General features: G+C 51.5%; 43 protein-coding genes, 1 rRNA gene, 3 pseudogenes and 1 riboswitch. Of the genes and pseudogenes, 12 read left to right on the top strand and 35 right to left on the bottom strand.

What is annotated here, in order from left to right:
• Positions 1–148: 148 nt before the first annotated feature.
• From DI44_RS14525 to DI44_RS14540, 4 genes are read left to right on the top strand one after another with little or no spacing between them, the layout of a single operon-like run.
• Positions 149–841 (top strand): lantibiotic protection ABC transporter ATP-binding protein, encoded by a 693-nt coding sequence (locus DI44_RS14525; protein WP_033024555.1) that lies wholly within the window; start codon positions 149–151, stop codon positions 839–841.
• Positions 842–856: 15 nt separating this feature from the next.
• The gene (locus DI44_RS14530; protein WP_033005348.1) at positions 857–1603 is read left to right on the top strand and encodes a lantibiotic immunity ABC transporter MutE/EpiE family permease subunit; all 747 of its coding nucleotides are present in this window, start codon (positions 857–859) and stop codon (positions 1601–1603) included.
• Between the two features lies 1 nt (position 1604).
• Complete coding sequence (locus DI44_RS14535) at positions 1605–2393, top strand: lantibiotic immunity ABC transporter MutG family permease subunit (RefSeq protein ID WP_033024554.1); 789 nt, start codon at positions 1605–1607, stop codon at positions 2391–2393.
• A gap of 54 nt (positions 2394–2447) precedes the next feature.
• On the top strand, positions 2448–2882 hold the full coding sequence (locus tag DI44_RS14540) for a NisI/SpaI family lantibiotic immunity lipoprotein (protein WP_033024553.1): 435 nt from the start codon (positions 2448–2450) through the stop codon (positions 2880–2882).
• Between the two features lie 93 nt (positions 2883–2975).
• Here DI44_RS14540 and DI44_RS14545 read toward each other — a convergent pair whose 3' ends face one another.
• From DI44_RS14545 to gatC, 14 genes are all read right to left on the bottom strand, one after another.
• On the bottom strand, positions 2976–4394 hold the full coding sequence (locus DI44_RS14545) for a HAMP domain-containing sensor histidine kinase (RefSeq protein WP_033024551.1): 1419 nt from the start codon (positions 4392–4394) through the stop codon (positions 2976–2978).
• The gene (locus DI44_RS14550; protein WP_008881436.1) at positions 4381–5079 is read right to left on the bottom strand and encodes a response regulator transcription factor; all 699 of its coding nucleotides are present in this window, start codon (positions 5077–5079) and stop codon (positions 4381–4383) included. The genes DI44_RS14545 and DI44_RS14550 overlap by 14 nt, the downstream gene beginning before the upstream one ends.
• A gap of 341 nt (positions 5080–5420) precedes the next feature.
• Positions 5421–5906, bottom strand: a complete 486-nt coding sequence (locus tag DI44_RS0116870) for a lanthionine synthetase LanC family protein (protein ID WP_241766358.1) — start codon at positions 5904–5906, stop codon at positions 5421–5423.
• Positions 5907–5913: 7 nt separating this feature from the next.
• The gene (ccmA, locus tag DI44_RS14555; protein ID WP_011229800.1) at positions 5914–6567 is read right to left on the bottom strand and encodes a heme ABC exporter ATP-binding protein CcmA; all 654 of its coding nucleotides are present in this window, start codon (positions 6565–6567) and stop codon (positions 5914–5916) included.
• 13 nt (positions 6568–6580) lie between these two features.
• A complete protein-coding gene (locus DI44_RS14560; protein WP_011229799.1) occupies positions 6581–7282 on the bottom strand; it encodes a hypothetical protein in 702 nt (233 codons plus the stop codon).
• On the bottom strand, positions 7279–8019 hold the full coding sequence (locus DI44_RS14565) for a hypothetical protein (RefSeq protein ID WP_014194784.1): 741 nt from the start codon (positions 8017–8019) through the stop codon (positions 7279–7281). The genes DI44_RS14560 and DI44_RS14565 overlap by 4 nt, the downstream gene beginning before the upstream one ends.
• Complete coding sequence (locus tag DI44_RS14570) at positions 8003–8884, bottom strand: NADH dehydrogenase (protein ID WP_011229797.1); 882 nt, start codon at positions 8882–8884, stop codon at positions 8003–8005. Before DI44_RS14570 ends, DI44_RS14565 begins: the two co-directional genes overlap by 17 nt.
• 117 nt (positions 8885–9001) lie before the next feature.
• The gene (locus tag DI44_RS14575; RefSeq protein ID WP_011229796.1) at positions 9002–9391 is read right to left on the bottom strand and encodes a hypothetical protein; all 390 of its coding nucleotides are present in this window, start codon (positions 9389–9391) and stop codon (positions 9002–9004) included.
• Between the two features lie 434 nt (positions 9392–9825).
• Positions 9826–11106: an IS110 family transposase gene (locus tag DI44_RS14580; RefSeq protein ID WP_033024550.1), complete on the bottom strand. Its 1281-nt coding sequence runs from the start codon at positions 11104–11106 to the stop codon at positions 9826–9828.
• Between the two features lie 306 nt (positions 11107–11412).
• On the bottom strand, positions 11413–12492 hold the full coding sequence (locus DI44_RS14585; protein WP_011229794.1) for an ISL3 family transposase: 1080 nt from the start codon (positions 12490–12492) through the stop codon (positions 11413–11415).
• A gap of 518 nt (positions 12493–13010) precedes the next feature.
• Positions 13011–14315 carry a homocysteine synthase gene (locus tag DI44_RS14590; RefSeq protein ID WP_011229793.1) on the bottom strand — a complete coding sequence of 435 codons (1305 nt, stop codon included), beginning with the start codon at positions 14313–14315 and terminating at the stop codon, positions 13011–13013.
• 175 nt (positions 14316–14490) lie between these two features.
• Complete coding sequence (gene gatB, locus DI44_RS14595) at positions 14491–15921, bottom strand: Asp-tRNA(Asn)/Glu-tRNA(Gln) amidotransferase subunit GatB (protein WP_011229792.1); 1431 nt, start codon at positions 15919–15921, stop codon at positions 14491–14493.
• 13 nt (positions 15922–15934) lie between these two features.
• Positions 15935–17392: an Asp-tRNA(Asn)/Glu-tRNA(Gln) amidotransferase subunit GatA gene (gatA, locus tag DI44_RS14600; RefSeq protein ID WP_011229791.1), complete on the bottom strand. Its 1458-nt coding sequence runs from the start codon at positions 17390–17392 to the stop codon at positions 15935–15937.
• Positions 17393–17404: 12 nt separating this feature from the next.
• Entirely contained in the window at positions 17405–17695 is a 291-nt protein-coding gene (gene gatC, locus DI44_RS14605; RefSeq protein WP_014194780.1) for an Asp-tRNA(Asn)/Glu-tRNA(Gln) amidotransferase subunit GatC, read from the bottom strand.
• A gap of 622 nt (positions 17696–18317) precedes the next feature.
• On the opposite strand from gatC, the gene DI44_RS14610 reads away from it, so the two are divergent.
• From DI44_RS14610 to DI44_RS17685, 3 genes and pseudogenes are all read left to right on the top strand, one after another.
• The gene (locus DI44_RS14610) at positions 18318–18866 is read left to right on the top strand and encodes a hypothetical protein (protein WP_014194779.1); all 549 of its coding nucleotides are present in this window, start codon (positions 18318–18320) and stop codon (positions 18864–18866) included.
• 29 nt (positions 18867–18895) lie between these two features.
• Entirely contained in the window at positions 18896–19672 is a 777-nt protein-coding gene (locus DI44_RS14615; protein ID WP_014194778.1) for a VOC family protein, read from the top strand.
• 135 nt (positions 19673–19807) lie between these two features.
• A pseudogene (locus tag DI44_RS17685) lies at positions 19808–20098 on the top strand (FAD-dependent oxidoreductase); the annotation flags it as partial.
• Positions 20099–20105: 7 nt separating this feature from the next.
• Here the strand turns inward: DI44_RS17685 and DI44_RS14620 are convergent.
• Positions 20106–20663: a TIGR00730 family Rossman fold protein gene (locus DI44_RS14620; RefSeq protein ID WP_011229787.1), complete on the bottom strand. Its 558-nt coding sequence runs from the start codon at positions 20661–20663 to the stop codon at positions 20106–20108.
• Between the two features lie 184 nt (positions 20664–20847).
• Here DI44_RS14620 and DI44_RS0116865 point away from each other — a divergent pair.
• Both DI44_RS0116865 and DI44_RS0116860 read left to right on the top strand, forming a co-directional pair.
• Positions 20848–21342 (top strand): annotated as a pseudogene (locus DI44_RS0116865) (transposase); the annotation flags it as partial.
• A gap of 131 nt (positions 21343–21473) precedes the next feature.
• Positions 21474–21836 (top strand): annotated as a pseudogene (locus DI44_RS0116860) (transposase); the annotation flags it as partial.
• A gap of 200 nt (positions 21837–22036) precedes the next feature.
• Here the strand turns inward: DI44_RS0116860 and DI44_RS14625 are convergent.
• From DI44_RS14625 to DI44_RS14655, 7 genes are all read right to left on the bottom strand, one after another.
• On the bottom strand, positions 22037–23260 hold the full coding sequence (locus tag DI44_RS14625) for a CamS family sex pheromone protein (protein WP_014194776.1): 1224 nt from the start codon (positions 23258–23260) through the stop codon (positions 22037–22039).
• Complete coding sequence (ligA, locus tag DI44_RS14630; RefSeq protein WP_014194775.1) at positions 23257–25269, bottom strand: NAD-dependent DNA ligase LigA; 2013 nt, start codon at positions 25267–25269, stop codon at positions 23257–23259. Before ligA ends, DI44_RS14625 begins: the two co-directional genes overlap by 4 nt.
• 20 nt (positions 25270–25289) lie before the next feature.
• A complete protein-coding gene (gene pcrA, locus DI44_RS14635; RefSeq protein ID WP_025039099.1) occupies positions 25290–27464 on the bottom strand; it encodes a DNA helicase PcrA in 2175 nt (724 codons plus the stop codon).
• A 28-nt stretch (positions 27465–27492) separates the two neighbouring features.
• Positions 27493–28212, bottom strand: coding sequence for a heptaprenylglyceryl phosphate synthase (locus tag DI44_RS14640; protein ID WP_014194773.1), 720 nt, complete (start codon positions 28210–28212; stop codon positions 27493–27495).
• A gap of 97 nt (positions 28213–28309) precedes the next feature.
• The gene (locus DI44_RS14645; protein ID WP_011229782.1) at positions 28310–28645 is read right to left on the bottom strand and encodes a YerC/YecD family TrpR-related protein; all 336 of its coding nucleotides are present in this window, start codon (positions 28643–28645) and stop codon (positions 28310–28312) included.
• Positions 28646–28737: 92 nt separating this feature from the next.
• Complete coding sequence (locus DI44_RS14650) at positions 28738–29760, bottom strand: DUF3048 domain-containing protein (protein WP_031212138.1); 1023 nt, start codon at positions 29758–29760, stop codon at positions 28738–28740.
• A 27-nt stretch (positions 29761–29787) separates the two neighbouring features.
• Positions 29788–31533 carry an adenine deaminase C-terminal domain-containing protein gene (locus tag DI44_RS14655; protein WP_023633363.1) on the bottom strand — a complete coding sequence of 582 codons (1746 nt, stop codon included), beginning with the start codon at positions 31531–31533 and terminating at the stop codon, positions 29788–29790.
• A gap of 96 nt (positions 31534–31629) precedes the next feature.
• Between DI44_RS14655 and DI44_RS14660 the strand changes: the two genes are divergently transcribed.
• Both DI44_RS14660 and DI44_RS19700 read left to right on the top strand, forming a co-directional pair.
• Positions 31630–31875, top strand: a complete 246-nt coding sequence (locus DI44_RS14660) for a DUF2892 domain-containing protein (RefSeq protein ID WP_011229779.1) — start codon at positions 31630–31632, stop codon at positions 31873–31875.
• Between the two features lie 251 nt (positions 31876–32126).
• Positions 32127–32231, top strand: a complete 105-nt coding sequence (locus DI44_RS19700) for an EYxxD motif small membrane protein (protein WP_325048220.1) — start codon at positions 32127–32129, stop codon at positions 32229–32231.
• Here the strand turns inward: DI44_RS19700 and purD are convergent.
• From purD to purE, 12 genes are all read right to left on the bottom strand, one after another.
• Complete coding sequence (gene purD, locus DI44_RS14665) at positions 32185–33477, bottom strand: phosphoribosylamine--glycine ligase (RefSeq protein ID WP_011229777.1); 1293 nt, start codon at positions 33475–33477, stop codon at positions 32185–32187. The genes DI44_RS19700 and purD overlap by 47 nt on opposite strands.
• Before the next feature lie 23 nt (positions 33478–33500).
• Positions 33501–35039, bottom strand: a complete 1539-nt coding sequence (gene purH / locus DI44_RS14670) for a bifunctional phosphoribosylaminoimidazolecarboxamide formyltransferase/IMP cyclohydrolase (protein ID WP_011229776.1) — start codon at positions 35037–35039, stop codon at positions 33501–33503.
• Positions 35002–35634 (bottom strand): phosphoribosylglycinamide formyltransferase, encoded by a 633-nt coding sequence (purN, locus tag DI44_RS14675; protein WP_011229775.1) that lies wholly within the window; start codon positions 35632–35634, stop codon positions 35002–35004. Before purN ends, purH begins: the two co-directional genes overlap by 38 nt.
• Positions 35631–36671 (bottom strand): phosphoribosylformylglycinamidine cyclo-ligase, encoded by a 1041-nt coding sequence (purM, locus tag DI44_RS14680; protein WP_011229774.1) that lies wholly within the window; start codon positions 36669–36671, stop codon positions 35631–35633. Before purM ends, purN begins: the two co-directional genes overlap by 4 nt.
• 123 nt (positions 36672–36794) lie before the next feature.
• Positions 36795–38207 (bottom strand): amidophosphoribosyltransferase, encoded by a 1413-nt coding sequence (gene purF / locus DI44_RS14685; RefSeq protein WP_011229773.1) that lies wholly within the window; start codon positions 38205–38207, stop codon positions 36795–36797.
• On the bottom strand, positions 38183–40411 hold the full coding sequence (gene purL, locus DI44_RS14690; RefSeq protein ID WP_033024548.1) for a phosphoribosylformylglycinamidine synthase subunit PurL: 2229 nt from the start codon (positions 40409–40411) through the stop codon (positions 38183–38185). The genes purF and purL overlap by 25 nt, the downstream gene beginning before the upstream one ends.
• Positions 40395–41081, bottom strand: coding sequence for a phosphoribosylformylglycinamidine synthase subunit PurQ (gene purQ / locus DI44_RS14695; RefSeq protein WP_014194764.1), 687 nt, complete (start codon positions 41079–41081; stop codon positions 40395–40397). Before purQ ends, purL begins: the two co-directional genes overlap by 17 nt.
• Positions 41078–41332 (bottom strand): phosphoribosylformylglycinamidine synthase subunit PurS, encoded by a 255-nt coding sequence (gene purS, locus DI44_RS14700; RefSeq protein ID WP_014194763.1) that lies wholly within the window; start codon positions 41330–41332, stop codon positions 41078–41080. Before purS ends, purQ begins: the two co-directional genes overlap by 4 nt.
• Positions 41320–42063 (bottom strand): phosphoribosylaminoimidazolesuccinocarboxamide synthase, encoded by a 744-nt coding sequence (gene purC / locus DI44_RS14705; RefSeq protein ID WP_033024547.1) that lies wholly within the window; start codon positions 42061–42063, stop codon positions 41320–41322. The genes purS and purC overlap by 13 nt, the downstream gene beginning before the upstream one ends.
• Positions 42064–42123: 60 nt before the next feature.
• Complete coding sequence (gene purB, locus DI44_RS14710; protein WP_011229768.1) at positions 42124–43419, bottom strand: adenylosuccinate lyase; 1296 nt, start codon at positions 43417–43419, stop codon at positions 42124–42126.
• Entirely contained in the window at positions 43416–44564 is a 1149-nt protein-coding gene (gene purK, locus DI44_RS14715) for a 5-(carboxyamino)imidazole ribonucleotide synthase (RefSeq protein ID WP_011229767.1), read from the bottom strand. The genes purB and purK overlap by 4 nt, the downstream gene beginning before the upstream one ends.
• Positions 44557–45045, bottom strand: coding sequence for a 5-(carboxyamino)imidazole ribonucleotide mutase (gene purE / locus DI44_RS14720; protein WP_011229766.1), 489 nt, complete (start codon positions 45043–45045; stop codon positions 44557–44559). The genes purK and purE overlap by 8 nt, the downstream gene beginning before the upstream one ends.
• A gap of 111 nt (positions 45046–45156) precedes the next feature.
• Positions 45157–45258, bottom strand: a riboswitch (purine riboswitch).
• Between the two features lie 148 nt (positions 45259–45406).
• On the opposite strand from purE, the gene DI44_RS14730 reads away from it, so the two are divergent.
• Positions 45407–45856: an Hsp20/alpha crystallin family protein gene (locus tag DI44_RS14730; RefSeq protein WP_011229765.1), complete on the top strand. Its 450-nt coding sequence runs from the start codon at positions 45407–45409 to the stop codon at positions 45854–45856.
• A 255-nt stretch (positions 45857–46111) separates the two neighbouring features.
• Here DI44_RS14730 and rrf read toward each other — a convergent pair.
• A 5S ribosomal RNA gene (gene rrf / locus DI44_RS14735) occupies positions 46112–46228 on the bottom strand.
• Positions 46229–46544: the final 316 nt, after the last annotated feature.

The raw sequence follows: 46544 nt of genomic DNA, 5'->3' as shown, positions 1-46544 counted from the left end.
CAACTTTTGGTGAAGAGCCATTCTTTTCTTATAAAAACATTAGATTGAGTCATTAATATGAGAACAGCACGGATCTAACAGTCCTATTCTTGCGCTTATGCCAGTCAAGAACCGCCTAGCATGTTCCCATTATGAAAGGAGAATGAACATGGAAGAGTATATGTTAGAAACCCGTCATATAAGCAAAGCGTTTGGGAAACAACTCGTCGTAGATGATGTATCCATTAAAGTCAAGAAACAGACGGTTTATGGATTGCTCGGGCCAAATGGAGCGGGAAAATCCACTCTTTTAAAAATGCTGACAGGGCTTTTGCGTCCCACAAAAGGGGAAATCGTCATCAACGGCCATCCTTGGAGCAGAAAAGTCCTGAAAGATATCGGCGCACTGATCGAATCCCCGGCTCTTTACGGCAATTTAACAGCCTATGAGAATTTACTCGTTCACGCCAAATTGCTTCATTTGCCCGACTCGCGAATCCAAGAAGTTTTGAACATCGTCGGCTTAGAAAATACGGGGAAAAAGAAAGCATCTCAATTTTCCCTTGGCATGAAGCAAAGGCTAGGAATTGCCAAAGCTCTTTTAAACCATCCAAAACTGCTCATTCTCGACGAACCGACAAATGGCTTGGACCCATTAGGCATCCAGGACTTGCGAACACTCATTAAATCGTTTGCCGAAAACGGGATCACCGTCATCCTATCGAGCCATATTTTGTCCGAAGTCAAACAATTAGCCGATTACATTGGCATTATTCAAAACGGAAAACTCAGGTACGAGGGGAAAATAGACGAGAGTCAAGATCTCGAAAAACTCTTCATCGATGTTGTGAACAAGCAATGAAGGAGGATGGGAGTCATGCTCAATATGTTCCAGTCAGAACACTTAAAATACAAGCGAACGTTTGCCAAAAAACTTATATTCATCGCTCCGCTTTTCTTTGTCCTGTATGCCATGATCACCATGCCAACCATGAATTCAACGCGCCATTATTTTGAATACACGGTATTTAATTGGTGGCCGTTGATTTTTGTTCCCATTGGAACGGCCTTGACTGCTTCCCTTTCAGTGTCAAGGGAGAAAAAGTCCGGAAACGATAAAGCGCTGCGTTGTCTCGACATTAGCATTGTGCGTCTATGGTGGAGCAAAATCGCCGTCATCGCCTATTATATGTTGCTCTCCACTATCGAGCTGATCGTCCTGCTTGTTTTATTGAAATGGTTTTTGCCCAACAGCCTCTCATCCGCTACTGTCGCGGTGTTTGCCAGCTTGGTCATTTGGATGAGTTCTTTATCCTATATCCCGATCGGATTATTTATCGCCGAGCGGTTCGGGATGGCAGCCTCGATCCTTGTCAGTGTCATCGGCCTCGCCTTAGGGGTCGTCATGGCTGCACAGCCTTACTGGCTGTTCATTCCATGGAGCTGGGGAATGAGGATGATGTGCCCGATCGTCGGGGTTCATCCGAACGGCGTTCCTTTGGAAAAAGGGAATTCGCTATTGGATCCTTCTGTCATTCCAATAGGCCTAACGACTGCCCTTGTCATGTTTCTGTTGCTATCTTTTCTGACCGCCGTTTGGTTTTCGCGAAAGGAAGTGCATTGACATGTCGTTTCTTCGCCTTCTGTCATCCGAATGGATCAAAACGAAACGCACAGCAGTTCGGATCATGGTCATCATCATACCAATCCTGTATCCGCTCTTTATGGTATGGTATTTTTCGCACTACCGACATTCCGTGTTTTGGCAGGTGAAAATCTACCAAGGTTTTTTCGAAGTGATGACCGTTTCCTTGCCGATCATCATCTCCTTGCTTACCGGACTGATGTCCTATCAAGAAGAAAAAGCAGGAAATTTCATGAACATCTTGGCCGGCCCTGTATCCAAAATCAAATGGTATGTTGGCAAACTCACGCTGCTCATCTTCATCGCATGCGCGGATATCTTGCTGGCGACGATGGTTATGCTCTTTGGAATGAAATACGTACTCAACGTCGCGCCCATTCATGATCACTTATTTTTGCAAGGAGCCATGCTCTCGATCGTGGGCTCACTGATCCTTTTTTCCTTGCATCTGTTCATCAGCCTTGCCTTTGGAATGGGAGCATCGATTGCCATCGGGAGCGGCGGATTTCTCATTTCCGCCCTTATTGGCGCAACGTCCTTAGGCGATCATATATGGAGCTATGTTCCTTGGGCTTGGGGTGTTCGCCTCTCACAATTTCCGATTTTGATGATGCCCGAAGTAAAGCAAGCATTGGGGGCGCAGTTGTTCAATTCCTATTCGCTATCATTGTGGGAAGGGATGGCCTATGCCCTTCTAGGCTTTATCATCGTGACCATCATCGGTTCAGTCTGGTTTCATCGTTGGGAAGGAAATCAACCACATGAATGAAAGTTCACTGCTCCCTCTCAATGGGATGGTAAAAAAGGAGGTTTCAGAGTAACGATGAAAAACTCCATCTTACTCCTCATGTTGATTGGAATCCTCTTTATAGGAGGTTGTTCACTTGTCAGTGACTTAAAAAAGACAGCCACACAAAATATGGAGATCGATCGGAAATTGCCAAAATATGAGTTGAACAAAGACAATTTGCAAGAAATTCACTATCAAGACCGAACGTACATCATTCAGGCAGCAAAAGTAGATCGACATCAATTGCACAAACCAATCGGGAAAGTAGCGGAGACGATCACCATCAATGAGCATCATCAAATCTTGAGTAAAAAAGAGCTGCGAAAGATCGAAGTCATTCCCGATCAAACGGATGAAAAACGAACTCACTTGAACTTTGGTTGGGTATACAGCATCAAAGGCGTAAACCCAGATGAAGAAGTGGCTGTTACGGTGAACCACCAATTTTTGATTGCTAAAAGAAAATAAAGGCTTAGAGACTGTCAGCTAGGGAAAGAGAAATTCCTCCCCAGCTGCATTCTCCACTCTCTATAACGGCGGAAAGCCCATAAGATTGGATGATTAATCAGATAGCTCCTTAATATAAAATTCAACCGTCGCTCCGCCTTTTTCATTGTTGTAGGCCCAAATTTCACCGCCATGATGATTCACAATTCGTTTGGCAATATACAGTCCTAATCCAACATGATTTTTATACTGCTTATCCTGGTAAAAAGGCTGGAACAACAAAGACGTATCGTTTTCTTTAAATCCCGTTCCTGTATCTGAACAGCGAAAATAGATTTTACACTCATTCCCCTCTTTTTCATCATGTACTTCCAACTTAATTTCTCCGCTTTTTGTAAACCTCAGGCTGTTGTATAAAATATTGTCCAACACTCTCATTAACATCGCTTCATCAAGTATGTAAGATGATTTTTGCAAATTCACATCAAAGCAAATGTTTATCGATTTTTGATGGTAAACCATTGTTGAGATCTCTAGTTTTTTCTCCTCAAGGATTTGCCTTACATCCACTTCTTTTCCATTCAATGAGAAGTGGTCATTCTCCACTTTATAGAGCAACGACAAATTATCTGTCAACATGGTCATCTTCCCACAGTTTTTGCGAATAATCTCTAAATGGGGAGTGACATCAAAGTGGTCCAACTTTCTCAAATCTTGAATCAAATCAATTTGTCCTTGGATGACCGTTAACGGGGTTCTGATATCATGTGCGATCGATGATACCATCATTTTTCGTTCGTCATCGGTCTTTGCTAAACGTTCCACCATTTCTTTCAGTGCACTGATCATGGTATTAAAGGAATCCTGGATCTTGATAAACTCTTTTCTTTTCAACCCCGAGACTTGAAAATCAAAATTCCCGCTTGCAATGTGATCAGAAGCCTGGAGCAACAATTTGACATTATGAAACAATGATTTGTACAGCCTAGATGTAAAGAAAATCAAATAGACAATAAAAAAGATCAACGGAGAAATAAACATCACAGCATAAATCAACACGGCTTCGAAGCGATTTTGATTGTTAATGATGAACCCAAAAGGCGCTTTCAACACATATACCGCCTGAATGGCGTTATCATGCTTCAAGGGAATGAACCGATACACATAGCTTCCTTTTACAATCTCACGGTTGATCGATTGACTAATATCCACTTGATCGTCTATAATTTCTCGATCACCATACAGATGCTTACCGCTGATGTCTACAACTTCTCCCTGTATCTTTTCACTGTAACGATGGATGGGAATTAATCTCCCCTTGAAAATCGCCTCTTCGTTTTCTTTCACCTTTTTTTCAATCAAATCCAAATCCTTCACGAAATAATTGGTCGGTTTCACCACATCGTTCGTGGTTAATGTCATAATCAAATAGATTAAGCATAAATAAGTAACGGCCGAAGAGATTGCCGTTGCCAACACGACTTTCACAACTAACAAATAAAAATCTCGTTTAATCGTTTTATTCTTTTTCATCGGTCACATCCCATTTATAACCGAGCCCATATAATGTTTGAATATAAGAGGTTTCTGGATCGACGGCCTTGATTTTCTTTCGAATATTTTTAATGCTTTCTGTAACAGTGTCTAACTGGCTGTCGGAGTCAATCCCCCATACTCGTTCAAAGATTCTTTCTTTGGAGAAAACGACCTTTTTATTGAGCATCAACAACTTAACAATCTCATATTCTTTTTTTGTTAACGGTAATTTCTTTCCTTTACAAAAGACTTCGTTAGCCAAAAGATCAATCGTAATATTTTTAGAACTCAAAAGATATCTCTCGTTTGAACGAATCCGTTCTTCCCTTCTTAAATGAGAATCAATTCTCGCCTTTAACTCCTTTAAGCTGAACGGTTTGGTGATGTAATCATCCCCACCGATCGCCAGAGCTTGAACCTTATCTTCCTCCAGCGTTTTAGCACTAACAAATACAATAGGGTAATCAACCCGATCACGAATGATTGTACACAGCTCCATTCCGTCAATTCCTTCCATCATGATATCCAACACAATCAAATCAAAATCGTCGTTTATCATCTTCAACGCTTCTACGCCGCTGTGGACCGTTTCTACCTGATAATGATGAAGCTCCAAATATTGTTTAATGGTGCAGCAAATATCTTCATCATCATCAACGACCAAAATTTTCTTGTTATTCATCTTTTGATCCCCCATACAGTTGAATCGCATTTTAACCTATTCCATCCCCATATCATGGGGTAATCTCATAACACCGTTGCATTGTTCATAGGTGCAATGTGAAGCTTTACTCTTTGTTGCTTTTTACTAAAAAATGCGCACGTCTTGAGTGACGCCCGGGTGAAAGACACCTCTTGTCTATGAACCTTTTCCAACATATTTGATCGATGACCGGTCGATCGAACAACACCCTTTTTAGGGAGTTGTTCGACCGATCGGTACGCCAAGGTATGATGGAGCCCCCTCTGCGGCTTGCCTCTAACCATCGATCAGTCGGCTTTTCCATTGTATATAAACAACATTTAAACTTCAGATAATAAAAATGCACAATCCCAAGGCGTTTTTTTCGAGTTTTGTATAGCTAATATCGTCAATAAAATTCCCGCTGTTCCATCGATTAGTCCCACATAATCATAATATTTCGTGCTTCCTTCGCTCTCCTCAATATTTTTAAAGCCAAAAGGGAATTCCTCATTATAAAATTTTATTATATCATCGACTAATTTGCAGGCGGCTTCCTTAAAATCGCTGATATTCGTTTCTTCATAAAATCTGTTGCATATATACGCAACTCCCGATAAACCATGACAGAAGGAAGGAGAAAAAATGTTGTAAAGCCGTTTGCTTGCCAGTTTCATTCCGCTGACAGCACAATCAATGTATGATTGATTATTTAGAGTTTTACCTGCTATAAGTAACGAATAAGCAACACCAGGCGTGCCATAACACCAGGCATCCCTTGTATCTTTGTTTAGGACAGAGCCATTTTTGTATTCCTCATTACACACATGACAGTCATTCTGCCGTAATATGGGTCATACCCGTAATCACCCCTTCATTCATCGAATATACTTCATGGCATAATGACTGAATGTCCACCTTGTTGTGAGACGTCAACAAAATGGTGCAGCCTCTTTTGTTTTCCTCCCGAATAATTTGGTACACTTGGTCCACCGATTTTTCATCCAAAGCATTCATCGGTTCATCGAGCAACATCAGCTGCGGTTTCTCCATGATGCATTGTGCGATGGCCAGTCTTTGTCTCATTCCAAGAGAGTACGCTTTCACCGGCCTTTTATCATGCGGATTCAACCCCACTCGCTCGATCGCCTCTTTTACCTCACGTTCGCCGATTTTGTTCTGAATCATGGCTAAAAAATGCAAATTATCGAATCCTGAGTATTGTTCAAGGAAACCTGGTTTTTCCAACAAAACAGAAATATCGCTCGGAAATGATACATCTTGGTGCAACGTCTGGCCAAATACCGCCACCGTGCCGCTGGACGGCTTCACAAGTCCGCTGATGACTCGGAATAACATCGTTTTTCCCGACCCGTTCGGTCCGACAAATCCATAAATCTTTCCTCTTTCCAACTCTAAGTTGATATTGCGCAAAACTTCCCTTGCTTTTATCGTTTTGGAAACATTGGATAAGACGATCGCCTTCATAATTGAAAACCTCCTACATATAATCCGCGTTCTTCACTCTCTTGATCGTCCAATACCCGAACGCAACGATCGACAAGAGCTCCACCATCAACGCCGACCAGAACATCGAGCTGCTCCGCACGAGATCCGCCATGCTGTAGTACAAAGGAATAAAAGGCGTTGGCATCTTGACACCCACAAAAAACAAAGCGAGAATGACAACATTCGCCAAGTGATGGGTTGCATACACGTTCAACAACATCCACACGCTGGCGTGCCAATACAAATTCACGGCGATGCCCACGAACATGAGCACGAGCGAACGGTCAAACGAAAACGCCATATGCGACACAAAGAGACCGAAGCCGCCAGCGATCAAAAACACCGACAAGACATACACCAATGTAAATAGAACACCTGCCAGCAGCCTAGCCATCGTGTACGACGTCGTATCCCTCAACAAAATGAACAGTTTATGTTCAAAATATTTATCCCGCTTTTTCCAAACGATTTGGAGCAACACCACATAGCCGAAGCAAATCATCAGCCAATACATCCAATTCGAGATCGTCACCGCTCCGAATAAGCGGGAGAACAACTCCGATAGGCATTGGGAAGAAAACGCCTCTGACCAGCTGGACATCAAAGTGCCCAACAGTGGGAACAGGAGGCAGGTGATGACAATTCTTTTGACATCCATTTTGATCAGGGTAAACTCCAAATGCATCGGTTTCATAAAAGATCATCCTGAACATAGTAGTTTTTTTGGCTTGACGAAAGGCAAATGGTATAGACCAGCACCAGCATCATCGCAATGAGAACTAAGATTGTCCAAACGGGAGCCGTCTGTTCACTTATGTAAAACAAATAAGGGAGCATGTGCACAGTGAACATATCCAATACAGCCAGTATGATGACGGCAGCGAAGGCGAAAAAGCGGTTCCCCCCAAAATCAATGAATGCGACAAACAACAATCCGTATATCGCGGTGACGAAAAAGTACATGACAAGAAAATAGAGAAACGAGCTTTTATCCCCACTATGCGGCACGTACAAAAAAGCCGCATGGGCGTTTGGCATATTAGGATAGATGACGTATTTCACAAACATTGTACATAATCCGCCTACTGCGGCAACCCAAAGAGACACGCCCCCCGCCAGAACGACGACCAGCAACGCTTTATGAAGACCGATTTGCCTCCGCGTGCGGTATCTTCTTAGCACCACCCACGCATTGGTTTGAAGCGCGGAACCTAAAAGAAACAAAAAAGCAGGGAGATGAAAAAATTCATACCGATAAAGCAAGATAAAATCTTTGAGGCTGTGCCACTTCCCCACCACCACCATTCCTAGCGGCAAGATGCCCGCCACCATCAACAAAGCCATGACGCCCAAAATCATTTTGATGACGGTTCGATGCAACAGCAAATCTTGCCAAACAAAAAAAACGTTCTGTCTAGAGAACATCTTCACTTTTCTTCACTCCATATGAAAATACCGCTACCGCAATCAACAATTGGAGGACAAACACGATGACGATTTTCCAATAGGACAATCCTTCCACTGGTTGTGAAGGGATTAAGAAATTAAACGGATCCCAAGCCAATTGGTTGGTGATAGTCAGCGCCGCCCAACAAACCATATAAATGATTTGTGGCATCAAAGTAATCAAATACCGATTTTTCAACAACAAGGAAAATCCTAACCCAAGGCAGACGTAGCCGCTGGCAAACAATCCGCCAATGATATAATACGCGAGAACATACCAATAAGGGGAGATCTCCAATAAAGGAGAAAAAAGGCTTTTCTTTTCCCCTTCAAACGAATTGTCCGGCAACGGCAACGTGCCATTGACCAATTGCCGATATGCCTGGGAAAAGCTCGAATAATCCCAATGGTTGGTCAAAAGGTTGACGAGCACGACGCCAAAAAGAAGAGGAAGGAGAAACAAGAAAAACGCGCTGATATAAGAAAACAAAAATTTCCCCCAGTAATAAGCGCTTCTTCCCATCCGTGTCAATTGATAATGAACATTTCCGCTCTTTCGCTCACGATCAATCGAATCCACCAATGGAATCGACAACAATAATGGAAAAAGGAAGTAATATAGAGATGAAAATACGTTAAAGCGGAAGCCTCCTAGACCAACCCATTCAAGGTGAGGCGATGCCAAGGCGAAAACATTTGGATTGTCGTGGTAAATTCGTTCAAGCAACTGCACATTTTCACGATAATCTTTCACCCCCAACACGACGGCGCCGATGACAAGCAGCAACAGGCAGGCTGCGCTGATGTAAAAGTTCCTATTTTTCAAAAGTTTGATCAATTCTATATACATACTATCATCTCCTAATTCTTCTGTTAAGGACGGTCTTCTTTGTGATATTGAAGAAGACCGCCCCGACCAAGAAAACCTCTTTCTTGTCCAAGTTGACTGAACATACCTATAAATCGATCAATTGTCGGGATAAAATTTGCCTGCGATGTCAACTGTAACGTAAGTGAAGGATGCATTTTCCGCCATTAATGAAACTTTTTTGCCAACAGCACTTTGGTCGACAGTGAAATAACGCGTGTCATTATCGGTTACATTCAGCGCGGTTGGCGACACTTTCGTGGAACCTTGCTGAATCCACATGTTTGCTTTATAATCGGCGCCCACAACCGAATTTTCCACTTTACTTTTACTGTTTGTCGCTTTATTGGCGCTTGCTAATTCCGTATCGCCTTGAAAACGAGGGAGAACCCCAGCATACGTAACATAAGATGCGGCGCTGACTCCCCCTACCACAATGAATGAGATAAAAGCAAGCAAAGTAGTAACCATTTTAAGTTTTTCCTTCATGATTCGATCCCCTCTCCCCTAATAAATTTTGAAAACGCAGGATCGTCCTCCCTCTAGAAATGTTGATTTATCAAGGCTTTTCGGCCTCTCAGGGGTGTCCAAAAAATATTTTTCGACAAAATCCCTTACATCCTTTTTCAGTTTTGTGGATATCTTACAGACCTAGGGTGCGCTTCGCGGCCACGGCTGGACATATTTTCCTGCCGTGGGAGGAAGCGTATTCGATGCACCCTTTGGATCTCCGCGTCGCTGATGAGGACGAACCCTCCCATGTCTCCGGGCGTCTTCGCGCCAACATTCCCTCGTTCGGTCTCGTCATCAGGCGGAGGCCGGCCAAGCTCCTTTGGGGACTCAAGGTCGAATGGATAAAATCACGCCAGCTTCTCCGGTGTCATCCTGTTGTCCAACGATTCTTCCGTTCGCAGGGGGAGGCCTTAGGCCGCCCGTTGCACCTGGGACAAGACGTCCTGTTTCATTCGCTCCGCGTCAAAGGCTTGTTTCTTCGTACAAATCGCAAACAGCACATTCAACAGCTTCCGGCACAAGGCGACGATGGATTGCTTTCCGGTCAGCGGGTTGACGGATCGGGTCGTGTAATATTCATGCAGCTCGCGAAACGCCTCGTTGTGCCGGATCAGCGGAATCATCGCCCGAAACAGCACCGAGCGCAGCCGTTTCCGTCCCCGTTTGGAGATGTGCTTTTGCCCTTTGCGCTGGCCGGAGGAGTTCTCCTTGAGCGTCAGGCCCGCCAACTTCACCAATTGGCGCGGGTCCCGATAATGGGCGAAGCTGCCGATCTCCGCCAGAAGATCGATGATCATGGCGTCTCCCAACCCGTCGACCGTTTTCAACCATTGGTACTCCATCGTCGTTTGAACCAATGCCTTCAACTCGGCGTCCAGTGCAGCGATCTCCGCCTCCAATTGGCGGTATCGGCGGACGAGCGCGGCGATCTCAAACCGGGCCATCGCTGTCCCTTCCGTCACCCCAATCGAGTCCTTCGCGGTGTTGATCAACGCCTGAATTTTGGCCTTCTGCGGGCATTTCATCCCTTCGCTTTGCCGGTACACCTCAAGAAGCTCCTCCACCGTCCGGCCGGCCATATCAGCCGGAAGCGGCGTCCACTCCAACACCGAAAGCGCCGTTTTCCCCAAGTCACGAAACACGGTCCAAAACTCTGGAAAATACCGATCCGTCCAGCGGACGATCGCGTTTTTCACCGCCGTCTGTTCCTTGCGGAGCTTCTCTTTGAGCGTGCTCCCCACGCGCAAATCGGCTTCAATCTCGTGCAGCAGCCGGGGGACGAGGAATCGTCCGTCTTTCGCCAGTCTGGCAATGACCAGGGCGTCTTTGGCGTCGTGTTTCGTCGGCAGGTTGTCATCGAGTTCTTTCGACCGGCACACATGCGCCGGGTTGACCATGACCAACGGGATCCCGTGCTCCTCGAGGAAGTAGGCCAGGTTCAACCAGTAGTGCCCGGTCGGCTCCACCGCGACGATCACCTCTGACTTCCCAAACGCTTGCATCGCCTCCTGAATCGCTTTATACAGCTGCTGAAACCCCTCTTTCGACTGGAAGATCGGGAACGACTTGCGAAGCACGCGCCCCCGGTCATCCACGAAGCAGGCGTAGTGGGTTCGTTTCGCGATATCGATGCCCACGACAAGCGTTTGTTCCGTAACTTGATCAATTTTATAGTTTTGTGTACAATTCATCTGAAGTCCTCCTTGGTATGGTGAGAGATGTGGTTGACACCCCTGCATCATACCAAGAGGGCTTTTTTTGATCAAGTCCCCGGAAAAGCTCCTAACGGGAATGCTCCTTTCCATATGTTGATATCTATCATTAACTACTTGATGAAAGATGTATAAAGACATCATAGATTCCATCTTTTTTCACCAAGCAGTTAATGAGCAAGCTGAAAAACTCCTTTTTCACATTTAGAATAGATTGAAATTCTAAGGTTTTTCTAATGTGCCGGTATATATTTGGTTCATCACCAAAAGATGTACTTGCACCTGTCATGAAAGTATGTTAGCTGTTTCTAGCCGAACCCGCAGTGCAAAACGCTGGATATTTCGGTATCCGTATCCCCGACGTTTCATCAGCTTGATCTTGTTATTCGTTCCCTCCATCTTCCCATTCGAATAAGGAGACAATATGCATGAAATGATTTCATCTGTTCGTTTGACAAGTGCTTTTGCGATGGCACGAACAGCGGAACAAGGACAAAACAAGTATCGATGAATCCAAGCGTTCTGCCACTTCTGCACCGTTTGGCGTTCCTCCTCGGTGAGTTTCTCGGGGCACTGGGTCAAGAAGCGGCAAACATACCGAACATGCCCATGTTTCTTGCCCTCTTTTCCTAAGGATTTGCGGCATCGATCCAACGCTTCTGTAAACAACTGAATCACATGAAAATCATCGACCACATGCTTCGCTTCCGGACACATCCCTTGAATGGCTTTTTTCATCGCTGGAGCCAAATCGCTCACGACATACTGAACAGAATCAGACACATGAGCCAACGCACGTCCAATGGCTTCCTCGTTCTTTCCTGCTTCAATGGCATACACTTCTCCCGTTTCGGCATCCATGACCGCCACTCCGTAGTCATGTCCTTTTCGAAACGCAAACTCATCGACACAAACTGCCTTTGGTTGGATGTCATTCGATAGGAAGGAAGGGGCATGGGTATAAAACCAACGTTCAACGGTCGTGTAAGGAAGCTGGAGCATTCGAGCCACCGCCTGAATGGAGGTTCCGATGCAACATTGCGCTGCCCATTGCTGAAACGCATCCGTCGCTACACTTCGAGGGGAAATTCCGGGATAAGAAGTGCTGAATGTCATGCCACACGTGCCACAACGTCTACGCTCCACAGGGAGTTCCACCCAAAAGATGCCGATCCGTTGAGCATACCCATGCATCCATTGCTTCTTTTTGCCTGTCATTTTGATCGTACGCTTCAAGCAGACAGGACATAACGGGCATTGTTCGGTGGGAGAAAGTTCGAAAATCCAACGTTCTTCTTCTTTTCGCACCTTTTGAATCAAAACATCTGGTAAATCGATGAGTTCTTTGATAAACTGAGCGTACATGCGAATTTTCCTCCAATGGGTTGGCTTGGTCACCTTTACCATACAGGAAAATTCGCATTTTTTGTACCCTCTATTTTCTCTATGCATACCTATCTTAAAATCTCAAGTACAACTTGTGGTGAAGAGCCAAAAATTTCGAACAGAAGATTTTATCCATGCTTATACAAAATCATTGACCCGTGATGCTAGTGGAACGCTGCGTTCAACTAGCATCACTATATGCAACTTAAATGCTATCATACGCGTAAGAAAGATCTCGGGCCAAGGCGATGCGGTTTCTATCAAGGAAGCGGGGGTGATGCCCGCTGCCCGTCGTGTATTCGCTGGCCTCCGCACGATCGTTGCCAGCCAGCTCTCAGGATGCTGCTTTGCGTGCCGGAATTGCGCAAAAGTGAAAGCCGTGAACAATGGGAAGGAGAAGAACGGTTTGCTCCGCAAATCAAAAAAGAGCGCCCTGTTTTTTCGCTTAGGACACTCTTTATATTTTCTAAATGTTTCCTATATCCGCTTCGCTACTTCTACTTCACCCCCACCGTCTGGCTTTGGCGAATGGCTTGGCGCAAGTCGTCCAAAATATCGTCGATCGCTTCGGTGCCGACAGACAGACGCACAAGGCCTGGGGTGACGCCGGCGGACAGCTGTTCTTCCGGGGTCAGCTGCTCATGCGTCGTGCTGGCTGGGTGGATGATGAGCGATTTCGAATCGCCGATGTTGGCCAAATGCGAGAACAGCTTCACCGAGTCGATCAATTTTTTCCCGGCTTCGACGCCGCCTTTGATTTCAAACGTGACGATCGCGCCCTGCCCATTCGGCAAATACTTTTTCGCCAGTTCATGCGACGGATGGCTCGGAAGCCCTGGGTAGTTGACCGATTCGACGGCTTCTTCCTCTTCTAAAAACTTAGCAACAGCGAGCGCATTTTCGCTATGACGCTGCATCCGCAAGTGAAGCGTCTCTAATCCTTGCAAAAGCAAAAACGCATTAAACGGCGACAGTGCCGCTCCTAAGTCGCGCAAGAGCTGAATGCGTGCTTTCGTGATGTACGCCGCTTCGCCGACGGCGTCCACATACACCAACCCGTGGTAGCTTGGGTCTGGCTCGGTGAACTCCGGAAACTTGCCGCTCCCTTTCCAGTCGAACTTGCCGCTGTCCACAATCACACCGCCGATCGAATTGCCGTGCCCGCCGATGAACTTCGTCGCTGAGTGGACGACGATATCGGCGCCGAATTCAATCGGCCGCAATAAGTATGGACTGGCCACCGTGTTGTCGACGATGAGCGGAATGGCATGGCGATGGGCGATGTCGGCCACCGCTTCGATGTCGAGCACATCGTTTTTCGGGTTGCCGATCGTTTCCGCAAACAACGCTTTCGTTTTGTCGGTGATCGCCCGCTCAAAGTTTTCCGGATCGGACGGATCGACAAACTTCACCGTAATGCCGAACTTGCGCAGCGTATGGGCGAACAAGTTGTACGTTCCGCCGTAAATGGACGACGACGAGACGATTTCATCGCCCGCCGAGGCGATGTTGATGATCGAATAAAACACCGCCGCCTGCCCCGATGACAGCGCAAGCGCTCCAATGCCGCCTTCAAGCGCCGCGATCCGTTTTTCCAAGACATCGTTTGTCGGGTTCATAATGCGCGTGTAAATAAACCCTTCCTCTTTCAAGCCAAACAAATTGGCCGCATGCTCGCTGTCGCGGAATACATACGAGCTTGTTTGGTAAATCGGCACCGCCCGCGCGCCCGTTTCCGCATCCGGTTTTTGCCCGGCGTGGATGGCGAGCGTCTCCGGGCGGAAAGTTTGTTCATTGCTCATCGTTTCCTCTCCCCTCTTTGACCCTTCGAGATTTCATATCCTACTAAATCAATTGGTTTTTTCTTATAAAAAATCTATCATTCGATCACAACGTTTGTCAATTGTATTTTTTTAATAGTGCAAAAATTTTTATTGAAAACAGAGCCTGCCGGTGGGCAGGCCTCCTATTGTTTCATTATCGTTTTCCAATTTCCTCTACTAACAGCTTATTGACAAGCGGCGGATTCGCTTGTCCTTTCGTCGCTTTCATCACTTGGCCGACAAGGAAGCCGAGCGCGCGGTCTTTGCCGTTTTTATAGTCTTCGACCGACTGCGGGTTGGCGTCGAGCACTTCGAGCACAATTTTGCGCAACGCTCCTTCGTCGGAAATTTGCACGAGCCCTTTTTCTTTGACGATTTTCTCTGGGTCGCCGCCGTGTTCGACGAGTTCTTTGAACACTTTTTTCGCGATTTTCGACGAAATCGTGCCGTTTTGGATGAGTTTGATCATCCCAGCCAAACTTTCCGGCGTCAACGCGATGTCATGGAGCTCTTTTTGCTCGGCGTTTAAGTACCCGGATACTTCGACCATGAGCCAGTTCGACGCCAGTTTCGGATCGGCGCCGTTTGCGACCGTTGCTTCGAAGAAATCCGCCATTTCTTTGGTCAGCGTCAGCACTTTGGCGTCGTATTCCGGCAAGCCCCACTCCTCGATATACCGCTTCCGGCGGGCGTCAGGCAGCTCCGGAATCGAGGCGCGGACACGCTCTTTCCATTCGTCGTCAATATAGAGCATGACCAAGTCCGGCTCCGGGAAGTAGCGGTAGTCTTCCGATCCTTCTTTGACGCGCATGAGGACGGTCGTTTTCGTCGCTTCGTCAAAGCGCCGCGTTTCTTGGCGGATGACGCCGCCTGAAAGCAAAATTTTCTCCTGCCGCTTCGCTTCGTATTCCAACCCCATGCGGACGAAGTTGAACGAGTTGAGGTTTTTCAATTCCGTTTTTGTGCCGAACTTGTCCGAACCGAGCGGGCGAAGCGAAATATTGGCGTCGCAGCGAAGCGACCCTTCTTCCATTTTGCAGTCGGAAACGCCGGTATATTGGATGATCGCTTTTAATTTTTCCAAGTAGGCGTACGCTTCTTCCGGCGAGCGGATGTCTGGCTCGGAGACGATCTCAATGAGCGGCGTCCCTTGACGGTTAAAATCCACGAGCGAATAGCCGTCGCCCGTATGCGTCAGCTTGCCGGCGTCTTCTTCGAGATGGATGCGGGTGATGCCGATTTTTTTCTTTTTTCCGTTTACTTCAATTTCAATCCAGCCATTTCGGCCAAGCGGCTGATCGTATTGCGAAATTTGGTACGCTTTCGGGTTGTCCGGATAAAAGTAGTTTTTGCGGTCGAATTTCGTCTCGGTCGCGATTTCGCAGTTTAACGCCATCGCCGCTTTCATCGCAAACTCGACCGCCTGTCGGTTCAACACCGGCAGCACGCCTGGATACCCTAAGTCAATGACGTTCGTTTGCGTGTTCGGGGGCGCGCCGAACGCGTTCGGGCTGCTGGAGAAAATTTTCGATTTCGTTTTCAGCTCGACGTGCACCTCAAGTCCGATGACCGTTTCAAAGTTCATCACCTAACCTCCCTTACAACACCGGTTTTTGCTTATGGTAGTCGGTCGCTTGTTCAAAAGCGTGGGCGACGCGGTAGACGGTGCTTTCATCAAAGTGCTTGCCGATAATTTGCAAGCCGACCGGCAAGCCATCAACAAAGCCGCACGGCACAGAAATCGCCGGTACACCCGCAAGGTTGACTGGAATCGTTAAAATGTCGTTCATGTACATCGTCAGCGGATCACTCGTTTTCTCGCCGATTTTAAACGCCGGCGTCGGCGTTGTCGGGCCGATGATGACGTCATATCGTTCAAATACGTTTTCGAAGTCGCGCTTGATCAACGTCCGAACTTTTTGCGCTTTTTTGTAATACGCATCGTAATAGCCCGAGCTTAACGCGAACGTCCCGAGCATAATGCGGCGCTTGACCTCCGCCCCAAACCCTTCGCTTCGCGTCAGTTTATACATATCGATCAAGTTTTTCGCGTTGTCCGTCCGATAGCCGTAGCGGACGCCGTCAAAGCGAGCCAAGTTCGCTGATGCCTCGGACGAAGCGAGCAAATAGTACGTCGCCAAGGCGTATTTTGAATGCGGCAGCGACACTTCTTCCCACGCCGCGCCAAGCTTCTCAAGCACGGCAAGCGCCGCAAGCACTGACTGGCGCACGCCTTCATCGACGCCTTCACCTAAATATTCTTTCGGCACAGCGATTTTCAACCCTTTGATATCGCCCGTTAACGCCTCCACATAGTTCGGCACTGGAATGTTCGCTGAAGTCGAATCCATCGGGTCGACGCCCGCGATCGCTTGCAATACATACGCGTTGTCTTCGACCGTGCGCGTAATCGGGCCGATTTGGTCAAGCGACGAGGCAAACGCGACGAGGCCAAAGCGCGAGACGCGTCCGTACGTCGGCTTCAAGCCAACAACCCCGCAAAACGCTGCCGGCTGGCGGATCGAACCGCCCGTATCAGAACCTAAAGCAAACGGCACTTCGCCGGCCGCCACCGCCGCCGCCGAACCGCCGCTCGAGCCGCCCGGAACGCGCTCTAAGTCCCACGGGTTGCGCGTCAGCTGAAACCCGGAGTTTTCCGTCGACGAGCCCATGGCGAACTCGTCCATGTTCAACTTCCCGATCGTGATCGTCCCTGCGGCATTCAACCGCTCCATGACAGTGGCGTCGTAAATCGGGTCAAAGTTGTACAAAATTTTGCTGGCGCATGTCGTACGCAGCCCTTTTGTGACGATGTTGTCTTTAATGCCGATCGGCAAGCCGAACAGCGGGTTCGTTTCTTCGCCTTTGGCGAGCTGGTTATCCAACTCTTTCGCTTTCGCCCGCGCCTGTTCTTCATTTAATGTTAAAAACGCTTGCACTTTCTCTTCCACTTCATCGATGCGGCGGTACGATTCGTCGACTAAATCGGAAATCGACACTTCTTTTTTCTTCAGCAACGTATGTAATTCTGACACGGAATGGTCAAAAAGCGACATAAATCCCCCTCCTTACTCTAAAATGGCCGGCACACGGAACTGGCCGTCTTGCTGATCTGGCGCGTTTTTCAACACTTCTTCGCGCGGCAGCCCCGGTTCTGGAATATCCTCGCGCATCACGTTTCTCATATCAAGCACGTGCGAAGTCGGCGGAACGTTCTCCGTATCCAATTCATTCAGCTGCTCAGCAAACGTAATAATCGCATCGAGCTGTTTCGTAAACATCTCGGCCTCTTCATCCGTAATCGCCAACCGCGCCAAATCGGCGACATGTTTCACTTGGTCAATGGAAATTCGCGACATAGTTTCACCTCCAACGAGTTCGACCTATCACAATACCATGATGATACCAAACTTTTATCCAATGAAGCAACCGTTGCCACGTGTTCTGGGCGAGAATCAATCTATATATTCACGATGCAAATGAATACAACGTTCCATAACATCTCCCAATAGCGAAGGCAGGCGTGAAACCGGGGGGATTTGATGTTTGATGTAGGAATATTTCGTTTTCCTGAACAGCGCACGATGGGATGGCACACGCATGAGTAAACGGTTGATGGGAGGAAAAGGACGAGCTCCTATTTTAGACACAGGAAGGAATCGCTCGTGACGCCTTTTTTTATTCAAAGAAATACGATAAAATGAAAGCACAAGGAGGGAAATTGCATGTCGCTGCCAAATCAAAATCATCCATGGACATATGCAGATTACGTAATCTTCATCGCATTGCCAAAAGTATTCGCTTCCATGGGAGAACCCTCCTGACAAAAATCGGGAGGATTTTTTTGCACCGATATGGAATAAATCCTTGACAAACAAGGAATGTGAAGGAGTTTGTCCGCCATGGATGTTCAAATTTTCTTGATTGACAATCCCGAACATATGTACTATAATGGCTGTAACGGACGAAAAAGGGGGAATCATGACGATGAGTGACGCTTTGCTCGCCCAAGTGCTCGACCGCTTGAACGCGATGGACGGCACGCTCCGCCTGCTTGTCGAAGGGCAAGAGCGGCTCGAGCGTGAACAAATCGCCATTCGCCAGGAACAAGAAGAAATCCGAAAAGAACAACAAGAAATTCGGAGAGAACAACAAGAAATCCGAAAAGAACAACAAGAGATTCGAAAAGAGCAGCAGGAAATCCGCCTGGAACAACAGCGTCTGCGTCAAGAACAAGATTCGCTTCGCGCTGGGCAAACGGAATTGAACGGCATCGTAGCTGCTCTCCTCCACCGCCAAGACGAAACAGACGCCAAACTGGAAGCTCTCGCCGCCGACGTCCACCAGCTTCACCAGGAATTTGCCTCATTGAAACAAACGGTGGACCGCCTCGAACAAAAAATAGACTCCCGTTACGAACAATTGACTGCCCAAATCGAAGACATCAAGCTGGACTTGAATTTTATCGCCCACCGCACCGTCGACAACGAACGAATCATTTACAAGCTGAAAGAAATGTTGTTCCGCTGATCGATTCCATCTAGGAGGAGGTCGCCGCCATGAATGTCGCGTTTGACCATCTCGTCCACTTAACCGAACGACCGGAGCAAGCGAAAACGGCGTTTGAACAATGGGGGTTTACAGCCATCCACGGCGGCCGCCATCCGTCATGGGGAACGTACAACGCCTTATGTTACTTTGAGCATTTGCGCTACATTGAATGGATCGGCATTGCTGATAGACAGACGGCGAGAACGTGCGGAAATCCGCTCATCGCCCAGCTTGTCGCCGACCGCCAAGAAGGAAACGGCTTCTCCCAATTTGCCTTCCGCACGAACAACATCGAAGCGGTGGCGGCACATCTCAAACGAAACGGGTTTACCCCAATCGGTCCGCTCCCCGGCAGCCGCGAGCGCGATGACGGCAAGCGGCTGACATGGTCGATGCTGTTTATCGAAGACGACACAGACGGTGCATTTCGCTATCCGTTTTTCATCCAATGGGGCGACGGCGATGACGTGCGGATGAACGAGCTGGCGCCGCTCATGAGACACCCGATTGGCTCTGTTTCGCTGTCGTCAATTAGCATCTACACCCTCGGTCTCCAGCGGGCAGTCAACGGCTACCGCCGGCTGTTTGACTTGCCCAAACCCGATGTCGGGCGCGATGAGGCGGGAGCGTATGCGAAGCTCGCTGTCGGCGGCATTGCGATTCGGTTCTATGAGGCTGACCGACGTCATCCATCAACGCGCCCGTTTTCGTGCCGGATTGTGGGGGTGCAGGAACAGCGCTCCATCGAAATCGATGGCGCGACGTATATCGTTTCCAGGCCGTGACGGGCATTCCTATTCTCACATACTCCCCTTTGCCGCGGAATAAGATGGAATAACCGCACCTTCATCCTCGCGCGGTGAAAACGGCAAAGGGGGAGTCCAACCGTGTCCCACCCGTATGTTTCTCCAAAACTCTCAATGGAAACGATGATCTCGATTATTCGCCACGGCTTAAAGAAAACGACGGCGCCTCAACATATCGTCATCATCGGCGCCGGAATGGCCGGACTTGTCGCAGCGTCATTGCTGAAGCAGGCGGGTCATCGCGTCACCATCTTAGAAGCATCCGAGCGGGTCGGCGGCCGCATCTACACGCTCCGCTCCCACTTTCGCGACGACCAGTATCTCGAAGCCGGCGCGATGCGCATTCCTCACACCCATGCTTTGACGCTGGAATACATCCAAAAATTCAACTTGCCGCTTCACCCGTCCACGGTCAAGAGTGGCGGCGACGGCAAAATGTGTTCATCTGTCCATACAGCGTCGGAACGTCTTCGGCGCTGACAATCAGCTCAAGGTCTTCCGGCGCGGCGAATCCGCTGTCAACTGTATGCCGAAGCAAATGAAGAAGAGGATCGAAAAACCCTTCCACGTTAAGCAGGCCAATCGGTTTTTGGTGGAGGCCGACGCGCGACCACGAGAGCACTTCAAACAGCTCCTCGTACGTTCCATAACCCCCTGGCATGGCGATAAATCCGTCGGCCGCCTCGTACATTTTCGCTTTGCGGGTGTGCATTGTATCGACGACCAACAGTTCGCTCAACCGATTATGCGCCACTTCCCGGTCCTTCAAAAATTGCGGAATGATCCCAACCACGCGCCCTTGATGACGGAGCGCCGCCTCAGCAACCTCTCCCATCAAGCCCCGTGTCCCTCCGCCGTAAATGAGCGTAATGCCGCTTCGGGCTAAAAACGTTCCGAGCGCTTTCGCCGCTTCCTTGTATTTTACGCTTTGTCCATAACTTGATCCGCAAAACACACAGATGGCTTTCATGATCGCGACACACCTTTACTCGCATCTAGGTCTTCATTATTTTATCTTAATTAGGCGAGAAGACTCCCACTTCAACAAAGCGAAGCGGAGTAAGTGGGAGATGAATCGCCTTAACTATATTTTGCTGAAAATAGGATAGATTCAGTAAAATATAGTATAATATAGTTAGATGGGAGGTGAAAAAATGTATTTTTGTATCAAACAACAGCTAAATGGTTTGACCAAAGAAGAATACTTGACTCTTCGAGAACTGTGCCATATTGCCAAGAACATGTACAACGTCGGATTGTACAATGTCAGACAATACTATTTTGAACACAAGGAATTTCTTAATTATGAGAAAAACTATCATCTTGCAAAAACTAACGAAAACTATAAGCTGTTAAACAGCAACATGGCACAGCAAATTTTAAAAAAGGTCAATGAAGCCTTTAAATCTTTCTTTGGTTTGATCAGTCTTGCCAAACAAGGAAAATATGACCACAAGGCTATCAGTATTCCAAAATATCTTAAAAAAGATGGCTTTCATTCACTGATCATTGGCCAGATTCGTATAGACGGCAACAAATTCACGATACCGTATTCTCGCCTATTTAAAAAGACTCACAAGCCTATCACGATAACGATTCCGCCTGTGTTACTGGACAAAAAGATTAAGCAGATTGAAATCATTCCTAAAGGGATGGTGAAAAACGACCCATTTTCCGAATCCATTCTTTCGGACTGGCAAAGAGGGGCGATCGCACAAGGTTTCTCAAGTTGAGAAGAGGACGACTTTTGCGGTTTTTTTCACTAAATCACTGGCCTTCTAAGCATCATGCCAGGTTCTTTGAGATTCAGTACAAATATGAAATGCCTGAAGATCAAAGAGAATTAAATGACCAAAAAGCACTGGCAATTGATTTAGGATTAAACAATGTTGCCACTTGTGTCACATCAGACGGCAGATCATTCATCATTGATGGGCGGAGATTAAAAAGTATAAATCAATGGTTTAACAAAGAAAATGCCAGACTTCAAAGCATGAAAGATAAGCAAAAAATCAAAGGCACCACTCGTAAACAGGATGTCAATGGCGCATTAAACATCTTAAAGAAAAGTAAAGCTGTAGACCTGAGTGTCTTATGCTCTAGCGGCGAAGTGGACACGCCTCAAAGAATAAGGATTGCTTGAAGCAGTCAAACTTCTTTGGAAGCCCCCACTTCAAATTTTCGCTAGAAAATTAAGTGGGGGTAGTTCACCAGTCTGTCCCCCATCCGGCAAATCACACCGACAGGGGCTGCCACCGAATCCGTTTACACCAGCCTTTTCGAACCGCAACGTCGCAAAAAACACATCCCCTCTGGCTCGTCCAGAGAGGATGCGGCACGTTGTCATTGATAAATATGCACAAACGGCTCGTCTGCTTTCGCCTGGCGCACGATGAGGCTTTCCGGCTGGCCGGCCGAGGCGATGTAGACATTAACGGTGATGTAGTCCGGGAATTTTTCCATCACCAAGCCGGTCACGTATTGGGTAAAGCCGATCACTTCCGCTTTGCCGTAAAACGGCATCGTAATGTTGATCGTTAACTTCTGAAGCTGGTCGTTGACGTACAACCCTCTGCCGACGATGCCCGTGTAGTTCGGGAAAAAGTCTTCAACATCTGATTTAAAATTGTTGAATTTGAGCCAGTCATCACGATGGTTCTCTTCCGCCTCATCGGACGGGAATAAATAATATTCCTCGTTTACCGCCTCCCAATCATCGATGGTGCTGCTTCCTTCATCGACATGGGCGACGGCGAAAAAGTGGCCTGGAACAACAGATGAACGGGGCGCTTGTTTGTACAGGGCGATCGTAATCGGCACGTTCCCAAGCCCTTTCATGCTCCGCAGCCGCTTCAGCACCTCGGCGGCGATCCGCTTTCCTTCCCGTTCGATGACATCGTCTTTGATTTTGACCTCCCGCGGATAGCCTTGCTCGGTCGAATAATAGTGGACGGAGTTTAACGCCAGGCCGATAGCGATGCCGCCGAGCTTCACTTTGTCGTTGTCGATCTTCACCAAATAATCATGTTCCAAAATGCTTGCCAAATAAATCGGGCTTTGTTTGTTTTTTTGTTCGTTTGTTCCCGTGTCGCTGATCGGTGGGTTTAAGCCGATGTTGTCTTCCGGCTTCATTTTCTCTTCCTTCAGCTGGCGAGTCGTCTTCTTGCGAGCGAGCCATTTTCCAACCGTCTCGCTGTCTAAATATTGCCCCTCTTGGAACAAGTACTCATCCGACGGAAACTGCTCAGTGGCCAAGCGCATGAGCCCCGTCTCAAATTCGTCGACATCAAGGCGCGTATTTAAATCATTGACGACCTCCCCACGGGCCCCGGACGGTTTGAACGGAAGGATGACGCGGTAATACGAGTCGGCAATGTTGTATTTCGGGATGACGGCTTCTTGCTGTTTGCTGCCTTTGTCTTGCACGACTTCCTCACCTTTGTCAAACTTCGGCGCACACGCAGACAACAAACAAATCGAAGCGAGGCCGACAGCGGCCAACCGCTTTCGGGCCCGATTCGTCCAACGGCAGGCAACCAAACTGTGAAGTGGTGAGATTCGTTTCATCGTTTCCCCCTGCTGATCTCTTGCAAAAATCGTGATTCGTCCCAAATCTCAATGCCAAGCTGCTGGGCTTTCTCCAGCTTCGATCCGGCGTCCTCACCGGCGATGACGATGTCGGTGCTGCGGCTGACGCTGCCGGTGACGCGCCCGCCGAGCCGTTCAATCTCTTCTTTTGCCTCATTGCGCGACATCGACGCGAGTTTGCCGGTCAAGACGACCGTTTTGCCGGCGAAGGCGGAGTCAGCAGGCGCTTCAGCCGCCCGCTTCAGCCCTTTGTATGCCATGTTGACGCCGTAAAGCCGCAGCTCATGGAGCAGCTCGGCCGCTTCTGGCTGGGAAAAGAAGGCGATGATCGAGTCCGCCATTTTCTCGCCAATTTCCGGCACGGCCATCAATTCCTCTTTCGTCGCTTTTTCCAGCCGCTCCATCGTTTCAAAATGCTCAGCCAAAAGTTGGGCGGCTTTCGCTCCGACGTAGCGGATGCCAAGACCGAACAGCAACCGCTCGAGCGAGTTTTGCTTCGATGCCTCAATCGCTGCAAGCAAGTTGGTTGCTGACTTTTCGCCCATCCGTTCCAAACCGATGAGCTGTTCTTTCGTCAGCCGGTACAAATCGGCGACATCGTGGACGAGGCCAGCGTTAAACAGTTGGGTGACGACTTTTTCGCCCAACCCTTCAATGTTCATCGCTGCTCTTGAGGCAAAATGGATGAGCCGTTCGCGCAGCTGGGCCGGGCATTTCGGGTTTAAGCAACGGAGCGCCACTTCTCCATCTAGGCGGACGAGCTCGCTTTCGCATTCCGGACAATGCGTCGGCATCACAAACGGCGTTTCATCCCCGTCGCGCCGGTCGACGACGACGCCGACCACTTCCGGGATGATGTCGCCCGCTTTTTTAATGATGACCGCATCGCCGATGCGAATGTCTTTTTCCCGTATAAAATCTTCATTATGAAGAGTGGCGCGCTGCACGGTCGTGCCGGCGACGCGGACCGGCTCTAAGATCGCTGTCGGAGTGACGACGCCCGTGCGGCCGACGTTCACCTCAATGCCGATGAGCGTCGTCACCACTTCCTCGGCTGGGAATTTGTAGGCGATCGCCCAGCGCGGGCTTTTTGCCGTCGCACCAAGCTCCCGCTGTTGGGCGAACGAGTCGACTTTAATGACGATGCCGTCGATCTCGTACGGCAGCTGCGGCCGTTTTTCGTGCCACTCGTTGACGAAGGCGATCACCTCATCGATGTTGGCGCAGCGCCGCCGCTCGGGATTCACTTTAAACCCAAGCGCCTGTAAGTAGTCGAGCGCCTCGCTGTGCGACTCAATGCCAAGCTCTTCAGCATTGGCCAAACCATAAACGAACAAATCGAGCTGGCGCGACGCCGCCACTTTCGGATCGAGCTGGCGGAGCGAGCCAGCCGCAGCGTTGCGCGGGTTGGCAAACAGCTCCTCGCCTCGGGCTTTTCGCTCCTCATTCAAGCGCAAAAACGACGCTTTCGGCATGAACGCCTCGCCGCGCGCCTCCAGCGACACCGGCTCCTTCAGCCGAAGCGGCAGTGAACGGATCGTTCTCAAATTTTCCGTAATGTCCTCGCCGGTCGTTCCGTCGCCGCGCGTCGCCCCTTGGACGAAATAACCATCTTCATAGCGGACGGAGACAGCGAGACCATCGATTTTCAACTCGCACACGTACGCTGCTTCGCCGACCTCTTGGCGGACGCGGCGGTCAAAATCGCGCAAATCCCCTTCGTCAAACGCGTTCGCGAGACTCATCATGGGAACAACATGCGTCACTTTGCGAAACGCCTCAAGCGGAGGGCCGCCGATGCGCTGGGTCGGCGAGTCGCTCGTTTTCAATTCCGGATACTGTTCCTCGATGGCCATCAACTCTTGCATGAGCCGGTCATACTCGGCGTCCGGGACGGACGGCCGGTCGAGCACATAATATTCGTAGCCATAGCGGTGCAGCAGTTCGCGCAGCTCGGCCGCGCGCCGTTCGGCTTGTTGGCGGTCCATACGTTCACCCGTTCTCCTTTCTATACTTTCTCAATCGGCGCAAATTTAGCGAGCAGACGTTTAATGCCGATCGGGCTCGGGAAGGCGATATCGAGTTCTTGGTCGTCACCTTCGCCACGGACACTGACAACCGTACCGATTCCCCATTTCCGATGGTTCGCCCGGTCTCCGACTTTCCACACCCTGATGGCGCCGCCTGCCTGCAAGCGAGCGGACGCTGAACGGGAAACAGACGGTTTCCCACGCGAGACCGTCTCCAGCAAATGCGCGGGAATCTCATCTAAAAAGCGCGACGGCCGGTTCATTTGGATGTTGCCAAACAGCGTCCGCATTTGCGCGTTCGTCAATACGAGCTCTTCCTCGGCCCGAGTGATGCCGACATACGCCAGCCGCCGCTCTTCTTCCATTTCATCCTCATTCTCCAGTGAACGAAGATGCGGAAAAATGCCTTCTTCCATGCCAATCAAAAACACGACCGGAAACTCAAGCCCTTTGGCGGCGTGCAGCGTCATGAAGACGACGGCATCGCCCTCGGCCGCCTGATCTGTCCCATTCAGCTCGTCCAAATCAGAAATGAGCGCCAAGTCGGTTAAAAAGGCGACGAGCGATTTATCGTCGCTTACATTTTCGAAATGCTTCGTCACCGACAAAAACTCGTCCAAGTTCTCAAGCCGGCTTTGCGCTTCAATCGCCCGTTCCGCCTTGAGCATCTCGCGGTAGCCCGATTGGTCGAGCACTTCCTCCACAAGTTCCGTCACCGGAACGTATTCTTGCAGCTGCGTCCATTGCTCAAGCTGTCCGCGAAACGCGGCGAGCGCCCCGGCCGTCTTCGCGCTGAAGCCGATCATCTCCAGCTCGCCGAGCGCTTCAAACAAGGACAGCTCATGCTCGGCCGCATAGCGGACAAGTTTGTCGATCGTAGAGGCGCCGATGCCACGCTTTGGCACGTTGATGATGCGAAGCAAGCTCAAATCGTCATCGGGGTTGGCGATGACGCGCAAGTAAGCGAGAATGTCTTTAATTTCTTTCCGGTCATAGAACTTTAAGCCGCCGACGATTTGGTACGGAATGTTCGCTTTTAAAAACATTTCCTCGATGACGCGTGACTGGGCGTTCGTCCGATAAAGCACGGCAAAATCGCGGTAGCGGCGCTCCCCGCTCTCAACCGCCTCTTGAATGCGGCGGGCGACAAATTGCGCTTCGTCCACTTCGTTCATCGCTTCATAATAGACGATTGGCTTCCCTTCCGGGTTTTCCGTCCACAACCGCTTTGGTTTTCGATTGACGTTATGCGCAATGACTTCATTTGCCGCCTGCAAAATGCGTTTCGTCGAGCGGTAGTTTTGTTCAAGCAAAATGACTTTCGCGTTCGGGTAGTCGCGCTCAAACGATAAAATATTGCGAATGTCCGCCCCGCGCCACCGGTAAATCGACTGGTCGGCATCGCCGACGGCGCAAATATTTTGAAACCGGTCTGCGAGCTTTTTCACCAGCGTATATTGAGCGCGGTTCGTATCCTGGTACTCATCGATATGGATGTACTGGAACTTATACTGGTAATATTGAAGCACATCCGGCACGCGGTCAAACAAGTGGATCGTCGTCATGATCAAATCGTCGAAATCGAGTGAATGATTGCGGAGAAGGCGCTGTTGATACTCTTGATACACGTCGCCGACGATCTTTTCGTAGTACGTCGATGCCCGCTTTGCGAATTGCTCGGGCGTGAGCAAATCGTTTTTCGCCCCGCTGATCGTCGCTAAAATCGTCCGCGGCTCAAATTTTTTCGGATCGATATTTTTGTCTTTCAAAATCGCTTTGATGACCGAAAGCTGATCCGTCGGGTCAAGGATGGAAAAATTGCGATTGATGCCGATGCGGTCAATGTCGCGGCGCAACATGCGGACGCACATCGAATGGAACGTCGAAATCCACACGTCTTCCGCCGCCCCGCCTAAGAGCGCCTGCACCCGCTCCTTCATTTCACGCGCCGCTTTGTTCGTAAACGTAATGGCTAAAATATTCCACGGCGCCACCTGTTTTTCCGCCATCAAATAGGCGATCCGGTGCGTCAGCACGCGCGTTTTTCCGCTGCCCGCTCCCGCCATGATGAGCAATGGGCCTTCTGTCGTTTTAACGGCTTCTTGCTGTTCTTTGTTTAAATGCGCAAGCAGCTTTTCCGATAAAAAATTCATCATGTCCACCACCAATAAAACATATGTTCTATTTTCCATCATCGCCGCTGCGTTGACCAGCCATCTGCTTCACCGCCGCCACCGTCGCCAACGCCTGTTCGAACGCGTCGTAAATCGCGTTGCCGACGACCACCGTATCGGCATAGCGCGCCATATGCTCCGCCTGCTCAGGAGTTGTGATGCCGCCGCCGTAAAACAGCTGCGTCTGATCAAGCGCTTGTTTCACTTTTTCCACGACAGACGGATCTCCATAAACTCCGCTATACTCAAGGTAAAAAATCGGCAGCTTGTACAAATGCTCAGCCAAACGGGCATAGGCCACAATATCGTCGACGTCAAGCTCCGTATCGGCTCTCGTCAGCTTGGCGGCCTTGCATTCCGGATTTAAAATGCAATAGCCCTCTGCGGCAATCTCATCCCAGTTCATCATATCACCGTATTGTTTCACCGCCTCGTGATGACGGCCGATGATCCACTCCGCCTGCCGGCTGTTTAACACGATCGGAACCAAATATACGTCAAATCCCGGCGTCAGCGCTTCGACGTCGGTGACTTCGAGCGCGCATGGCACCGAAAAACGGCGGATGCGAGCCAATAAATCAAGCACGTTGTCGATGGTCACCCCGTCGGTTCCGCCGACGATGACGGCATCCGTTCCCGACTCGCAAAGGCGCTCAAGGCGCTCGTCATCAATCGGTTTATTCGGGTCGAGTTTAAACACATGGCGCCAAGCGCGAATCTCCTCCATAGCGGCAACCCTCCACTCCGTCTCCATTGTTCCATTATAACAAATCCGCAAAAAGAAAAGGAGTTCCTTTGCAAATGGAAGGAATCTCCTTGCCGCGTCAGTCTGTGACCGCTTCGTTGGCTTCTTTCTCTTCTTGCTGTTGCTCCTCTTTAATGCGATCGAGCGCCATGGCGTAAGCATCATTGCCGTAGTTGAGGCAGCGCTTGACGCGCGAAATCGTCGCCGTGCTCGCTCCGGTTTCCGTTTCGATTTTGTGATACGTATATCCTTCGCGCAGCATGCGGGCGACCTCGAGCCGCTGGGCGAGCGCCTGGATTTCATTCACGGTGCATAAATCATCAAAAAAACGGTAACACTCTTCTAAATCGCGCAGCGATAAAATCGCTTTAAACAGTTGATCCAACTCTCTGCCGCGCAGTTTGTCAATTTGCATAGCTGCTTCCTCCTTGCGTTTTGGCGGGAAAAATGTTGTAGCCAACCAATCTGCGAATCCACCGCCCCTTTGCCTTGCAACAGACAAGGCGGTTATGATTTCCACTGGACGATCGCCAGTTCCGGCACGATATTGATCCACGTTTTTCCCGGCACGAATCCGATCGGAGCCCCGTTATGGTACGGCAGCAGCCGGCCGTCGACGTTTTTCCATTCGATCGGCTGCATGACGCCGCCCTGCAGCAAGTACCCCTTGCCACCGGAGGCGAGGTCGATGTCGCGCCGTCCGTGGCTATCGATGACTCGATGCCGGGCAGCGATAATCATGACGTTTTGCACGACAACCGGCTTATGCGTATCATAATCGATCGTTTGCTCGCCGCCGCTGTACCGGTAATACCCCTTTTGTTCAGGAACATATTGGTATTCAACCTGGGCATAGGCGCGATGCGAATAGGCGATGTGAACCGTCTCGACCTTTTGGCCGCTCGGCTCATCGGTGCGAAACGATAGCGGGGCAACGTGGTCCGTCCAAGCATACCCGTTTTGTTTCGCTCCTTTTTCGATGTTGGCGAATGAAATGTATGAGTTGTGCGGCGCCTTGCGGAACGGGACGCGCTGAAACAATGTGCCGTCGTAAAACAATCCGTTCAAATAGTCGATTCCGCCTCCCTCAAGACGCGCTTTCGCCTCCGGACTCCAGCCGTGACATACATACAGTGCATGGTAGCCTTCACTCAAGTCAATATAGTAATCACGCGCGCTTCGCACCGGTCCGACCCGCTCCGGCAATTCGCTTTGGTACAACGCCAACAAACGGGTGATATCGCCCTCGGCAAGCACCTCATACACGATGTCCGCCGCACGAAGCCCCGATTGCGGCCGCGCCTTCGGGTGATTGTTGATCATCACGCCGACGACCCGTTGATGGATGTTCCCTTTCGCCGGCAGCCCCGTCAGCGGGAACGTTTGTTTTTCCTCCGCCGGAGGCTTGGACGGCTGCTCCTGCCGAGGAGCCGGTTTGGCTGGTTCAGCCTGCTTCGGCTCGCTTTTGGTCGTGCAGCCCCCTAACAACAACAATGCCGCGCAGCTGATGACGAACAGCCAATGTTTCAATGGACACACAACCTTTTCTTTTTTATTTTACCGCATTATCGAAGGAAAGAGTACCGTTTTGTGCATCACATCATAAATGCCGCGTTGGGTGACGCGCACATACGGCAGGTGGGTCGATTGCAAAAAGAGCAACGAATACACCGGGTCTTCGAACGGATATCCACGCTCGCGCAACAAACGGACGAACGTTTTTTCTTCGTTGATCAATTCATCCACCTCCAAGGAGGACATCATGCCGCCTAAAGGAAGCGAGAGCTCAAACAAAATCTCTCCGTCCTCAGCGAGCACAATGCCGCCGCCGATCTCCTTCATCCGCCGGAAGGCGAGCATCATATCTTCCTTATGCTTGCCGATCAAAATCAAATCCCCGGTGTTCGAGTAAGAACTCGCCAGCCCGCCAAGCACCGATGAAAAACCTTTTAACATCGTATTGACGCGCCAGCGGCCGTTTCGGTCAAACAAGGCCAGAAAACACTCATCATGGTCATGCCCTAAACGATCGCGCGACGTATCGATCGACACGGAATACGGTTTTAAAATGACGGCGTTTTCCATGCGCAGCCCCATCGGCATGGAAAATTGCAAATCATCCCATTCAAGCTCCCATGACAACGAAAGCGGCCGAATGCCAAACCGAGACCATTCCGGCGCCGGCCAGAGAGGCGGCGCTTCTCCATCGCGCTTCACCCATTCGCCTTTGGCGAGCACTTGCGCCGGCGTCGGATCGTGAGCCGAGCGCAAAAAGTTGATATGAGCGATGCGGCCGGTGGCAATGCTGCCGTGAAGATGCTCGATGCCGTAGTGGCGGGCAGCGTTGATCGTCGCCATCGCATAGGCATCGATCACCGGCACGCCATGCTCGATCGCGATGCGGATCAGCCAATCGATCACCCCATTCTCATAAAACGCCGGCGGCGAGCCATCCGTCGTCAACAAGCATTTATCATAATGCCGGATGCCAAGCGCTTTCATCTCTTCAAGCAGCACCGGCAAATCCGGGCGAATCGAGGAATGCCGAAGCGCGACGGTATAGCCGTGCCAAAGGCGCATGCGCACTTCCTTTCCCGTCATTGCCTCATGATCGCCATCTGCGCCAAAGAGCGCCATTTTGACAAGCGTCTTTTCCGACGCCCCCGGAAAATGCCCTTCAATTTTGCGGCGCCGCCGATGCGCTTCTTGCATCCAATACAAGATGATGTCATCACCGCTCGCCACTTTTGGCCATGAGGTCAACTCACCGCCTTGAAGCACCGCCTCTTGGTCAAGCCAGCGCTTGATCCGAGCATTGGACACTTGTTCCTCTTCGCGCTCGAGCTCCGTTTGCCCATCAAACCGGCACCACCAATACATCGACGTTGGAAGCGCATTCATTTCTTGTAAAAATAAAAGCGCGTCTTCATCATCGAGCTGCAAAAGCAAAAACAAGTTATCGTTGATGAGCGTTGTTGTTCCGTGCGCCGCTGCATAACGAGCAAACGAATGGGGATTATATAATTGAAATGGATGAACATGCGGCTCAATGTAGCCGGGAACGAGCACGTACCCACGGCAGTCGACGATCTCACACGCCTCGTCGACACGATCGGGAAGACGCTCTCCGGCATACACGATGCGGTCGCCATGGATCCATATGTTTCCTTTTACCCATTCACGAAAATACGAATGCAAATATGTGGCGTTCACCAATACTTTCGTCGGCGATTGTTTGCCATCAATCACCGCTGCTTGTGCACGCAGTTCGCTGCCTTTCCATCGGTAACGTTGTTCGCCCATTGACACCCCGTCCCTTGTTTCCTAATCGTTCCATACAACCATTTTAACGCACAAAAGCGACTTTCACAATAAAAATATTAAGGAGGGGACAGACCGATGGCGAATATCGGCATTGTGAACGCATTCATTCGCATCACGGTTGGCCTGACTGTCATCGCCTGGGCCACCGCCCGCCTCGCCCGGCGGCCATGGTGCACATCCTATTTGTGGGCCGCTTTGCTTGGGGCGATGAAAGTCGGAGAAGGGATCACCCGTTTTTGTCCGATGACCGCCCTGTTTGACAATATGCAGCGCCGGCAGCTGTTTGAAGAGGAAAAGGAAGCGGTCGTCAATCCGACATGAGGGAGGACATCCGTCCGACGTTGCGCACCGCTTTTGCCGATGTCTTCCATTCCACCGTCATTCGGCAACATTTTTCGCATCGTGAGCGATACGTGTTGCTATGTATCGAAACGGCCAATGAAGAGTGCCAACTGTCAACGAAAGAGAAGAAAGCAAAATGATCTGCGGCTTGGCATTGTGGACTAGCCAAACATCATCAAAAAAGGTGTCCCATACTTGGGACACCTTCGACTACAAAGGAGTGAACCACCATGCTGCTCGAGTATATGACCGATATGTCGTTCGTATTGGCCGCGTTAATCGGCGGCATTATCGCCCTTTCATACGTGTATATGCGGCGGAGGCGCGTTCGATAGCGCGCCGGCCGATGTCGCGCCGGTAAAATAAGCCGTCGCAGTCGATCGCCGCCAACTGCTCGTACGCTTTTTCCTTCGCTTTTGCGAGCGTCTCCCCTTTGGCCGCTAACAGGAGAACGCGTCCGCCATTGGTGTACCATGCGCCGCCTTCTCGTTTGGTGCCAGCATGGAACAACAACGCATCAGGGGAAATTCGGTCCAACCCGCGGATTTCGGCCCCGCGCTCGTAAGCCCCGGGGTAACCTTTAGCTGCCAGCACGACGCCAAGCACCGCCTCGTCCGTCCATTCAAGCTCCAACTCTTTTCCATCCATCACCGCTAGTACCGCTTCCACCAAATCGGTCTTCAGACGCGGCAGCACGACTTGCGCTTCCGGATCGCCGAAGCGGGCGTTGAATTCGATCACTTTCGGCCCATTTGCCGTGGCCATCAATCCAGCGTACAGCACGCCAAGAAACGGCCGTCCTTCCGCCGCCAACGCTTTCGCCGCCGGCCGCAAAATGGCCTCTAGCGCGGCATCCATCATCTCATCCGAAATTTGCGGCACCGGCGAGTAGGCTCCCATGCCGCCGGTGTTCGGTCCTTCGTCTCCGTCATACGCCCGCTTATGGTCTTGGGCGATGGCGAGCGGATACACCTTCTCGCCGTTAACGAACGCCATAAACGAAAATTCTTCCCCTTCTAAATACTCCTCAATGACAACTTGACTGCCGGCTGTGCCGAATTGTCCGTCGACAAGCGCTGCCTTCGCCGCGGCAAGCGCTTCTTCCACCGTTTGGGCGACGGTGACGCCTTTTCCGGCGGCCAATCCGTCCGCTTTAATGACGATCGGCGCGCCTTTTTGTTCAATATAAGCTTTCGCCTCTTCGTACGACGTAAAGGCCGCATGGTCCGCCGTTGGGATGCCGTATTTCTTCATCAGCTCTTTGGCAAACGCCTTGCTTCCTTCGATGAGCGCCGCCCTCTGGCTTGGGCCGAAAATGCGAAGCCCCTCGGCCATAAAACGGTCAACAATGCCGGAAGCAAGCGGCGCTTCCGGCCCGACGATCGTCAAATCGATCGCCTGTTGTTTCGCAAACTGCACCAATGCCTCAATATCGAGCTCATCAATATGGACCAGTTCCGCCACGTCCGCGATGCCCGGGTTTCCCGGCGCTACATACAGCTTGCCAACAAGCGGGCTTTGCGCCGCTTTCCAGGCGATGGCGTGCTCGCGCCCGCCTCGTCCGATGACCAGTACATTCATCGTCTCCCTCTCCTTTGCCACGCTTAATGTTTAAAGTGGCGCACGCCGGTGAAGACCATGGCTATGCCGTATTCATCCGCTTTGCGGATCGAATCCGCGTCGCGAATCGAGCCGCCCGGCTGAATGATAGCGGTAATGCCGGCTTTCGCCGCCGCCTCGACCGTATCGTCCATCGGGAAGAACGCATCGGAGGCCAACACGGCGCCAACCGCCTGTTCCCCGGCTTGTTCGATCGCAATTTTGGCCGCGCCGACCCGGTTCATTTGCCCGGCGCCAACGCCGACTGTCATCCCGTTTTTGGCCAGTACAATCGCATTCGATTTCACATGTTTGACAACCTTCCAAGCAAACCGAAGCTGTTCGCGCTCAGCCTCGGTCGGCTCGCGCTTCGTAACGACGTTCCATTCAGCGTCTTCGAGCGTGAACGTATCGGCCTCTTGGACGAGCAAGCCGCCATTGACGGAAACGAGCATTTTTTCCTTGACGTCCGGCGCGGTAAAATCAAGCGTCAACAGACGGATGTTTTTCTTTTTCGTCAAAATGGCAAACGCCTCGTCGCTGAATGACGGAGCGATGACGATTTCCAAAAAGATGTCGTGCATCCGTTCGGCTGTTTCTTTGTCCACTTCACGGTTGACCGCAATAATGCCGCCGAAAATCGACACCGGGTCCGCTTCGTACGCTTTCGTAAACGCCTCAAGAAGCGTCGCGCCGACGCCGACGCCGCACGGGTTCATATGTTTGATGGCGGCCACAGCCGGCTCTTGAAATTCGCGAATGAGGTTGATCGCCGCATTGGCGTCGTTAATGTTGTTGTACGACAACTCTTTGCCATGCAGCTGTGCCGCGTTGGCAATCGAGAACGCCGCACCGAGCGGCTTGGCATAAAACGCTGCCGATTGATGCGGATTCTCGCCATAGCGCAATGATTGTTTTTTCGTATACGTGACCGTGAGCGTTTCCGGATAGTTCTCTCCGGTGAGGTTTGTCAAATACTCCGCAATCATCGCGTCATACGCCGCCGTATGGCGGAACGCTTTCGCCGCCAGTTGTTGCCGCGTTTTTGCTTGGATCGAACCGGTCGTTTTCAGTTCTTCAATCACCATCGGATAATCGGCTGGATCGACGACAATCGCGACATCAGCATAGTTTTTCGCCGCCGCACGCACCATCGTCGGGCCGCCGATATCGATGTTTTCAATCGCCTCCGCGAGCGTCACATCCGGTTTGGCGATCGTTTGTTGGAACGGATACAAGTTGACGACGACCAAATCGATCGGGCGAATGCCATGCTCTGCGAGCGCTGCTTGGTGGCGCTCATCGCTGCGCACCGCCAAAATGCCGCCGTGAATGGCCGGATGCAATGTTTTGACGCGCCCGTCCAAAATTTCCGGAAAGCCGGTGACATCGGAAATCGAAATGACGGGAACGCCGGCGTCTTCAAGCGCTCGTTTCGTCCCACCGGTCGAAATGATATCAATTCCAAGTTCAGCCAGCTGCTTCGCAAACGGAATGACGCCTTCCTTATTGGACACGCTGATCAATGCTCGTTTCACTGCCATCGTTCTCGATCCTTTCTTCCTGTTGTTCCTTTTCCCCTAGCAGCATGCGCAACACCGTCGGGTACAGCTCGTGTTCGACTTGATGGATGCGCTCCTCAAGCGCCTCGATCGGCTCGCCCGGCACGATCGGAACAACGCGCTGGGCGATGACCGGCCCGGTATCCATTCCCTCATCGACGTAATGAACGGTGACGCCCGTTTCCGATACACCAGCCCGATACGCTTGGCCGATCGCATCTTTGCCCGGAAACGCGGGCAACAGCGACGGATGGATGTTGACGATCTTCCCCTCATAAGCCGAAAGCAGCGTCGGCCCGATCAAGCGCATATAGCCGGCCAACGCAATCCAGTCGATTTGGCGCCCCTTTAGCTCACGCAAAATCTCGCTCTCAAACGCCGCTTTGGACGGGTAGTCTTTTGGGGAAAACACGAACGCCGGCACGTTTTCGCGCGCCGCTCGTTCAATGACTTTCGCACCAGGGCGGTCGCAGACCAAAAGCGCCACACGAGCCGGCAAATCGCCGCGTTTGGCCGCGTCCACGATCGCTTGAAAGTTCGTGCCGCTTCCTGAAGCGAACACCGCCAGCCGCTTCATGCCCGGCCCCCTCCAGCAAACGACACGCCCGCTCCTTTGGCCACTTCGCCGATGATGTACGCCGGTTCGCCTCGTTCCGAAAGCCACTCAACAAGAGGAGCCGCCGTTTCCGGACTGACAGCGAGCACAAGGCCGATGCCCATATTAAAGACGGAAAACATTTCTTCTTCCTCAAGGCTGCCCTTTTCACGCAAAAAGTCAAAAATCGGCAAAATCGGCCATGAACCGAGCTGAATGCGCGCGCCGATTCCCGGCGGCAGCATGCGCGGAATGTTTTCGATCAACCCGCCGCCGGTAATATGCGCCATCCCTTTGATCGTAAACCGCTCGCGCACAGAGCGCAACAGTTTCGCATAAATGCGCGTCGGCTTCAATAACTCCTCGCCGAGTGGAACATCAAGCGGCTCGTAAATCTCATCAAGCGACAATTTCGCTTGTTCAAACACGATGCGGCGCACAAGCGAATAGCCGTTGCTGTGAAGGCCGCTTGATGGCAGGCCGACAAGCGCATCGCCCGCTTGGATCGTCTCTCCGGTTATGAGTCGCTCTTTTTCCGCAACGCCGACCGCAAACCCAGCCAAATCATACTCATCTTCATCATACATTCCTGGCATTTCCGCGGTCTCCCCGCCGATCAAGGCGCAGCCGGCTTCGACGCAGCCGTCGGCCACCCCTTTGACGATGGCGGCGATTTTCTCTGGCACCGCCTTGCCGCAAGCGATATAGTCGAGGAAAAAGAGCGGCTCCGCCCCTTGGACAATAATATCGTTGACACACATAGCGACACAGTCGATGCCGATCGTATCATGCCGGTCAAGCAAAAACGCTAGTTTCAACTTCGTTCCGACACCGTCCGTGCCGGAGATGAGCACCGGCTGGCGGTAACCAAGCGCGGATAGATCAAACAAGCCGCCAAACCCGCCGATCCCGCCCAGCACTTCGGGACGCATCGTTTTTTGCACGTGCTCTTTCATGAGGGCGACGGCCTGATAACCAGCCTCGATGTCGACCCCTGCTTGTTTGTATGCCTTTGCCACGTCAACTCCTCCTTTTCGCCGCCCATCACGCTCAGGACGCCAGGCGACGCTCTTGTTGCGCAGCGTTTCTCTCGCGGAAACGCGCCACCACATTCGTCAGCTGCACCGGTTATACTTCCTCCATCATTTCATCGTCAGACATGGCCGCGCCGCTTGACCGAGGCGGGTCGGATATTGGCCAGTGAAACACGCCAAACATTGCCCGCGCTGCGGCGAGACGTCCGGACGCCCGATGGCCTCAAGCATCCCTTCCTGGCTGATAAAGGCGAGGGAATCAGCGCCAATCAAGCGCCGAATCTCTTCAACAGTGCGATTCGCCGCGATCAATTCTTCCTTTGACGACGTATCAATGCCGTAAAAGCAAGGATGGGTGATCGGCGGCGCGCTGATGCGCACGTGCACTTCAACCGCCCCGGCTTCACGGAGCATCGCGACGATGCGCCGGCTCGTCGTCCCGCGCACGATCGAATCATCCACCATCACAACCCGTTTGCCGGCCACAACCCCGCGCACCGGCGACAGCTTCATTTTCACTCCTTGCTCGCGCAACGCCTGCGACGGCTGGATGAACGTCCGCCCGACATATCGGTTTTTAATCAACCCCAATTCGTATGGAATGCCGCTCGCCTCAGCGTAGCCGATGGCAACAGAGATGCTTGAGTCCGGCACGCCGGTGACGATGTCGGCCTCTGCCGGCGCTTCCAAGGCCAGCCGCTTTCCTAAGTTTTTTCGGGCCTTATGGACATTGATGCCGTCGACATGGCTGTCCGGACGAGCGAAATAAATGTACTCCATGCTGCAAATCGACCGCGGCTGCCTAGGAGCGAACCGTTCTGAACGCACCCCTTCGCGGCTGATGATGAGCAATTCCCCAGGCGCCACTTCCCGCTCGTATGTGGCGCCGATGACGTCAAACGCGCACGTTTCCGACGCCACGACATACGCCGAGCCGAGCCGGCCGAGCGACAGCGGCCGAAACCCGTGCGGATCAAGCGCCGCATAGAGCGCCTTTTCCGTCAGCAGCAAAAACGCAAACGCCCCTTCGATCTGACTGAGCGCCTCTTTCATTTGCTCGACAAACGTCGGCGCTTGGCTGCGGCGGATGAGATGGGCGAACACTTCCGTATCCGATGTCGTCTGAAAAATGCTTCCTTGCCCTTCAAGCGCGAGCTTCAACTCGATGGCGTTTGTCAAGTTGCCGTTATGGGCGAGCGCCATCGCGCCGGTTTGCGAGCGGAACAAGAGCGGCTGAACGTTTTCATAGCCGCCCCCGCCCGCCGTCGAATAGCGGACATGACCGATGGCCGCCGCCCCTTTGAGCGCATCGAGCGTACCGCTTTGAAACACATCGGTCACCAGCCCCAGCCCTTTATGACTGGATAAGCTCCCGTTATGCGCGACAACGATGCCGGCCCCTTCCTGCCCACGGTGCTGCAGGCTGTGAAGCCCGTAGTATGTGAGCCGGGCGGCGTCTTCATGCCCCCAAATGCCGAAAATGCCGCACTCCTCGTTCAATCCTTTGATTTCAGCAAGCATGGAATAGCCCCTTTCCAGACGTTTCGCATCTTGGCAACGGAAAGGTGAATGAGCGTCTCACCGTGCTCCCCGTTCACCACGAATGCGCCGTCGTCTGTCACTTCGCCGATTTGTTTCGCTTCAACCAGTTGCTCAAACGCCTCTTTTTGCTCTTTTTTCACCGAGACAACAAAGCGTGATTGCGTTTCGCTGAACAGTTCACTGACGAGGTCACCGCCGATCGTCACCTTGGCGCCAAGCCCCGAGGCACCCATGACACACTCAGCAAGCGCAACGGCTAATCCTCCTTCGGCAATATCATGCGCTGACGCCACCACCCCCGCGCGGATCGCCGCAAGCAGCTGGCGCTGGCGGCTTGCTTCCACCTCTAAGTCAATCTCCGGTGCTTTTCCAAAAATGCGGCCTTCCAGCCATTTTTGCAACTCGCTGCCGCCAAACTCCGGCTTTGCCTCGCCGATCACGTAAATGAGGTCGCCCGCTTGTTTAAACGACTGAGTCGTAATATGGGAAAGATCGTCAATGAGACCGACCATGCCAACGACCGGGGTTGGGTACACGGCCTCGCCGTTCGTTTCATTGTACAGCGAGACGTTGCCGCTCACCACCGGCGTCCCGAGCGCCCGGCACGCTTCGCTCATCCCGTCGACCGCTTTTTCGAGCTGCCAGAAAATCTCCGGCTTTTCCGGGCTGCCAAAGTTGAGGCAGTCCGTAATGGCGAGCGGCTTTGCTCCGGAGCAGATGACATTGCGCGCCGCCTCGGCGACCGCGATTTTCCCGCCCGTTTCCGGATCCAAATACAAGTAGCGCGAATTGCAATCCGTCGTCAGCGCGAGCGCCTTGTTCGTGCCGCGGATGCGCACGACCGCCGCGTCCGATCCTGGGGCGACGACCGTATTCGTCCGCACCATATAGTCGTACTGGTCGTACACCCATTCTTTGCTCGCAATCGTCGGCTGGGCGAGCAGCCCGAGCAATGTTTGATTGTAGTCTTCGATGTGCGGAATATACGGCGGCATCGCTTGAAACTCGCGGTAATAAGCCGGCTCCGCAGACGGTTTATGATACACCGGCGCGTCTTTCGCCAAGGCGTCCACCGGAATTTCCGCCGCCACCTCGCCTCGGAACAAGAGGCGGAGCATTTTGTCATCGGTCACTTTGCCGATTGCTTTGGCCTCGAGGCCGTATTTGGCAAAAATCGCGGCGATTTCGTCTTCACAACCTTGCTTGACAACAAGCAGCATCCGTTCCTGCGATTCGGACAGCATCATTTCGTACGGCGTCATGCCTGCCTCACGCTGCGGGACGAGATCCAAATTCATTTCAATGCCAAATCCGCCTTTGCTTGCCATCTCGGCGGATGAACTCGTGAGTCCTGCCGCCCCCATATCTTGAATGCCGACTAACGCATCGGACTTGACTGCTTCAAGACACGCCTCAAGCAGCAGTTTTTCCATAAACGGGTCGCCGACTTGCACGGCGGGACGCTTTGCTTCCGACTGTTCGCTCAACTCTTCCGAAGCAAACGTCGCCCCGTGGATGCCGTCGCGGCCCGTTTTCGCCCCGACGTACATGACCGTGTTGCCGACCCCGGTCGCCACGCCGCGCTGAATGTCCTCATGGCGGATGATCCCGACGCACATGGCGTTGACCAATGGGTTGCCTTCATACGCCGGGTCGAACTGCACCTCGCCGCCGACGGTCGGGATGCCGACGCAGTTGCCGTACCCGGCAATGCCGGCGACGACCTGCTCGAACAAATATTTGACGCGCGGCGACGTCAATTCGCCAAATCGAAGCGAGTTCAGCAGCGCAATCGGCCGCGCTCCCATTGAAAAGACGTCGCGGATGATGCCGCCGACCCCGGTCGCCGCTCCTTGGTACGGCTCGATCGCTGACGGGTGATTATGGCTTTCGATTTTAAACGCCACCGCCAGCCCGTCGCCAATATCGACAATGCCCGCACCCTCACCCGGCCCTTGCAGCACGTGTGGACCATCAGTCGGGAATTTTTTCAGCACCGGCTTCGAGTTTTTGTAGCTGCAATGCTCCGACCACATGACGGCAAAAATGCCGGTTTCCGTGTAGTTCGGCAGTCTCCCCAAAATCGCTTCAATGCGCGCAAACTCTTCATCTGTTAACCCCATCTCACGGTACAACTTTTGTTCTTTGATCATCGCCGCGCTCGGCTCAAGCAGTAACGACATGCGTCTCCCTCCAATAGTTGACGATCGATCGGAATAGTTTCAATCCGTCCGCGCTGCCGAGCAAGGCGTCGACCGCCCGCTCCGGATGCGGCATCATGCCGAGCACATTGCCCTGTTCATTGACGATGCCGGCAATATCCGCCAAGCTGCCGTTCGGATTTTCTCCATGGTAACGGAACACGATTTGCCGGTTCTCGACAAGGCGCTCGAGCGTCTGTTCATCGCAATAATAATTCCCTTCACCATGGGCGATTGGAATTGTAATGACTTCGCCTTTTTCGTAGGCAGACGTAAACATCGTTTCATGATTTTCCACCGTCAGCTGGACCGGCCGGCAGATGAATTTCAACCCTTGATTGCGGCGCATCGCCCCAGGAAGCAAGCCGGCTTCGAGCAAAATTTGAAACCCGTTGCACACCCCAAGCACCGGTTTTCCCGCTTCGGCGGCTTTTTTTACGGCAGCCATCACCTTGGAGAAACGGGCAATGGCTCCGGAACGCAAGTAATCGCCGTACGAAAACCCGCCTGGAAGCAAAATGGCGTCAAAACGGTCTAGATCGTCCTCGTCATGCCAAACGTATTCGACCTCTTCGCCAAGTTCATCGGCGATCGCATGATACATATCGACATCGCAATTCGATCCCGGAAACACAACGACGGCAAACTTCATCGGGCGACGGCCTCCTCGATTTCATAGCGGTAGTCTTCAATCACCGGGTTGGCAAGCAGTTTTTCACACATCTCGCGAACGAGCTCGTTGATGTCGCGGTCGCTCTCTTCAATCACGAGCTCCATAAACTTCCCGATTCGTACATCTTTCACTTCCGTATACGATAAGCTGTGCAGCGCCCCTTTTACAGCGGTCCCTTGCGGATCCAACACACTCTCTCGCAACGTGACATACACTTTTACTTTGTACATGCCGATTCTCCCCCTAACCGTTGTAAAATGACTTCGTATGCGTCCGTCAAACTGCCCAAGTCGCGGCGGAACACGTCTTTGTCGAGCTTTTCGTTCGTCTTTGCGTCCCATAACCGGCACGTGTCCGGTGAAATCTCATCCGCCAAGAGGATGGCTCCGTCTGCTGTATGGCCGAACTCAAGCTTAAAATCAATCAACCGCACGTTCCGCTCGGCAAAATGGAGGCGCAGCACGTCATTCACCGCAAGCGCGGCCTGCTTCAGCGCGGCGACTTCCTCGCGGCTGGCGAGTTTTAAAATGAAGATATGATCTTCCAAGAGCAATGGGTCGCCAAGGTCGTCGTTTTTGTAATAAAACTCAACAAGCGGCGCCTCAAGCGGCGTCCCTTCCTCTAGACCGATCCGCTTGGCTAAACTTCCCGCTACCACATTGCGGACAACGACTTCAAGCGGGATGATCGTCACGCGCCGGACCAATTGTTCCGTTGGCGACAGCTTTTCAATAAAATGATTGGCAATGCCTGCTTCGCGCAGCTTCAAAAACAACAAGCTGGAAATCTCGTTATTGAGCCGCCCTTTGCCGGCGATCGTCGCCTTTTTTTCGCCGTTAAACGCCGTTGCGCTGTCTTTGTACTCGACCCAAAGCACATCTGGCTCGTCAGTCGCGTAAATTTTTTTCGCTTTCCCTTCATATAACAGCTGTTGTTTCGTCGGCACGATCAACGCCTCCATTTGTCCAGAAGATTGAAAATCTTTTGTATAGCCGGCTGGCTTCGACCAGCCGGCAGCCGCTCACTCCAACCCTAAGCGTGCAAAAATCGTATCGACATGTTTCAAGTGATAGCGATAATCAAAACAATCATCGAGCTCCTCTTTCGTCAGCCGGCTCATGATCCGCTCATCCGCTTCAAGAAGCGAGCGGAACGGCACTTGTCTCTCCCACGCTTCCATCGCTTTCGGCTGCACCAAATCGTACGCCTCCTCGCGCGTCATCCCCTTGTCGATCAAAGCAAGCAAGACTCGCTGTGAATAAATGAGCCCGAACGTGCGCTCCATATTTTTTTTCATGTTTTCCGGGTACACAAGCAAATGTTTCACGATATTCGCGAATCGGTTCAACATATAATTCAACGCAATCGTCGCATCCGGCAAAATGATGCGCTCGGCCGACGAATGGGAAATGTCGCGTTCATGCCAAAGCGGCACGTTTTCGTACGCTGTCACCATATAGCCGCGAATGACGCGCGCCATGCCGGTCATGTTTTCCGAACCGATCGGATTGCGCTTATGCGGCATCGCTGATGAGCCTTTTTGTCCTTTGGCAAAAAACTCTTCGACTTCGCGGACTTCGCTTTTTTGCAAGCCGCGAATCTCGACGGCAAATTTTTCAATCGATGTCGCAATTAAGGCCAATGTCGCCATATAGTAAGCGTGGCGGTCGCGCTGCAGCGTCTGCGTCGAAATCGGCGCCGGCGTCAAGCCGAGTTTTTCACACACATACTGCTCCACAAACGGATCCACGTTGGCGTACGTGCCGACTGCGCCGGAAATTTTCCCTACTTCCACCATCTTGGCAGCTTGTTCAAACCGCTCCAAATTTCGCACCATCTCGGCATACCAAAGCGCCAGCTTCAGCCCGAACGTCGTCGGTTCGGCATGAACGCCGTGCGTGCGCCCCATCATGACCGTGTATTTATGTTCGCGCGCTTTCTCTTTCAGCACTTGAATGAAGTTTTCCAAATCACGCCGCAAAATCGCGTTCGCCTGCTTTAACAAGTAGCCGAGCGCCGTATCGACGACATCGGTCGACGTGAGACCATAATGCACCCATTTTCGTTCTTCCCCAAGCGTCTCAGAAACGGCGCGGGTGAAGGCGACGACATCGTGGCGCGTTTCTTCTTCGATTTCCTTAATGCGGTTGACGTCAAACGACGCGTTTTCACGCAGGCGGCGGACATCTTCTTTTGGGATGACGCCAAGCTCGGCCCACGCCTCGCACGCGAGCAGTTCCACCTCAAGCCATGCCTTAAAGCGGTTTTCCTCGGTCCAAATCGCTCCCATTTCCGGTCTTGTGTAACGTTCAATCATCCTCGTTCCAGCCTCCGATCATGCCAAATTTGCCACGATTCGATTCTCGCCAACGCCGCCTCGACATCGTCTGCCAGCACCGTCACATGCCCCATTTTCCGCTTCGGCTTCGCTTCGTGTTTGCCGTACAGATGGACGTAGGTCCCCCCGTCGAACGCACCGATATGCCGAATGACCGGCTCGACGTGCTCGCCTAAAATATTGACCATCACCGCCGGCTTCAACAATTCGGTCGATCCGAGCGGCCAGTTGCAGACGGCGCGGATGTGCTGGGCAAACTGCGACGTCGCGCATGCATTGATTGTATAATGTCCGGAGTTGTGCGGTCTAGGGGCCAGCTCATTAATATAAATATCCCCGTCCGCAGTCAAAAACATTTCCACCGCCAGCGTCCCAACGAGCGAAAACGATGCGGCCAACACTTCCGCGTAGCGAATGGCCCGCTCTTGCACGCTTTCCGGAATTCGAGCCGGAACGATCGTTTGATGCAAAATGTTCTCGATATGAATATTTTCCGCCACTGGAAAAACAGCCGTCTCACCATCGAGGTTGCGGGCGACAATGACCGACATTTCCTTCACAAACGGCACCCAGCCTTCCAAAATGCATGGGCCAAGCCCAAGCAAATCAGCCGCTTTGGCTAGATCGCCTTCGCCGCGCAGCACATATTGTCCTTTGCCGTCGTAGCCGCCGCGCCGCGTTTTCAAGACGCACGGGAAACCGATCGTCTGAACGGCCTGTTCAAGTTCCTCCGCTCCATTCACTTCGACATAGGGCGCCACCGGCAAGCTGGCATCAACGATCGCCGCTTTCTCCAGCGCCCGGTCTTGCGTCACCGCAAGCAGTCGGCTTCCTTGCGGGACATAGGCGTTTGCCTCCAGCCACTCAAGCGCTCGCGCATCGATATTTTCAAATTCGTACGTAATGACATCGCTCACGCGGGCCAGTTCAGCGATGGCGTCCAAATCATGATAAGGCGCCGTAATCTCCACATCGGCCACTTGCCCGCACGGGGAGTCAGGCGTTGGGTCGAGCACGGCGATGCGAAAACCCATCTCGCGCGCCGCCAAAGCCATCATCCGCCCGAGCTGCCCCCCGCCGATGATGCCGATCGTCTGCCCAGGAACGATCCGTTGCTTAGTCAAATTGATCACTGCTTTCTACGATTTGTTTGCGAATCGCTTCCCGCCGCGCTTTGAGCGCCTCCATATAGCGTGGCTCAAGCAGTCCAAGAATCGATGCGGCGAGCAGTCCGGCGTTGGTCGCCCCCGCCTTGCCGATCGCCACCGTCGCCACCGGCACCCCGCCTGGCATTTGCACAATCGACAATAACGAATCAAGTCCATTCAATGCTTTTGACTGCACGGGCACCCCAATCACCGGCAGCGTCGTTTTCGCCGCGATCATCCCCGGCAAGTGAGCCGCTCCGCCAGCGCCGGCAATGATCACGCGGATGCCGCGCTCCTCGGCTGTCTCCGCATACCGAAACATCTCATCCGGCGTCCGGTGCGCCGATACGACTTTTTTCTCAAACGGAACACCCAATTCCGCCAAAATGGCGCAAGCATGTTTCATCGTTTCCCAATCCGAATGGCTTCCCATGATCACCCCAACGAGCGGGCTCATACCGTTTCACTCCTTTTGCTAGCACAACAAAACCCAGAACATGCGTTCCCATTCATAAACGAGGGAAAGCATCGTTCTGGGCTTTGACAGTTGCTGATCGAAAAAAAAGCCAAAACCGATCCTTTCCCTCATAGTCCAATCATTTACGGTGATTGGGTAGAAACTTTTGGGCCATATTCCCAAAATTATATGAGGGATCTTCTCATACACTATGAAGTTACCTTTATAGTAGCAGGTTTTTTTTCGGCGTGTCAAGGAAAAAATCGAACATTTAGTATTTCACCAAAGCAAATGTTCGTGTTTTTTGAATCACCAAACGAAGAAGACGGCATATGATGAAGGAGCGGAGGAGGGAGACGTTATGACCAACGAAAATCCATTTATGCCGTTTTCCGATTGGACAAAACATTGGCAGCAATTTTTCCAAAATGATTTTTGGGGAAGCATCCAGCCGTTGCTGCCGTCATCAAACTCAAACAAACCATCATCCGGCATGAACATTTACAAAAAAGACAACGAGCTACTCGTTGTCATCAGCCTCCCGGGGCTCGAAAAAATCGAAGATGCAGAAGTGTATGTATCATACAAAACGTTGGAAGTGAAGGCAACCATTAATCTAAACTTCAAAGGGTTTGAGCTAGTAGAAGAAGGCCTTTTCCAAGGCCAATTCCAAAAAACAATCCCACTGCCGTTCGCCGTCAAAGAGGACCGCATCGAAGCAACATACCATAACGGCCTGTTGTTCATCCACCTGCATCGACTTATCCCTGACGAGCCGAAAAAGAAAATTGTCATCAAAAAAAGCGAATAATCTCCCCACGAGTGCAAAAAAAGAAGATACCTGCCTTTCCAAAAAAAGTAAAAAAAAGAGGGTGTCCATGCCGTACAGGACACCCTTACGCGAGTTTCCGTTTCCTATCGCTTTTATGAAAAAGGGGGTCTAGGAAACGATGATCACGCTTTACATTTTGGGGGAGAGGATTGAAAATGGCGTCATTCAAAATGACTCATTTCCCATTAGGCAAAAATAATGAGAGAACCATTCAGCTCCCTCATTTTTTTGCCTGCCTAGCAGCGACCTACTCTTGCAGGGGCGCTGGCCCCAACTACCATCGGCGCTGGAGGGCTTAACTTCCGTGTTCGGGATGGGAACGGGTGTTTCCCCTCCGCCATAGCCACTAGGCAAGCATTTGGATTTTGACATCATTTATTATACTTGAAAAACAAACAATGTCAAGAAGGAAGTTCATTCCCTCAAAACTAGATAACCGTGCTCAGGAAGAAGCCGCTCGCCTGCGCTTTTCGCTGTCTAGTTCCGGCCGCCATCGGCTCGCGACGCTTCGGTCCTGCTGCGGCGGCGACACATTGCATACGCTCCTGTGGCACCACCCACGCAGAACCAAGCTTCGCTTGGTTCGAGCCTCCTCGCAGGCCCTCCAGCGCACCTCGCCGATAAGCGGGCGGCCTCCACTTTTCTTGCTAGGTTAAGCCCTCGATCG

Source organism: Geobacillus sp. CAMR5420, assembly GCF_000691465.1.
Classification (GTDB): domain Bacteria; phylum Bacillota; class Bacilli; order Bacillales; family Anoxybacillaceae; genus Geobacillus; species Geobacillus thermoleovorans.
Note: the sequence above shows the minus strand (reverse complement) of the source record. Positions and strands in the feature narration are given on the sequence as shown.

Excerpts from the sequence above, each read along its gene's own strand:
- pcrA (WP_025039099.1), bottom strand. The coding sequence starts at position 27,464 with ATGAATTTTTTATCGGAAAAGCTGCTTGCGCATTTAAACAAAGAACAG.
- DI44_RS14570 (WP_011229797.1), bottom strand. The coding sequence starts at position 8,884 with ATGTATATAGAATTGATCAAACTTTTGAAAAATAGGAACTTTTACATC.
- purS (WP_014194763.1), bottom strand. The coding sequence starts at position 41,332 with ATGTACAAAGTAAAAGTGTATGTCACGTTGCGAGAGAGTGTGTTGGAT.
- DI44_RS14540 (WP_033024553.1), top strand. The coding sequence starts at position 2,448 with ATGAAAAACTCCATCTTACTCCTCATGTTGATTGGAATCCTCTTTATA.
- DI44_RS14530 (WP_033005348.1), top strand. The coding sequence starts at position 857 with ATGCTCAATATGTTCCAGTCAGAACACTTAAAATACAAGCGAACGTTT.
- DI44_RS14645 (WP_011229782.1), bottom strand. The coding sequence starts at position 28,645 with ATGCAAATTGACAAACTGCGCGGCAGAGAGTTGGATCAACTGTTTAAA.
- DI44_RS14545 (WP_033024551.1), bottom strand. The coding sequence starts at position 4,394 with ATGAAAAAGAATAAAACGATTAAACGAGATTTTTATTTGTTAGTTGTG.
- purF (WP_011229773.1), bottom strand. The coding sequence starts at position 38,207 with ATGCTTGCTGAAATCAAAGGATTGAACGAGGAGTGCGGCATTTTCGGC.
- DI44_RS19700 (WP_325048220.1), top strand. The coding sequence starts at position 32,127 with ATGCTGCTCGAGTATATGACCGATATGTCGTTCGTATTGGCCGCGTTA.
- gatC (WP_014194780.1), bottom strand. The coding sequence starts at position 17,695 with ATGTCGCGAATTTCCATTGACCAAGTGAAACATGTCGCCGATTTGGCG.
- DI44_RS14610 (WP_014194779.1), top strand. The coding sequence starts at position 18,318 with ATGACGATGAGTGACGCTTTGCTCGCCCAAGTGCTCGACCGCTTGAAC.
- DI44_RS14575 (WP_011229796.1), bottom strand. The coding sequence starts at position 9,391 with ATGAAGGAAAAACTTAAAATGGTTACTACTTTGCTTGCTTTTATCTCA.
- purL (WP_033024548.1), bottom strand. The coding sequence starts at position 40,411 with ATGTCGTTACTGCTTGAGCCGAGCGCGGCGATGATCAAAGAACAAAAG.
- purQ (WP_014194764.1), bottom strand. The coding sequence starts at position 41,081 with ATGAAGTTTGCCGTCGTTGTGTTTCCGGGATCGAATTGCGATGTCGAT.
- purH (WP_011229776.1), bottom strand. The coding sequence starts at position 35,039 with ATGGCAGTGAAACGAGCATTGATCAGCGTGTCCAATAAGGAAGGCGTC.
- DI44_RS14655 (WP_023633363.1), bottom strand. The coding sequence starts at position 31,533 with ATGGGCGAACAACGTTACCGATGGAAAGGCAGCGAACTGCGTGCACAA.
- DI44_RS14585 (WP_011229794.1), bottom strand. The coding sequence starts at position 12,492 with ATGTACGCTCAGTTTATCAAAGAACTCATCGATTTACCAGATGTTTTG.
- purB (WP_011229768.1), bottom strand. The coding sequence starts at position 43,419 with ATGATTGAACGTTACACAAGACCGGAAATGGGAGCGATTTGGACCGAG.
- DI44_RS14550 (WP_008881436.1), bottom strand. The coding sequence starts at position 5,079 with ATGAATAACAAGAAAATTTTGGTCGTTGATGATGATGAAGATATTTGC.
- ligA (WP_014194775.1), bottom strand. The coding sequence starts at position 25,269 with ATGGACCGCCAACAAGCCGAACGGCGCGCGGCCGAGCTGCGCGAACTG.
- DI44_RS14730 (WP_011229765.1), top strand. The coding sequence starts at position 45,407 with ATGACCAACGAAAATCCATTTATGCCGTTTTCCGATTGGACAAAACAT.
- DI44_RS14580 (WP_033024550.1), bottom strand. The coding sequence starts at position 11,106 with ATGAATTGTACACAAAACTATAAAATTGATCAAGTTACGGAACAAACG.
- DI44_RS14535 (WP_033024554.1), top strand. The coding sequence starts at position 1,605 with ATGTCGTTTCTTCGCCTTCTGTCATCCGAATGGATCAAAACGAAACGC.
- DI44_RS14525 (WP_033024555.1), top strand. The coding sequence starts at position 149 with ATGGAAGAGTATATGTTAGAAACCCGTCATATAAGCAAAGCGTTTGGG.
- DI44_RS14615 (WP_014194778.1), top strand. The coding sequence starts at position 18,896 with ATGAATGTCGCGTTTGACCATCTCGTCCACTTAACCGAACGACCGGAG.
- DI44_RS14590 (WP_011229793.1), bottom strand. The coding sequence starts at position 14,315 with ATGAGCAATGAACAAACTTTCCGCCCGGAGACGCTCGCCATCCACGCC.
- gatA (WP_011229791.1), bottom strand. The coding sequence starts at position 17,392 with ATGTCGCTTTTTGACCATTCCGTGTCAGAATTACATACGTTGCTGAAG.
- DI44_RS14660 (WP_011229779.1), top strand. The coding sequence starts at position 31,630 with ATGGCGAATATCGGCATTGTGAACGCATTCATTCGCATCACGGTTGGC.
- DI44_RS14640 (WP_014194773.1), bottom strand. The coding sequence starts at position 28,212 with ATGGAGGAGATTCGCGCTTGGCGCCATGTGTTTAAACTCGACCCGAAT.
- ccmA (WP_011229800.1), bottom strand. The coding sequence starts at position 6,567 with ATGAAGGCGATCGTCTTATCCAATGTTTCCAAAACGATAAAAGCAAGG.
- gatB (WP_011229792.1), bottom strand. The coding sequence starts at position 15,921 with ATGAACTTTGAAACGGTCATCGGACTTGAGGTGCACGTCGAGCTGAAA.
- purC (WP_033024547.1), bottom strand. The coding sequence starts at position 42,063 with ATGGAGGCGTTGATCGTGCCGACGAAACAACAGCTGTTATATGAAGGG.
- purE (WP_011229766.1), bottom strand. The coding sequence starts at position 45,045 with ATGAGCCCGCTCGTTGGGGTGATCATGGGAAGCCATTCGGATTGGGAA.
- DI44_RS14620 (WP_011229787.1), bottom strand. The coding sequence starts at position 20,663 with ATGAAAGCCATCTGTGTGTTTTGCGGATCAAGTTATGGACAAAGCGTA.
- purN (WP_011229775.1), bottom strand. The coding sequence starts at position 35,634 with ATGAAGCGGCTGGCGGTGTTCGCTTCAGGAAGCGGCACGAACTTTCAA.
- DI44_RS14625 (WP_014194776.1), bottom strand. The coding sequence starts at position 23,260 with ATGAAACGAATCTCACCACTTCACAGTTTGGTTGCCTGCCGTTGGACG.
- purD (WP_011229777.1), bottom strand. The coding sequence starts at position 33,477 with ATGAATGTACTGGTCATCGGACGAGGCGGGCGCGAGCACGCCATCGCC.
- DI44_RS14560 (WP_011229799.1), bottom strand. The coding sequence starts at position 7,282 with ATGAAACCGATGCATTTGGAGTTTACCCTGATCAAAATGGATGTCAAA.